Origin of the sequence: Jiangella rhizosphaerae (assembly GCF_003579925.1) — a bacterium.
In the GTDB taxonomy this organism is placed as follows: Bacteria; Actinomycetota; Actinomycetes; order Jiangellales; family Jiangellaceae; genus Jiangella; species Jiangella rhizosphaerae.
Map to the genome: position 1 here is coordinate 1 of NZ_QUAL01000441.1, position 56511 is coordinate 56511.

General features: G+C 71.1%; 53 protein-coding genes and 2 pseudogenes (1 of these 55 only partly in view). 34 read left to right on the top strand and 21 right to left on the bottom strand.

The window, feature by feature from the left end:
• A partial coding sequence (locus tag DY240_RS30935) for a Dyp-type peroxidase (RefSeq protein WP_119663490.1) occupies window positions 1–1088 on the top strand: 1088 nt, incomplete at its 5' end.
• A 10-nt stretch (window positions 1089–1098) separates the two neighbouring features.
• Here the strand turns inward: DY240_RS30935 and idi are convergent.
• On the bottom strand, window positions 1099–1701 hold the full coding sequence (gene idi, locus DY240_RS30940; RefSeq protein WP_119663491.1) for an isopentenyl-diphosphate Delta-isomerase: 603 nt from the start codon (window positions 1699–1701) through the stop codon (window positions 1099–1101).
• Between the two features lie 167 nt (window positions 1702–1868).
• Here idi and betC point away from each other — a divergent pair, with 167 nt between their 5' ends.
• From betC to DY240_RS30970, 6 genes are all read left to right on the top strand, one after another.
• Complete coding sequence (betC, locus tag DY240_RS30945; protein ID WP_119663492.1) at window positions 1869–3335, top strand: choline-sulfatase; 1467 nt, start codon at window positions 1869–1871, stop codon at window positions 3333–3335.
• A 222-nt stretch (window positions 3336–3557) separates the two neighbouring features.
• On the top strand, window positions 3558–5378 hold the full coding sequence (locus DY240_RS30950) for an AfsR/SARP family transcriptional regulator (protein ID WP_158603068.1): 1821 nt from the start codon (window positions 3558–3560) through the stop codon (window positions 5376–5378).
• Complete coding sequence (locus DY240_RS30955; protein ID WP_119663494.1) at window positions 5375–5980, top strand: carboxymuconolactone decarboxylase family protein; 606 nt, start codon at window positions 5375–5377, stop codon at window positions 5978–5980. Before DY240_RS30950 ends, DY240_RS30955 begins: the two co-directional genes overlap by 4 nt.
• A 452-nt stretch (window positions 5981–6432) precedes the next feature.
• Window positions 6433–6939, top strand: a complete 507-nt coding sequence (locus DY240_RS30960) for a GNAT family N-acetyltransferase (protein ID WP_199702804.1) — start codon at window positions 6433–6435, stop codon at window positions 6937–6939.
• Window positions 6940–6973: 34 nt separating this feature from the next.
• Window positions 6974–7621, top strand: a complete 648-nt coding sequence (locus DY240_RS30965; protein ID WP_199702806.1) for a pyridoxamine 5'-phosphate oxidase family protein — start codon at window positions 6974–6976, stop codon at window positions 7619–7621.
• Window positions 7622–7645: 24 nt separating this feature from the next.
• Window positions 7646–8437 (top strand): endonuclease/exonuclease/phosphatase family protein, encoded by a 792-nt coding sequence (locus DY240_RS30970; protein WP_119663495.1) that lies wholly within the window; start codon window positions 7646–7648, stop codon window positions 8435–8437.
• Window positions 8438–8496: 59 nt separating this feature from the next.
• On the opposite strand, the gene DY240_RS30975 is transcribed toward DY240_RS30970, so the two are convergent.
• Complete coding sequence (locus tag DY240_RS30975; RefSeq protein ID WP_119663496.1) at window positions 8497–9867, bottom strand: FAD-binding oxidoreductase; 1371 nt, start codon at window positions 9865–9867, stop codon at window positions 8497–8499.
• A gap of 117 nt (window positions 9868–9984) precedes the next feature.
• Here DY240_RS30975 and DY240_RS30980 point away from each other — a divergent pair, with 117 nt between their 5' ends.
• Genes DY240_RS30980 through DY240_RS30990 form a run of 3 tightly spaced genes read left to right on the top strand, consistent with a single transcriptional unit; the run spans window position 9985 to window position 12285 of the window.
• Window positions 9985–11088 carry a sulfite oxidase gene (locus DY240_RS30980; RefSeq protein WP_119663497.1) on the top strand — a complete coding sequence of 368 codons (1104 nt, stop codon included), beginning with the start codon at window positions 9985–9987 and terminating at the stop codon, window positions 11086–11088.
• 59 nt (window positions 11089–11147) lie between these two features.
• Complete coding sequence (locus tag DY240_RS30985; protein ID WP_119663498.1) at window positions 11148–11762, top strand: DJ-1/PfpI family protein; 615 nt, start codon at window positions 11148–11150, stop codon at window positions 11760–11762.
• Window positions 11763–11766: 4 nt separating this feature from the next.
• Complete coding sequence (locus DY240_RS30990) at window positions 11767–12285, top strand: MarR family winged helix-turn-helix transcriptional regulator (protein ID WP_119663499.1); 519 nt, start codon at window positions 11767–11769, stop codon at window positions 12283–12285.
• A 21-nt stretch (window positions 12286–12306) separates the two neighbouring features.
• Here DY240_RS30990 and DY240_RS31525 read toward each other — a convergent pair whose 3' ends face one another.
• A complete protein-coding gene (locus DY240_RS31525; protein WP_147375596.1) occupies window positions 12307–12486 on the bottom strand; it encodes a hypothetical protein in 180 nt (59 codons plus the stop codon).
• Between the two features lie 264 nt (window positions 12487–12750).
• Here DY240_RS31525 and DY240_RS30995 point away from each other — a divergent pair, with 264 nt between their 5' ends.
• Window positions 12751–13269: an RNA polymerase sigma factor gene (locus DY240_RS30995; RefSeq protein ID WP_158603069.1), complete on the top strand. Its 519-nt coding sequence runs from the start codon at window positions 12751–12753 to the stop codon at window positions 13267–13269.
• A 119-nt stretch (window positions 13270–13388) separates the two neighbouring features.
• A complete protein-coding gene (locus tag DY240_RS31000; RefSeq protein ID WP_119663501.1) occupies window positions 13389–13832 on the top strand; it encodes a hypothetical protein in 444 nt (147 codons plus the stop codon).
• A gap of 27 nt (window positions 13833–13859) precedes the next feature.
• Here DY240_RS31000 and DY240_RS31005 read toward each other — a convergent pair whose 3' ends face one another.
• The 4 genes from DY240_RS31005 to DY240_RS31020 form a co-directional block, all read right to left on the bottom strand.
• The gene (locus tag DY240_RS31005) at window positions 13860–14318 is read right to left on the bottom strand and encodes a GNAT family N-acetyltransferase (RefSeq protein WP_119663502.1); all 459 of its coding nucleotides are present in this window, start codon (window positions 14316–14318) and stop codon (window positions 13860–13862) included.
• A gap of 87 nt (window positions 14319–14405) precedes the next feature.
• Window positions 14406–14840: an SRPBCC family protein gene (locus DY240_RS31010; RefSeq protein WP_119663548.1), complete on the bottom strand. Its 435-nt coding sequence runs from the start codon at window positions 14838–14840 to the stop codon at window positions 14406–14408.
• Window positions 14837–15538, bottom strand: a complete 702-nt coding sequence (locus DY240_RS31015; RefSeq protein ID WP_119663503.1) for an SGNH/GDSL hydrolase family protein — start codon at window positions 15536–15538, stop codon at window positions 14837–14839. Before DY240_RS31015 ends, DY240_RS31010 begins: the two co-directional genes overlap by 4 nt.
• Window positions 15535–16083 (bottom strand): TetR/AcrR family transcriptional regulator, encoded by a 549-nt coding sequence (locus DY240_RS31020; protein ID WP_119663549.1) that lies wholly within the window; start codon window positions 16081–16083, stop codon window positions 15535–15537. Before DY240_RS31020 ends, DY240_RS31015 begins: the two co-directional genes overlap by 4 nt.
• An 86-nt stretch (window positions 16084–16169) precedes the next feature.
• On the opposite strand from DY240_RS31020, the gene DY240_RS31025 reads away from it, so the two are divergent.
• On the top strand, window positions 16170–16760 hold the full coding sequence (locus tag DY240_RS31025; RefSeq protein WP_199702808.1) for an MOSC domain-containing protein: 591 nt from the start codon (window positions 16170–16172) through the stop codon (window positions 16758–16760).
• 7 nt (window positions 16761–16767) lie between these two features.
• Here DY240_RS31025 and DY240_RS31030 read toward each other — a convergent pair whose 3' ends face one another.
• On the bottom strand, window positions 16768–17040 hold the full coding sequence (locus tag DY240_RS31030; RefSeq protein WP_119663504.1) for a peptidoglycan-binding protein: 273 nt from the start codon (window positions 17038–17040) through the stop codon (window positions 16768–16770).
• Between the two features lie 172 nt (window positions 17041–17212).
• Between DY240_RS31030 and DY240_RS31035 the strand changes: the two genes are divergently transcribed.
• The 5 genes from DY240_RS31035 (at window position 17213) to DY240_RS32665 (ending at window position 22951) form a co-directional block, all read left to right on the top strand.
• A complete protein-coding gene (locus DY240_RS31035; protein WP_119663505.1) occupies window positions 17213–19195 on the top strand; it encodes a sialidase family protein in 1983 nt (660 codons plus the stop codon).
• A gap of 393 nt (window positions 19196–19588) precedes the next feature.
• Complete coding sequence (locus DY240_RS31040; RefSeq protein WP_119663506.1) at window positions 19589–20797, top strand: quaternary amine ABC transporter ATP-binding protein; 1209 nt, start codon at window positions 19589–19591, stop codon at window positions 20795–20797.
• Window positions 20794–21669, top strand: a complete 876-nt coding sequence (locus tag DY240_RS31045; protein ID WP_119663507.1) for an ABC transporter permease — start codon at window positions 20794–20796, stop codon at window positions 21667–21669. The genes DY240_RS31040 and DY240_RS31045 overlap by 4 nt, the downstream gene beginning before the upstream one ends.
• A 63-nt stretch (window positions 21670–21732) precedes the next feature.
• Window positions 21733–22752 (top strand): glycine betaine ABC transporter substrate-binding protein, encoded by a 1020-nt coding sequence (locus DY240_RS31050; RefSeq protein ID WP_119663508.1) that lies wholly within the window; start codon window positions 21733–21735, stop codon window positions 22750–22752.
• Between the two features lie 22 nt (window positions 22753–22774).
• Window positions 22775–22951, top strand: a complete 177-nt coding sequence (locus DY240_RS32665; RefSeq protein ID WP_158603070.1) for a hypothetical protein — start codon at window positions 22775–22777, stop codon at window positions 22949–22951.
• 32 nt (window positions 22952–22983) lie between these two features.
• Here DY240_RS32665 and DY240_RS31055 read toward each other — a convergent pair whose 3' ends face one another.
• The 8 genes from DY240_RS31055 to DY240_RS31090 are packed head-to-tail and all read right to left on the bottom strand — an operon-like array spanning window position 22984 to window position 31531.
• The gene (locus DY240_RS31055; protein ID WP_119663509.1) at window positions 22984–23889 is read right to left on the bottom strand and encodes an SIS domain-containing protein; all 906 of its coding nucleotides are present in this window, start codon (window positions 23887–23889) and stop codon (window positions 22984–22986) included.
• Between the two features lie 28 nt (window positions 23890–23917).
• Window positions 23918–25813, bottom strand: a complete 1896-nt coding sequence (locus DY240_RS31060) for a DUF5107 domain-containing protein (RefSeq protein WP_158603071.1) — start codon at window positions 25811–25813, stop codon at window positions 23918–23920.
• Entirely contained in the window at window positions 25810–26820 is a 1011-nt protein-coding gene (locus DY240_RS31065) for a DUF4838 domain-containing protein (protein WP_119663510.1), read from the bottom strand. The genes DY240_RS31060 and DY240_RS31065 overlap by 4 nt, the downstream gene beginning before the upstream one ends.
• Window positions 26817–27728: an ROK family protein gene (locus DY240_RS31070; protein WP_119663511.1), complete on the bottom strand. Its 912-nt coding sequence runs from the start codon at window positions 27726–27728 to the stop codon at window positions 26817–26819. The genes DY240_RS31065 and DY240_RS31070 overlap by 4 nt, the downstream gene beginning before the upstream one ends.
• The gene (locus DY240_RS31075) at window positions 27725–28420 is read right to left on the bottom strand and encodes an N-acetylmannosamine-6-phosphate 2-epimerase (protein WP_119663512.1); all 696 of its coding nucleotides are present in this window, start codon (window positions 28418–28420) and stop codon (window positions 27725–27727) included. Before DY240_RS31075 ends, DY240_RS31070 begins: the two co-directional genes overlap by 4 nt.
• Window positions 28421–28428: 8 nt before the next feature.
• Entirely contained in the window at window positions 28429–29319 is an 891-nt protein-coding gene (locus tag DY240_RS31080; protein WP_119663513.1) for a carbohydrate ABC transporter permease, read from the bottom strand.
• A complete protein-coding gene (locus tag DY240_RS31085; protein ID WP_199702810.1) occupies window positions 29316–30206 on the bottom strand; it encodes a carbohydrate ABC transporter permease in 891 nt (296 codons plus the stop codon). Before DY240_RS31085 ends, DY240_RS31080 begins: the two co-directional genes overlap by 4 nt.
• Window positions 30203–31531: an ABC transporter substrate-binding protein gene (locus DY240_RS31090; protein ID WP_119663514.1), complete on the bottom strand. Its 1329-nt coding sequence runs from the start codon at window positions 31529–31531 to the stop codon at window positions 30203–30205. Before DY240_RS31090 ends, DY240_RS31085 begins: the two co-directional genes overlap by 4 nt.
• A 209-nt stretch (window positions 31532–31740) precedes the next feature.
• On the opposite strand from DY240_RS31090, the gene DY240_RS31095 reads away from it, so the two are divergent.
• The 3 genes and pseudogenes from DY240_RS31095 to DY240_RS34275 all read left to right on the top strand — a co-directional run.
• Window positions 31741–32457, top strand: coding sequence for a GntR family transcriptional regulator (locus DY240_RS31095; protein WP_119663515.1), 717 nt, complete (start codon window positions 31741–31743; stop codon window positions 32455–32457).
• Between the two features lie 54 nt (window positions 32458–32511).
• On the top strand, window positions 32512–34017 hold the full coding sequence (locus tag DY240_RS31100) for a glycosyl hydrolase family 28-related protein (RefSeq protein WP_119663516.1): 1506 nt from the start codon (window positions 32512–32514) through the stop codon (window positions 34015–34017).
• 53 nt (window positions 34018–34070) lie between these two features.
• Window positions 34071–34335 (top strand): annotated as a pseudogene (locus tag DY240_RS34275) (carbon-nitrogen hydrolase family protein); the annotation flags it as partial.
• Window positions 34336–34378: 43 nt separating this feature from the next.
• Here DY240_RS34275 and DY240_RS31110 read toward each other — a convergent pair.
• Together DY240_RS31110 and DY240_RS31115 are read right to left on the bottom strand one after the other, a co-directional pair.
• A complete protein-coding gene (locus DY240_RS31110) occupies window positions 34379–34909 on the bottom strand; it encodes an isochorismatase family protein (protein ID WP_119663518.1) in 531 nt (176 codons plus the stop codon).
• Window positions 34910–34938: 29 nt separating this feature from the next.
• Window positions 34939–35769 (bottom strand): MBL fold metallo-hydrolase, encoded by an 831-nt coding sequence (locus DY240_RS31115; protein WP_119663519.1) that lies wholly within the window; start codon window positions 35767–35769, stop codon window positions 34939–34941.
• A 75-nt stretch (window positions 35770–35844) separates the two neighbouring features.
• Between DY240_RS31115 and DY240_RS31120 the strand changes: the two genes are divergently transcribed.
• The 12 genes and pseudogenes from DY240_RS31120 (at window position 35845) to DY240_RS31180 (ending at window position 51243) form a co-directional block, all read left to right on the top strand.
• On the top strand, window positions 35845–36309 hold the full coding sequence (locus tag DY240_RS31120; RefSeq protein ID WP_119663520.1) for a winged helix-turn-helix transcriptional regulator: 465 nt from the start codon (window positions 35845–35847) through the stop codon (window positions 36307–36309).
• A gap of 269 nt (window positions 36310–36578) precedes the next feature.
• A complete protein-coding gene (locus DY240_RS31130) occupies window positions 36579–36860 on the top strand; it encodes a type II toxin-antitoxin system PemK/MazF family toxin (protein ID WP_119663521.1) in 282 nt (93 codons plus the stop codon).
• A gap of 67 nt (window positions 36861–36927) precedes the next feature.
• Window positions 36928–37581, top strand: coding sequence for a GntR family transcriptional regulator (locus tag DY240_RS31135; protein ID WP_119663522.1), 654 nt, complete (start codon window positions 36928–36930; stop codon window positions 37579–37581).
• Between the two features lie 159 nt (window positions 37582–37740).
• Entirely contained in the window at window positions 37741–38703 is a 963-nt protein-coding gene (locus tag DY240_RS31140) for an AraC family transcriptional regulator (RefSeq protein WP_233552943.1), read from the top strand.
• Window positions 38704–38874: 171 nt separating this feature from the next.
• Window positions 38875–39900, top strand: coding sequence for an alcohol dehydrogenase catalytic domain-containing protein (locus tag DY240_RS31145; RefSeq protein WP_199702812.1), 1026 nt, complete (start codon window positions 38875–38877; stop codon window positions 39898–39900).
• A gap of 140 nt (window positions 39901–40040) precedes the next feature.
• The gene (locus tag DY240_RS31150; protein ID WP_119663524.1) at window positions 40041–40760 is read left to right on the top strand and encodes a TetR/AcrR family transcriptional regulator; all 720 of its coding nucleotides are present in this window, start codon (window positions 40041–40043) and stop codon (window positions 40758–40760) included.
• A gap of 169 nt (window positions 40761–40929) precedes the next feature.
• Window positions 40930–41702, top strand: a pseudogene (locus DY240_RS33635) (helix-turn-helix transcriptional regulator).
• Between the two features lie 594 nt (window positions 41703–42296).
• Window positions 42297–43658 (top strand): hypothetical protein, encoded by a 1362-nt coding sequence (locus DY240_RS31160; protein ID WP_119663525.1) that lies wholly within the window; start codon window positions 42297–42299, stop codon window positions 43656–43658.
• A gap of 29 nt (window positions 43659–43687) precedes the next feature.
• On the top strand, window positions 43688–45523 hold the full coding sequence (locus tag DY240_RS31165; RefSeq protein WP_119663526.1) for an MGH1-like glycoside hydrolase domain-containing protein: 1836 nt from the start codon (window positions 43688–43690) through the stop codon (window positions 45521–45523).
• Window positions 45524–46263: 740 nt separating this feature from the next.
• Window positions 46264–46956 (top strand): hypothetical protein, encoded by a 693-nt coding sequence (locus DY240_RS31170; protein ID WP_119663527.1) that lies wholly within the window; start codon window positions 46264–46266, stop codon window positions 46954–46956.
• Window positions 46953–49070 (top strand): coiled-coil domain-containing protein, encoded by a 2118-nt coding sequence (locus DY240_RS31175; protein WP_119663528.1) that lies wholly within the window; start codon window positions 46953–46955, stop codon window positions 49068–49070. The genes DY240_RS31170 and DY240_RS31175 overlap by 4 nt, the downstream gene beginning before the upstream one ends.
• Window positions 49071–49284: 214 nt before the next feature.
• Window positions 49285–51243, top strand: a complete 1959-nt coding sequence (locus DY240_RS31180; RefSeq protein WP_119663529.1) for a hypothetical protein — start codon at window positions 49285–49287, stop codon at window positions 51241–51243.
• 94 nt (window positions 51244–51337) lie between these two features.
• Here DY240_RS31180 and DY240_RS31530 read toward each other — a convergent pair whose 3' ends face one another.
• The 3 genes from DY240_RS31530 to DY240_RS31195 form a co-directional block, all read right to left on the bottom strand.
• Window positions 51338–51850: a hypothetical protein gene (locus DY240_RS31530; RefSeq protein WP_147375599.1), complete on the bottom strand. Its 513-nt coding sequence runs from the start codon at window positions 51848–51850 to the stop codon at window positions 51338–51340.
• Window positions 51851–52060: 210 nt separating this feature from the next.
• Complete coding sequence (locus DY240_RS31190; protein ID WP_119663531.1) at window positions 52061–52282, bottom strand: hypothetical protein; 222 nt, start codon at window positions 52280–52282, stop codon at window positions 52061–52063.
• Window positions 52266–53240, bottom strand: coding sequence for a DUF2637 domain-containing protein (locus tag DY240_RS31195; RefSeq protein ID WP_158603072.1), 975 nt, complete (start codon window positions 53238–53240; stop codon window positions 52266–52268). Before DY240_RS31195 ends, DY240_RS31190 begins: the two co-directional genes overlap by 17 nt.
• Before the next feature lie 780 nt (window positions 53241–54020).
• On the opposite strand from DY240_RS31195, the gene mobF reads away from it, so the two are divergent.
• A protein-coding gene (gene mobF / locus DY240_RS31200) for a MobF family relaxase (RefSeq protein WP_119663533.1) crosses the window boundary here: on the top strand, window positions 54021–56511 show its 5' portion. The gene runs 1346 nt beyond the window's last position; the window shows 2491 of its 3837 coding nt (coding positions 1–2491); its start codon is at window positions 54021–54023; its stop codon lies off the right edge, out of view.

The window sequence follows — 56511 nt, forward strand, 5'->3', positions numbered from 1 at the left end:
GGGCGACCACCTCGCCCGGCGCGGACGCCGCCACCCCGGCGCCCGGCGGCCGCCCCGACTCCGTCGATCCCACCGGCACCCACCAGGCCGGCATCGCGCGGCCGGACACCCCGCAGCCGCACGGCCTGCTGCTCGTCCTCGACCTGGTCGCGACGCCGTCCCCCACGGCGCCGTTCCGCGACGCCGTCCGCGCCCTGTGCGCCCGGCTGGGCACCGCGATCCTCGACCTCACCGGCGAGCGGGCGGCCGAGGCGGGGCTGCTGGACGGGCCGGGCGACCTCACGGCGACGGTCGGGCTCGGCCCGCGCGTGGTCGCGGCGTTCGGGGCCGGGCTCCCCGGCGCAGAGCCGCTGCCGGCCTTCGCCAAGGACGCCGCTGTCCCGCCCGAGCGAACCGGCGGCGACCTGCTCATCGCCGTCTACGCGAGCGACCCGAACGACGTGCACCGCGCCGCGTCGTGGCTGGCCGAGCGGGCCGCGCCGGACGCCGTCGTGCGCTGGTCGCAGCGCGGCTTCCGGGCGCCCGGCACCGGCACCATCGCGCGTAACCCGCTCGGCTTCCACGACGGCGTCATCGTGCCGCGGACCGCCGCGGAGCAGGACGAGCACGTGTGGATCGCCGATGGCCCGTTCGCCGGCGGCAGCATCTGCGTCGTACGCCGCCTGCGCCTCGACGTCGCCCGGTTCAGCTCCGAGCCGGTCGAGCGTCAGGAGGCGGTCGTCGGCCGGCACCGCAATGACGGCTCACCGCTGTCCGGCGGCGGCCCCACCGGCGAGGTCGACCTGCTGGCCAAGACGCCGGACGGCCAGTACGTCACACCGGCGCGGTCGCACGTGCGGGCCGCGCACCCGTCCGTCACCGGCAGCGCCCTGATGCTGCGCCGCGGCTACGCCTTCGACGACGGCGAGTCCGACGCCGGCCTGCTGTTCGTCTGCTTCCAGCGCGACCTGCGCACGTTCGTGCAGACCCAATTCCGCCTCGACGAGGTCGACGACCTGGGCGAGTACGTCACACCGACCGGCAGCGCGACGTTCCTGATCCTGCCCGGCTTCGACGCCGGCCGCCCCCTGGGCGCCACCCTGCCGTGACCCCGTCGGCTCAGGCGGCCGAGCCGAGGGCGGCGGGCGGCAGCGCGCGCCAGTCGCCGGGCGGCCAGGCGAGCGGGTCGTCGGGCAGTGCCGCCAGTTCGGCGACCTGCCAGGCGCACCACGGCGACACCTCGCGCCGTCCGGCCAGGACGTCGTCGCGGAACGTCGGCCAGGCGACCCACTCGACGGCGTCCACCTCGGACGGGTGCGGCTCGGGCCGGTCGGCCGTCACGGCGGCGAACACCGGGCAGACCTCGTTCTCGACGACGCCGTTGGGCATCACCGCGCGGTAGCGGAACCGGGGCAGGACGGGACGCACCCCGCTCAGGCGGATGGTCAGCTCGTCGGCCGCCCGCCGCGCCAGCGCCGCGGCCATGTCCTCGTCCGGGCCGGGGTGGCCGCAGAAGGAGTTCGTCCACACGTCCGGCCAGGTCGCCTTGCCGGCGGCGCGCCTGGTGACCAGCAGCGAGCCGGCAGCGTCGAACACGTAGCACGAGAACGCCAGGTGCAGCGGCGTCGCCGCGTGGTGGACCTCGCTCTTCAGAGCGGTCCCCACGGCCTCGCCGGCGGGATCGAGCAGCACGACCCGTTCGCCGAGCAGCGTGTCTGCCATCGCGCGGTCCCCTTTCGCCGAGCGCCGTCGGAAGAACGCCGGCGGGCGTCCGTGAAGGATGCCCCAAGCGCACGGTACGCGGCAATCGCCGCGCATGACAGGATGCGGCTCTGGGATCGATCCCACGCACGCCAGCCGCCCAGCCGCACCCGGAGGTAGAGACGTCGATGGCCACGCCGGCGCAGCCGAACATCGTCCTGATCATGGCCGACCAGCTGGTGCCGTTCCTGATCGGCGCCTACGGCCATCCGGTCGTCCGCACACCGCACCTGGACCGGCTGGCCGCCCGCGGCGTCCGGTTCGACGCCGCCTACACGCCCAACCCGCTGTGCGCCCCGGCCCGTGCCGCGCTCATGACCGGGCGCTACGCCTCGTCCGTCGGCTGCTTCGACAACGCCGCGCCGTTCCCGTCGGACCAGCCGACCATTGCCCATCACCTGACCAACGCCGGCTACGAGACCGCGCTGACGGGGAAGATGCACTTCGTCGGCCCCGACCAGCTGCACGGCTTCCGGCACCGGCTCACCACGGACATCTTCCCGGCGAGCATGGACTGGGTGCCGACGGTCGACGCCCAGGGGCGGTTTCCACGGGGCGGCCACGCCCATGCGTACGTGCCGCCCGAGGTCGGCGTGCGCCCGTGGACCAAGTTCCTGACCTACGACGAGGAGACGGCGTTCCGCGCGTGCGAGTTCGTCCGCGAGCGGGCGCGCCGGCCCGACGCCGAGCCGTTCTTCCTGCTGGCCTCGTTCCACCACCCGCACGACCCGTTCCACGTCACCCAGGAGCTCTGGGACCTCTACGCGGACGAGCCGATCGACCTCCCGCAGCCGTGGGCCGGGGTTCCTCGCTCCGCGCTGGACCAGTGGCTGGCCGACGCCCACGACACCGCCGGCGTCGACCTCGCCGATCCCGCCGCCATGCGGGCGCTGCGCCGGGCCTACTACGGCCTGGTCACCTACGTCGACCGGAAGGTCGGTCAGCTCCTCGACGCGCTGGAGGAGACGGGCCGGCTCGACGACACCGTCGTCATCGTCACCAGCGACCACGGCGACATGCTGGGCGAGCGCGGCATGGTGCAGAAGCGCTGCTTCTACGAGTGGTCGGCGCGGGTGCCGCTGCTCGTGGCGTTCCCCGACGGCCGAGGCGCCGGCACGCGGGTCGCGACGCCGGTCTCCATGATGGACATCGCGCCCACCGTCTGCGAGCTCGCCGGCGTGCCCCGGGACGGCCTCGCCGGCATGGACGCGCGGAGCCTGCTGCCGCTCGTCGACGGCGACAGCGCCGGCCGGGTGGTCATGTCGGAGTACCACTCCGAGAAGGTGCACGCGCCGTCGTTCATGGTGCGGCGCGGTGACCACAAGTACGTCTACATCCACGGCCACGGAGCGCAGCTGTTCGACCTCGCGGCCGACCCCGCCGAGCGGCGCGACCTCGCCGGTGGGCCGGGCGCCGCCGGCCTCCTCTCCGACCTTCATGCGATCCTCACCCGCCGGTTCGACCCGGACGCGCTGGCGGCCCAGGCCGCCGACAGCATCCGCCGGCGCGAGCTGATCAAGAACGCCGTCCGGCGCAACGGCACGTCCTGGGACCATGTGCCGCGCTTCCCGCAGCGGGAACGATACGTACGCTGACCAGCGTCGTCGCGCGTCACACGCGCCTTCACACGGCGGTGCCGGATCGTCATGCGACGGAGCATCACCACCGGACCAGGGGGGAACGGGAGCGTGAGCACACAACAGCCCGTCCAGCGTCGCGCCGCCGGCCTGAGCGGAGCCCGGCCGCGACATGGCGGGCCGCCAACCATTCCGCGACCCGCCATTCGCGGTCACAATCGACCCAGCGGGGGGTATCGCATGGGGACGATCCGGCTGCTGGGGCCACCGGTCATCGAACGCGACGGCCGGCCGGTCCGTGCGCCCCGGGGCCGGAAGGCGTGGGTGCTTTTGGCGTACGTGCTGCTCGCCGACCGTCCGCCGAGCCGGCAGCGGCTGGCCGAGCTGTTCTTCGCCGACGCCGAGGATCCGCTCGGCGCGCTGCGCTGGACGCTGGCCGAACTGCGCCGCACGCTCGGCCGGTCCGACGTCCTGACCGGCGACCCGGTCTCGCGTGGCGGCCTGCCCGACGACGCCGTCGACGCGCGGGCGCTCATGGACGAGCTCGCCGATCCCGCCCCACTGTTGGAGGCCCGCGGCGAGCTGCTCGAGGGCGTCTACGTGGCGTCCTGCCCCGAGGTGGAGTCGTGGCTGGCGGTCGAGCGTCATCGCGTGTCGGCGCTGATCGAGACCCGGCTGCGGCAGGCCGCGGTGACGCTGCTGGCCGGCGGCCGCGCCGGCGACGCCGTCCCGTACGCGGCCCGGGTCGTCGAGTTGAACCCGCTCGAGGAGGGCAACCACGAGCTGCTGGTCCGCACGCTCGCGATGGCCGGGGACCGGACGGCGGCGCAGCGGCAGGTCGCGGCCGCCCGCGACGTACTGATGCGCGAGCTGGGCGTCGAGGCATCGGCGGCACTGAGGGAGGCCGCGTCGGCCGCGTCGGACTCGCCTCGGACATCGGCCATGAGCGGCCGGGCGGCGGCATTGAGCCAGCTCGACGCGGGCCGCGCGGCGATCGTCGCCGGGGCGATCGATCCCGGCATCCAGTGCCTGCGCCGGGCCGTCGCCGAGGCGGCCCGCTGCCGCGACCCGCAGCTGCAGGCGCGGACGCTGACGGCGCTCGGCGGGGCACTGGTGCACGCCGTCCGCGGCCGCGACGAGGAGGGCGCGCTGGTCCTCCACGAGGCGCTGCGGTTCGCGACCGCCGCCGGCGACCGCGCCACGGCCGTGACCGTGCACCGCGAGCTGGGCTACGTCGAGGTGCAGGCCGGCCGCCGGTCGGCCGCGCGGACCTGGCTGGCCCGTGCCCAGGAGCTGGCCGAGACCGACGCCGAGCTGGCCGCGATCCTCGGCGTGCGAGGGCAGAACGCCTCCGACGAGGGCGACTATCCGGCCGCGTTCATCCACCTCGGCGAGTCGATCGAGCGCGCCCGCGCCGCCGAGGACGACCGGCAGGAGGCGTGGTCGCTGTCCATCCTGGCCCGGGCGCACCTGCTGCGCGACGAGCGGCACCAGGCCGCGGCGGCCGCGGACCTGTCCCTGCGGATCGTCCACCAGCAGCGGTGGATGGCGTTCCTGCCGTGGCCCAAAGCGCTGCGCGCGGAGGTCGACCTGCGCAACGGCGATCTCGCCGCCGCCGCCGACGGGTTCGAGCAGTCCTGGGTGCTGGGCTGCCAGGTCGGCGACCCGTGCTGGGAGGCCATGGCCGCCCGCGGGCTCGGCCTGCTCAGCGCCGGACGCGGGGACCACCGTGCGGCCGCCGACTGGCTGGGCGAGGCGACCGTCCGCTGCAACCGGGTCACCGATCGCTACCACTGGATGCAGGGCCACATCCTCGACACCACCATCGGCACGGCCCTGGACCGGGGCGACGAGAACCGGGTCCGGCCGCTGGTCGCGACGCTCGGCGCACTGGCCGCCCGCGGCGACATGCGCGAACTGGTGGTGCGAGCGCAGGTGCACCGTCACCGGCTCGGCGACGGCGGCGCGCTGGCGACCGCGCGGGTGCTCGCCGCCGACGTCGACAACCCCGCCCTGCTCGCCCTGATCGACGCTCCCGACCGACCGAAGGTGGCACGATGACCAGTCCGCACTTTCTCAGCGACGCACCGGACTCGCCCGCGGCGCGACGCCTCTACGAGCAGGACCTCGCCGAGGACGGCTACGTCATGAACGTCTCGCGGCTGTGGGCGTACGACCCCGCGGCGCACGAGAAGCTGTTCGACCTGATCACCCACGTGTGGGAGAGCAACGGGATGACGTTCCGGCAACGCGGCATCCTGGTCGGCGCCGCCGCGTCGGCACTCGGCGACTCGGTCTGCTCGCTGGTGTGGGGGTCCCGGCTGGCCGGCGAGGCCGACCCGGAGACGGCGGCCGCGGTCCTCACCGGCCGCGACGACGGGCTGACCGCCGAGGAGCGGGCGATGGCGGCGTGGGCACGCAAGGTGGTCCGCGACCCGAACGGCACCGCCGGCAGCGACGTGCAGGACCTGCGCGACGCCGGCTGGTCCGACGGCGAGATCTTCGCGATCACGGTGTTCTGCGGTCTGCGGGTGGCGTTCTCGACGGTCAACGACGCACTCGGCGCCCGGCCGGACGCGCAGATCCTGGACCACGCGCCGCAGGCCGTCCTCGACGCCGTCGACTACGGCCGCCCGATCGAGGACGCCATCACCGCCGGCTGACGCATCGCGGCCGGTCGGCCGGTCAGGGTGTTCCAGGCCTCGCTCGCCGCGCGGCCGGACATCTCGGCCGGGCCCGCGGATCGTCCCGGATCGCTGCAGATCGGGCTGGTGTGCGGCGCGCTTTGCAATGAGCACCTGAGCCGCGCGCTCGGCACAGCCGCCGGCTCACCGATGCGCCGTCGTCACCCGTCGCGTGGACACTTCACTCGCTCGAGGACCGAATGCCGGGCGCTCCGGCTCCCGGAACGGCCTTCACGCGGGTGAGGTGCCAACGAGGCGAGCGGAGCGGCGGGGGCCCGGTCGTCGACCGGGGGGTCTACCGCCGCACCCGCCCGGACCGCTATGATGAGCGTGTACGGCACGCCTTCCGGCTCGGCTCCACCGACCCGGGAGGCTTTCGGCATTTCTGGGCCCTTTCGCCGTCCCCACCCCACCGTTTCCGAGGGAGAAGCATGTCCATGCCCGTCGTCCGTCCCGCAGGCGCCGCCGACCGCGCCGTCCTCGAGCGGCTCTGGCTGATGTTCCGGCACGACCTGTCCGAGTTCCAGGGCGGGCTGCCCAACCCCGACGGCACGTTCCGCAGCGATCGGCTGGCCGCCGCGTTCACCGATCCCGACCGGCTGGCCTACGTCGTCACCAGCGACGAGCACCCCGCCGGCTTCGCGATCGTCCGCGGTCTGGCCGCACCCACCCGCGTGCTGAGCAGCTTCTTCGTCGTCCGCGGGCTGCGCCGCCGCGGCGTCGGGCTGGCCGCCGTCCGGGACGTCGTCGAGCGGCACCCGGGCCCGTGGGAGGTCGCGTTCCAGGACGCCAACACCGGCGCCGTGCGGTTCTGGCGGCGGGTCGCGACGGCGCTGGCCGGGCAGCGGTGGACCGAGGAGCGGCGGGCCGTGCCCGGCCGGCCCGAGCTGCCGCCGGACGTCTGGATCTCCTTCGCCGTGGCCGCGGCGACGACCTGAGCCCGACCGGCCGCGGACAGGGCACAATGCGACGATGGTGACGAACGAGACGCCGGCGCCCACCCGCCTGACCCGCATGGCCGACAAGGCCGTCACCGACCTCCCGGCGCTGCACGCCCTGCTCGACGACGTCCTGCTGGGGCACGTCGCGGTGGTGGTCGACGGGCATCCGGTCGCGTTCCCGACCGCCGTGGCCCGCGACGGTGACCGGCTGCTGGTGCACGGGTCGACCGGCTCGTCCTGGCTGCGGACGCTGAGTGCCGGCGCGCCCGCGTCGGTCACCGTCACCGAGCTCGACGCGGTCGTGGTGGCGCGGGCGTCGTTCGAGTCGTCGTTCCACTACCGCAGCGCGGTGCTGTTCGGCCGGTTCACCGCCCTCGACGGCGAGGAGAAGGAGCGGGCCCTCGACGTCCTGGTCGACCGCATCCTGCCCGGCCGCTCCGCCGAGCTGCGCCGGCCGACGAAGCGCGAGCTGGCGGCGACGCTGATCCTCGCGCTGCCCATCGCCGAGTGGTCGCTCAAGGTGTCGCGGCGTCCGCCGGACGACCTCCCCGAGGACGTCGAGGGGCCCGCGTGGGCGGGCATCGTGCCGCTGCGCCGCGGCTACGGCGATCCGGTCCCCGCGCCGGACCTGCGCCCCGGCATCCCCGTCCCGCCGTCGGTGCGCGCGCTGACTGACTGAGCGGCGGCGGGGTACGAACCCGCCATGCGCGTCATGACGTGGAACGTGTGGTGGCGGTTCGGCGAGCAGTGGCGGGAACGGCAGATCGGCATCGCCGCGACCCTGGCCGCGCACCGGCCGGACATCGTCGGGCTGCAGGAGTCGTGGTCGGTCCGTGAGGCGTCCCAGGCCGCGGTGCTGGCGGCACCACTGGGCATGCATTCGGTGTTCGCGGGCCCGTCCCTGCCCCACCCGATCGAGGAACCCGGCCACGACGACGTCGACCTCGGTGTGGCGATCCTCAGCCGCTGGCCCATCCGGCACTCGTGGACGCACCGTCTGCCGTCCAGCCGGGTGCAGCCGCCGATCGCCCTGGTCGCCGTCGTCGAGCACCCCGACGGCCCGCTGCACGTCGTCTGCTCGTGTGCCGAGCACCACGCCCACCTCGCCGACGACCACCTCGCGCAGACGCGCGAGCTGGCCCGGCTGGTCACCGACCTGAGCAACCTCGGCGGCACGCTGCCCGTGCTGCTGGTCGGCGACCTCAACGCCGGCCCGGACACCCCGGAGATCGCGGCGCTCACCGACGGCGACGCGCTCACGGACGCCTGGACGGCCAGCGGAGCGGCCGGCGACGGCATCACGCTGAGCGCCGCGCTGCCGGACGCCCCGCTGGGCGCGGCGAAGCAGCTGAACCGCCGCATCGACTACATCATGTTCCGCGCGTCGACCGGCGGGCACGCGCCGGCGGTGAAGAGCGCCGCCGTGCTGGACGAGCCGGTCGAGGGCCTGTACCCGTCCGACCACTTCGCCGTCCTCGCCGACCTCGCGCTCTGACCGCCGGCGAGTCCGCCGCTGGCCCCGCCGGCGGTGGCACGCCGGGCCGCACCGCGTCCCTATGGCGCGATGTTCTGGTTCAGGTGGAACACGTTGTCCGGGTCGTAGGCGCGCTTCACCGCCCGCAGTCGCTCGTAGTTGACGCCGTAGTTGGCGGCCACCCGGTCCTGGTCGTCGGCGGCCATGAAGTTGACGTAGCCGCCCTCCTCCGAGTACGGCGCCGTCGCGGCGGAGTAGTCGCGCACCCACTGGATGTTGGCGTCGTTCTGCGCCGGGTCCGGCCACATCCCCGCGATCACCGTCGCGAACGTCGCGTCGCGGTGGCCGAACGCCGTCGCGTCCGGCGCGACCCGGTGGACCGCGCCGTTGATCGGGTAGATGTGCATGGTCGAGTTGACGACCGGCACCTTCGGCCCGTGCTCCAGGTGCGCCGCGACGGCGTCGTCGGTCAGCTCCCGCACGAAGTTCGCCTTCCAGTAGTGCTGCAGGCCCGGCGGCACGAGGCCGTCGAACGCGCTGTTGAGCGCGGGGTACGGCATCGGGCCGACGTGCTCGGCGACGATCGGCGCGACGTCGTGCAGCGGCTTGAGCACCCGCTCGCCCTCCGCCAGCGGCCCGGCCCAGCAGGCCACGAACGCCAGGAACGGCTCGCCGTGGCGGTCCTCGGGGATGAACGGCAGCGGCGGCGCGATCTGGTAGGCCGGGAAGCCGCCGAACTGCTCCGGCGCGCTCTGGATGAACTCGCGGTAGAAGCGCAGCACGTCGCCGGCGTCGTCGAGGGAGAAGAACATCGGCCCGCCGTAGATGTCCTTCACGGGATGTAGCCGGAACTCCAGCGACGTGACGACGCCGAAGTTGCCGCCGCCCCCGCGCAGCGCCCAGAACAGGTCCGCGTTCTCGTGCTCGCTGGCCACCAGGATGCGCCCGTCGGCGGTGACGACGTCGGCGGAGACCAGGTTGTCGCAGGACAGCCCGAGGCCGCGGGCCAGGTAGCCGATGCCGCCGCCCAGCGTCAGCCCGCCGACCCCCGTCGTCGAGATGATGCCGCCGGTCGTGGCCAGACCGTACGGGTAGGTGGCGGCGTTGAAGTCGCCCCAGGTCGCGCCGCCCTCCGCGCGCGCCGTCCGGGCTCCCGGATCGACCCGCACCCCGCGCATGGCACCGAGGTCGATGACGACGCCGTCGTCGACCGTGCCGAAGCCGGGCACGCTGTGCGAGCCGCCGCGGACGGCGACCTCCAGGTCGTTCGCCCGGGCGTACCGGACGGCGGTCGCGGCGTCGCCGGCGTTGGCGACCCGCACCACGACGCGCGGCCGCCGGTCGATCATCGCGTTGTACACGCGCCGGGCCTGGTCGTAGCCCTCGTCGCCGGCGGCGATCACCGGGCCGCGGACCTGCTCGCGTAACTGGTCGAGTGTGAACTCGGACATGCTTCTCCCCCCATGGGTGTCGACGAACACCACAGGTCTCCCACCCCGGCGTGTGACGCCACGTGTGACGTCGGCGGCCCATTGCCAGGCCCGCGCCGCAGGGGTAGGACTGAGCCCATGGACACGGTCGACGACTCGGTGAGCGCACCGGCGCGCGTCGCCGATCCGGGTGAGGCCATCTCGGTCGACGAGCTCCGGCTCGCCGCGCGCAACCACGGCCTGCCGCTCGAGGCGTTGCGCTACGACGTCACGCCGGCCGGCCTGCACTACCTGCTGACGCACTACGACATCCCGGCGCTGGACCCCGGCACCTGGCGGCTGTCGGTGTCCGGTGCGGTGGCGCGGCCGCTCTCGCTGAGCTTGGACGACCTGCGCGCCCGGCCGCGGGCCGCCCATCGCGTCACGTTGGAGTGCGCCGGCAACGGCCGGGCCCTGCTGAGTCCGCGGCCGGTCAGCCAGCCGTGGCTGGACGAGGCGGTCGGCACCGCGGAGTGGACCGGCACCCCGCTGGCCGGCCTGCTCGCCGAGGCGGGCGTGGCCGCCGGCGCCGTCGACGTCGCGTTCACCGGCGCCGACCACGGCTTCGAGCGCGGCGTCGAGCAGACCTACCGGCGCGGGCTGCCGCTCGTCGAGGCCCTGCGCGACGACGTCCTGCTGGCCTACGAGATGAACGGTGCGCCGCTGCCGCCGCAGCATGGGGCGCCGGTGCGGCTGATCGTCCCCGGCTGGTACGGCATGGCGCACGTGAAGTGGCTGGTCGACGTCGCCGTGCTCGAGTCGGAGTTCGACGGATTCCAGAACGTGACGGCGTACCGGCTCAAGCAGGCGGCCGACGAGCCCGGCGAGCCGGTCACCCGCATCCTGCCGAAGGCGCTCATCCAGCCGCCGGGCGTGCCCGACTTCCAGAGCCGCGTCCGCGTGGTGGACAGCGGAGTGGTCGAGCTGACCGGGCGGGCGTGGTCGGGCTGGGCGCCGGTGGAGTCCGTCGACGTCAGCACCGACGACGGCGCCAGCTGGCGGCCGGCCGAGCTCGGCCCGCAGCCGGGCCCGTACGCATGGCGGTCGTGGCGGTTCGCGTGGACGGCGACCCAGCCCGGACGGTACGAGCTGCGGGCCCGCGCCCGCGACGCCGCCGGCCACGAACAGCCCGTCGACCAGGCCTGGAATCGGCAGGGCATGGCCAACAACCACGCGCAGCGGGTCACGGTCGTCGTCCGCTGAGGAGAGCGTCTCGATGAGGCCTATTGACAACATGTTCCCAATATGACAACATGTTGTCCATGACCACTTCCACCGCACACATCGCTCTGTACGACACGCTCGCCGACTGGGAGATCGGGCACCTGCTCGTCGAGCTGCGCACCGGCCGGTTCACCGGCACGCCGTGGAACGTCGTGACCGTCGCCGAGTCGGCCGAGCCGATCACCACCATGGGCGGGCTGCGCGTCCTCCCGGACATGGTGCTCGCCGACCTCGAGCCGGGTGCGAGCGGCCTCCTGGTGCTGGCCGGCGCGGCCATGTGGGACGAGGGCGGCGGCCGGGCATGGGCGGACGCCGCGCGGCGCTTCCTCGACGCGGGGGTTCCGGTCGCGGCGATCTGCGGCGCGACGGCCGGCCTCGCGCGGGCCGGCCTGCTGGACGATCGCGACCACACCAGCGCGGCCGTCGAGTACCTGACGTCCTTCGACGGCTACCACGGGAAGGACCGCTACGTCGACGCGCGCGCCGTCGTCGGCGGCGACCTGATCACGGCCGGGCCGGACTCGCCGGTGCAGTTCGCCCGCGCCACGCTGAGCCGGCTCGGGCTGGCGCCGGAGCGGACGCTGCAGGCGTACGAGGACGTGTTCCACGGCGCCGACGCAAGTGCCTATCCGGCGCTGGTCGGGGCACACTGATCCGATGACCGCAGCGGAGCCCGCGCCCGACGTCCTCGTGCCGCCGCGTGAGGACTGGCCGGAGCCGCCGCCGGAGACTCCGGCCGGCCGGGCGCTCACCGAGGTCGCGCTGACGACGTTCCGGCTCAACGCCCGGCTCATGGAGGCCGCGCAGGACATGGCCGCGGCGGGCGGCATCACCGCCGCCTGGTGGCAGGTGCTGGGCGGCGTCCTCGACCAGCCACGCACCCATGCCGACATCGGCCGGCTCATGGGGATGTCCCGGCAGGGTGTGCGCCGGGTCGCCGACCTGCTGGTCGAGCAGGGGCTGGCGGAGTACCGCGACAACCCCGCCCACCGGCGGGCCAAGCTGCTGGCCTGCACCGAGGCCGGATACTGGGCGATCCGCCGCATCTCGTTGGTGCAGCATCCGTGGGCCGAGCACGTCGGGTCGCAGGTCAGCCTCGACGACCTCACGCACGCGCTGGCCACGATGCGCGCGCTCGTGGCCGTCCTCGAGGCGGACCGCCCGGCCGGCGACTGAGCACCCGCCGGGGCCCGGCCGTCAGGGGCCGGTCCGCAGCCCCGCCACGAGAACCGCGCCCACCAGCGCCAGCACGATCACGGCCGATGCCGTCCACTGGACCAGCAGCAGCGTCCCGCGCAGCTCGCGCGCGAACGTCGGAGTCACGACGTCGGCGAACCGCCGCCGGCGCAACCGGAACCTCCCCCGTCGAGGCGCCATGGCGCGACCTCCCCTTCTCCCCCCGAGGGCGTCTCCTCCGGGACCTTCGTCGATGTCCCACCACGTCGGCGGGCCCGGACGAGGCTGAACTCCCTCGACGGATACGAGTCCGCTGACCACGGGATCAGCACGCGACCGCCGGTGTGACCTGCGCCACATGCCGGGTTCGCCCGATTCCCGTACTCCCCGTACGCGTGGCGCTGTGGTTTACCCCGATGTGCCATGTCACCCCCTACCCCGAAGGTGTCGGTGGCAGGGGGTGACATGACCGGGTATTCCGACGACTTGACACTGGCCCTACAGGGGGACGACCGCGCCTTCGAGGCGCTGTACCGCGAGGTGGCGCCGCGTGCCAGGCGCATCGCCTACCGCATCGTCCGTGACGCCGACGCCGCCGACGATCTCGTGCAGGAGGCGTTCTACCTCGTGCTCCGGTCGATGAGATCAGGCGGCGGCCCGCGCGAGCAGTTCGCCGGCTACGTCTTCACGACGACGAAGCGGCTGGCCTTCCAGCACTGCCGCACCCGCACCGCACTGGCCGGACACGACGACCCGGCGGCGCTGCGCACCGGCGACGACCCTTACGACGCCGAGCCCAAGGGCGCCTCGGACGCGCTGGCGACACTGCCGCCGCGGTGGCGGACCATCCTGTGGCTGGTCGAGGTCGAGCGCTACTCGCCGGCCGAGCTGGCCGCGCCGATGTCGATGACGCCGAGCGCGGTGGCCAGCCTCGCCCACCGGGCCCGGCGCGCGCTGCGGACGGCGTACCTGGCGGCGGGCTGACGGCGCCGGCCGCTCGATCTCGCGCCGGCCGCGCGGCCCGCGCCGTCGCGCGATCTCACCGCGCGCGTCGAGAATGGCTCCTGCCGTCGAACGCCGGTGCCGAGGTCGAGGAGGAAGCGATGCGCAGCGTGGCCATGGAGCGGTTGGACGTCCTGGTCGGATCGTGGCGGACGACCATGCGGAACGCGTGGTTCCTGGAGCCGGCCGACCAGGAGGTGCCGGGGTCGGCAACGGTCGAGTGGCTCGACGACGCCTTCGTGGTCTTCCGCTGGACGATGTCGGGCGAGGTCGGCAAGGCCACGAGCGAGATGGTGCTGGTTCTCGGCCGCAGCGATGCCCACGACGCCTACACGGCGCTCTACCATGACGAACGCGGCGTCAGCCGGGTCTACGCCATGACGTTCGACGGCTCGCGGTGGACGCTGAGCCGCGAAGACACCGACATGTTCCAGCGCTTCGTCGCCGACGTCGGGCCGGACCGCATCGCCGGCCGATGGGAGGCGTCCGAGGATCGCGGATCGACCTGGCGCAAGGACTTCGACCTGGTCTTCGACCGGACCTAGCCGCCGCCGAGGAGGCGCGGCCGGGTACTACAGGGTGCGGGTCATGAAGACGCTGAGCGGGTCGGGCACGTAGTCGGCGAACGGCTCGCAGTACTCGAACCCGAACTTCTCGTAGAGCCGCCGGGCCGGCAGGAAGAACGCGTCCGAGCCGGTCTCGAGGCTCAGCCGCCGATAGCCCATGCGGCGCGCCTCGTCGACGATGTGGCCGAGCACCAGCGACGCGATCCCGCTGCGCTTGCGCGCGCTCGCCGTCCGCATCGACTTCACCTCGGCGTGCCGCTCGTCCAGCCGCTTGATCGCCCCGCACCCGACGATGCGGCCGTCGTCGTCGCGGACGGCCCAGAACGTCACCTCGGGCCGGCGCAACCCGTCGAGGTCGAGGGCGTGCTTGCTCTCCGGCGGCGTGATGGACCGCATCTCCTGGACGTGCTCGTCCAGGAACGCGGCGATCTCCGGCCCGGCCAGGTCGTCGACGGCGATCTTCATGGTGCCCCTCTCGTTCCGCCACGACCGTATGCCGATCGTGTGACCCGGATGTTTCGGCGCCGATCATCGGCCCCGTAGGCACGGTCGTCAGCGGGTGTCGGCGCGGCGGCGGACGTCGCGGAGCATGCGGCCGACGATGCGGCGGTGGGCGCCGGAGCCGATGACGAGCAGCCGGTATGCCCGTCCGTGCGGCCCGGGGAAGGCCGCCTCGGTGCGCGCGCTCAGCACCGTCCCGTCCGGCGCCGCGGCCAGCGTGAAGGTCAGCGCGTAGCGGGAGAACCGGTGCCGGCCGACGAGCCGCACGAGCCGCTCCGGCTCCACCGCCGCGACCGCGAATCCCGGGACCGTCGCACCCGGCTCGAGCGGCGCGCCGGAGGCGCGGCGCGGCCGCGTCCCGAGCACCCAGGCGAGAGGGACGGCGGCCGTCATCTTGCTCACGTGCCCCGCCAGCGCCCGCCAGACCTCCGCCGGCGGCGCCGGCACCAGCAGCCGGTGCTCGTCGATGAACGGAAGAGCGGTCATGCCGGCGGGATGGCCTCGGCGACGGCCGACGACCACAGCCGGTAGCCGGTCGCGGACGGGTGGAAGCGGTCCGCGGAGAAGAAGTCCAGCGACGGCGGCGCGTCGGTGCCGACAGTCGTCCACGTCACCCGCGACCGCGCCGCGCAGACCTCGCGGGCCACCGCGTCGAGGGCGGCTGCCCGCTCGCCGAGATAGCGCCGAAGCGTCCGGGGCAGGGCCGGGAACAGGCCGAACGGCGGGATCCCGGCGACGACGACCCGCTCCGCCCGCTCGCGCAGCCCGTCGACGATCACGGCGAGGTCGGCGGCCCAGTCGGCGGCCGGACGCCGGGTGAGCACGTCGTTCGCGCCGGCCAGCAGTACGGCGACGTCGTAGTCGCCGGTCAGCCGCGGCAGCAGGCGGTGCCGGATGCGGCGCGCTGTCGCACCGAACTGCGCGGCCACCTCCCAGTCGACCGGGCGGCCGGTCCGGACGGCGAGCGCGGCGGCCAGGCCGCCGGCGAACCCGTCGTCGTGCGAGTCGACGCCCGACCCGGCGGCCGTCGACTCGCCGAGGACGGCCACCCGCAGCGCCGGGCGGGCGCCGCCATGGTCGCCGACGGTGCCGGTGAGCGGCCCCTCGACCGGGCCTGCCAGCGTGAACGTCGAGCGCACCCACAGTCCCTGCAGCGCGACGACGGGGAACAGCAGCCGATTCATGGGGCCGTCCTTCCGGGGACGAGGGTGCCGACGGCGGCCCGGCTGCCGCCGCTCAGGTCGACGCCGATCGCCTGCAGCAGCACGACCAGCGCGCCGTCGGCCAGGAACCGGGCGAGGTCGTCGGCGTCGGCGCCGGTCAGCCGCTCCGTCTCGCCGAGCAGGACGGATATGACCCCGCGGCACCGCGCCGCCACGACGTCGTCGTGACGGGCGATCGCGGACGCCTGCAGCCACAGCCCGCCCGTGACGCCGCGGGACAGCAGCTCGCGGAAGGCCGCGCCCATGGCCGTCCGCGGATCGTCGGGCCGCTGCGCCGCGGCGGCGCGGAACGTCGTCCGCACGCGCTCCTCCACCTCGTCGAGGCAGGCCAGCAGCAGTCCCCGCTTGCTGCCGAAGAGCCGGAAGACGTATGGCTGCGACACCCCGGCCGCGTCGGCGACGCGCTGCATGGCGGCCGTCGTGAGGCCGTCGTCGGCGATCACCCGCATGGCGACGGCGACGGCGTCGGCCCGCCGCTGGGTCGCGGTACTGCGCACCGGTGCCATGGACCGCAGCATGACAGAAGTAAGTACTTACTTACAAGTCAGCGGCGTCGGTAGGCTGGGCAGCGACCACGCCGATCGGAGGGCGGATGACGGGCAGCATCGACCAGACCGCCGGCTACACCGGCGAGGACGGGCCGGTGGTCGTGCCGGTCGAGATCGTGGGCCTGCTCGTCTCGGCGGTGCACGCCTACGAGGGCCGGCCGCTCGACGGGCCACGGCCCGACCCGGAGCCCGCCGCGCGGACCGAGGTGACGGTGCGCGCCGGCCTCGGGCTCGTCGGCGACCGCTACTTCGGCCGGCCGGCGCATCGCAACGCCGCCGTGACGGTGATCGACGCGGGCGCGCTGGACGACCTCGCCGCGCGGCTCAGGCGGGACCACCCCTTCGACCCGCTACTGACCAGGCGCAACATCGTGCTCCGCGGCTTCCCGGTCGACGACCTCGCGGCGCGCCGCGGACACGCGGGCGCGGTGTTCGCGCTCGACTCCGGCGCGGGAGCGGTCCGGTTCCAGGCCAACCGCCCGGCGCATCCGTGCGCCTGGATGGACGTCGCGCTGGCGCCGGGCGCGTTCCGCGGCCTGCGTGGCCGCGGCGGCATCCGCTGCACACCGCTGGACGACGGCGTGCTGCGGCTCGGTCCGGCGACGCTCACCGTCGCGCCGCCGGCGCCCGAGTGAGCCCGGGTCAGCCCAGGCCGAGCCGCTGCCAGGTCTGCTTGCCGGGGATGCCGTCGGCGTCGGCACCCTTCCAGCCCTGGTCCTCCTGGAACGCCTTGACCGCGGCCTGGTCGACGCTCGACCACGTGCGGCTGGGCCCCTCCTTGTAGAGGTCGCGGTACTTCTTGCCGCGCAGTACCAGCGCGGCGCCGACCAGGAGCACGTAGTCGTTCTCCTTGCCCGCCCCGAACACGTCGGGTCCCGGATACGGCACGACTTCGACCACCACGGCTTCGGACATGGCCCCTCCAACGCGTCGGCGACGATCCTGCGCTCAGCGTAGGGAGCCGGAAGCTCGCGGCGCAGCGAATCGGGACGAAATCTCCCCGCGCACTCTTGCCGCCGCCGCACCGCGCCGCTATCGTGGCACGACGTTTCATGTCGATACGCCGGACTTGTACGGGAGTGGACGCATGCCACGCACCGCCGTCGTCGCCGCCATCGCCGCACTGGGACTCACCGCCGGGCTGGGGGTGAGCACGACGGCGTCCGCGCCGGTCGCCCGGGCCGCCGCCCCGGACGTCCGCACGTTCGACGCCGAGCCGCTCGGCGCGCCGCCGGCCGGCTACACCACACAGGGCGACATCACCGTCGCCGAGGCGCCGTTCGGCCCGCCCGGCAACCGCGCGGTGCACCTGGCCGACTACACGGCATCGCTCCAGTCCCGCCTGCAGATCCCCGCACCCGCGGCCGCCGCCAGGCGCTTCGAGTTCGACTTCGCCATGCACACGACCCGCCAGGCGGTGTTCGTCGCCGTCCACGGCGCCGGCGACAACCCCGCGCTCGGGACGTACCGGTTCATGATCAACCCGGTGTACCCGTACGGCGGCAGCACCACCGCCCAGGTCTCGGTGTACGACGGGCGCCAGTACCTGCGCCTGGCGACCGTCCCGATGCTCACCGCGCGCGACCACGCCAGCCGCGTCCGCATCGACGCGAGCACCGAGGCGGCCGTGCTCACGGTGAACGGAATGTCGTTCCGTACCACCACTCGGGCGTCCGGAGGCAGCGCGATCACCGGCCTCGAACTGGCCTCGAGCGGCGCGGCCGGGGTCGGCTCCGACGCCTACCTCGACGACGTCGCCGTCCGCGACCTCGACCCCGCGGGCCCGGCGCTGGCCGAAGGGCTGCCCGTCACCGGCGTGCTGCCGTCCTACGTGGCGCAGAAGCATCCCGCGTCCACCGTCGTCGCGACCATCGACGCGCCGGACGTGCGCGCGGCGCAGGTGCGCGCGGAGGTCGTCGTCGACGGCGTGGACGAGCCGTTCACCGGGCGCGTGCACGGTGAGGCGGGACACCTGCTGGTCAGCGCCCCGATCGACGGCGAGGACATCGGCCTGCATCCGGTGACCGTCACCGTCACCGACCTGCGCACCGGCGTCACCCGCTCGACCCAGATGCGCATCCAGGCGTACTCGCCGATCCCGGCGCAGGTCGTCGCTCAGGAGCCGGCGGGTGCGGCCGAGCCGCGCTTCCCCGACGCGGTCCGGCTCGCCGACGGCACGATCGTGCTGGCCTACCACTACGCCGACGGGCACACCAGCGCCAACGGCGTGGTCCGCATGGTCCGCTCGACCGACGGCGGCGCGACGTGGACGGACCCCGTCACCGTCGCGGCCACCCCGGGCGCCGACAACCGCGACCCCAAGCTCAGCGTGCTGAGCGACGGGACCGTGCTGCTGACGGTGTTCCGCACCGACTGGTCGACCCGCCCCGAGAGCAACCTCGGCACGTTCGTCTACCGGTCGGCCGACGGCGGGCTGACGTTCCCCGAGGTCACCCAGATCGAGAGCGCGCAGCCCGGCGCCTGGCAGCACGGCCCCGCCGTCGAGCTGCTGAACGGCGACATCCTGCAGCCGCTGTACGGCTACGGCGCGCGGGTCGCCCGCAGCACCGACGGCGGCCGCACCTTCCCCGCGGCGAACGAGCTCACCGTCGTCGAGGACGACGAGCGCTTCTCCAACGGCGAGCCGAACATCGTCCGGCTGCCCAGCGGTGAGCTGGTCATGCAGATCCGGCGGCACGACAACGTCCTGGGCATCGAGAGCGAGTCGGTCCTCGTCCGCTCCTACGACGACGGCCGCACCTGGACCGCGCCCGAGCCCACCGGCCTGCCGGCGTCGTCGGCGCACCTGCTGCTCACCGACGACGGCTCGGTGCTGATGACGTACGGCAACTACGCCCAGCCCGGCCGGCCGACGTACGGCGTGCTGATCGCCGACCCGTCGGGCTCGTGGACGCGGCACCGGCCGGTGCCGCTGTACAACTCCGGCTGGGAGGACCAGGCCAACCCCACGAGCGTGCAGCTCGACGACGGCTCGTTCCTCTCCTTCGGCTTCGACGTCGCCAACCGCACGGTCGTCTCCTTCCGCACCACGGCTGCCGACTACGACTGAGGCCGCGCGCCCTCCCTCCCGACGCGCGTGATGGGCGGATTACTGCTGCTGGAGCAGTGGTGATCCGCCCATGGCGCGCCCCCACCACGTCCACATGTTGGACGTCGCCCGTCTCAGCAGATAACCATTTGGCATTGCCCTCGTCACAATTCCGCCGTTCGGGACTGGTTCGGTTGGCTCCCACTCGCGACCGTGGGCTAACGTCACCGGCGACCGAACCAGACCCGGCGCGGTTGGGGTTGTCGGTCGATGGCGTGGGCTCATGCCCGCGGTGCCGCTTCGTCCCCGCTCGCGTCGCTCGTCGCGTGGCTCACCGGCCGCCTTGATCCATGGGCGCCGAAGCCCGCCCGGTGGACCCGGTGCGTCGCGTGGCAGACGAACGAAGGGGAGGGCGTGACCGCGGTACGCGCGGAAGGACTGTTCAAGGTCTTCGGCCGAGGGGCCGACGACGCCGTACAACGGCTCAGGGGCGGCGCGAGCCGTGCCGACGTCGTCGCTCAGGGAGCGACCCCGGCGGTGATCGACGCGAGCTTCGAGGTACAGCCGGGCGAGATCTTCGTCGTGATGGGGCTCTCCGGCTCGGGCAAGTCCACGCTGATCAGAATGCTCAACGGCCTGCTGGAACCGACGGCGGGCCACGTCTACGTCGACGGCGTCGACATCTCCGGTGTCGACGCCGCCGAGCTCCGCCGGGTGCGGCAGCAGAAGATCAGCATGGTCTTCCAGCACTTCGCGCTGCTGCCGCACCGCACCGTCGCCGAGAACGCGGCGTACGCGCTGGACGTCCAGGGCAAGTCCAAGGACGAGCAGCGCGCCCGCGCCGCCGAGGCGTTGGACCTGGTCGGGCTGCGCGGCTGGGAGGACCGCTATCCCGCGCAGCTGTCCGGCGGCATGCAGCAGCGGGTCGGGCTGGCCCGTGCGCTCGCGGCCGGCAGCGACATCATGCTGATGGACGAGGCGTTCTCCGCGCTGGATCCGCTGATCCGGCGCGAGATGCAGGACCAGCTGCTGGAGCTGCAGGCCGGCCTCGGCAAGACGGTCGTGTTCATCACCCACGACCTCAACGAGGCCATGCGGCTCGGCGATCGCATCGCCGTCATGCGCGACGGCCGCATCGTGCAGGTCGGGACGGCGGAGGAGGTGCTGCGCGACCCCGCGAACGACTACGTCGCCCAGTTCGTCGCCGACGTCGACCGCACCCGCGTGCTGACGGCGTCCAGCGTCATGGTTCCGGCCCAGCTGGAGGTCAACGCGTCGGCCGGGCCGCGCGTGGCGCTGCACGGCATGCGCGACAAGCAGCTCAGCGCCGCCTTCGTCGTCTCCCGCGACCGCAGGCTGCGCGGCGTCGTCCGCGACGACGACGTCGTCGCGGCCGTCAACCGCGGCGACAGCACGCTCGAGCCGATCGTCGACGCCGAGGTCGCCTCCGTCCATCCGGACACCGTGCTGGCCGAGCTGTTCGCGCCGTCGGCCGAGTCGGTGCTGCCGCTCGCGGTCGTGGACGATGACGACCGGCTGCTGGGCGTCATCCCGCGGGTGACGCTGCTCACCGCGATGGCCAGCGTGGCCGAGGCGCTGCCCGAGGTGGAGGTGACCCGATGAGCGACGGCTTCGACCCGCTGGAGCCGCGGCTGGAGGTCGGCACCTGGATCTCCGACGCGTTCGACTGGTTCACCGACACCTTCCAGCCCGTCCTCGACGTCGTCGACACCGTGCTCGAAGGCGCCTACGACGCGGTCTTCGACGTGCTGAGCGCGCCGCCGTTCCTGGTGATGATCGCGCTGTTCGCCGGGATCGGCTGGCTGGTGCGGTCGTGGCGGTTCGCCGTCGTCACCGTGCTGGGCTTCTACCTGATCGCGGCGATGGACCGCTGGGACGGCGCCATGCAGACGCTGTCGCTGGTGCTGGTGGCCGCCTTCATCGCGACGGCGATCGCCGTGCCGCTGGGCATCTGGTCGGCGCGGTCGCAGACGGTGAGCAACGTGCTGCGGCCGGTGCTCGACTTCATGCAGACGATGCCGGCGATGGTGTACCTGATCCCGACGCTGTTCGCGTTCGGCATCGGCGTCGTACCGGGGATGATCTCCACCGTCGTCTTCGCGATGCCGCCCGGCGTCCGGTTCACCGAGCTGGCCATCCGGCAGGTCGACACCGAGGTGGTGGAGGCCGGCCAGGCGTTCGGGTCGTCACCGGCGCGGATCCTGCGGCAGATCCAGCTGCCGCTCGCGCTGCCCACCATCATGGCCGGGATCAACCAGGTGATCATGCTGTCGTTGTCGATGGTGGTCCTCGCGGCCATGGTCGGCGCGGCGGGTCTGGGCCTGGACGTGGTGTCCGGCCTGCAGTCGCTCAGCGTGGCCCGCGGCGTGGAGGCCGGTCTGGCCGTCGTCGTGCTGGCCATCTATCTGGACCGCGTGGTCTCGGCCCTCGCCGACCGCGCCCCCGTCGTCAGGGCGTCGCGAGTGCGCGCCTGACGATCGCTTCACGCATAGGTCCTCGAACCCAGAGTGCCTGGTAGTCGAATCCAGAGGAGAATCATGCGCAAGTCCACGCTCACCCTCCTGGCCGGCCTGGCCGCGAGCGGTCTCGTCCTCGCCGGTTGCGGCGACGACGACAACGGCGGCGGGTCCGCCGACGGCGGGTCCGGCGGCTCCGGCGACGGCGCCGACGTGCGGACCATCGGCGACGTCGACAGCGCCGGCTGCGACCCGGCCGAGGGCGACGCCGAGGTCCCCGATCCCGCGGGGACCGGAGACGACGAGACGTCCATCACCATCGGCGTGTTCAGCGGCTGGGACGAGAACTACGTCGTCGCCGAGCTGGCCAAGGTCGCGCTCGAGGAGCAGGGCTACACCGTCGAGTTCGAGGAGCTGGAGGCCGGCCCCGCCTACACCGGCGCCGCCCAGGGCGACATCGACGTCCTCATGGACGCGTGGCTGCCCAACACCCACGCCTCCTACGTCGACCAGTTCGGCGACGACCTCGAGGACGTCGGCTGCTGGTTCGACGAGGGCTTCCTGACCATCGCCGTCAACGCCGACTCGCCGGCACAGTCGCTCGACGAGCTGGCCGACAACGCCGACGCGTACGGCAACCGGCTGGTCGGCATCGAGCCGGGCGCCGGGCTGACCACCACCACGCAGGACGAGGTCATCCCCACCTACGGCCTCGAGGACTGGGAGTTCCCGACGTCGTCGTCGCCGGCCATGCTCGCCGAGCTGGACAGCGCGATGGCCGCCGGCGAGAACATCGCCGTCACGCTGTGGCACCCGCACTGGGCCTACGCGGCCTACGACATCCGCGACCTCGAGGACCCGGAGGGGGCGCTCGGTGAGGCGGAGCGGCTCTACAGCCTCGGCCGGCCGGGCTTCCACGAGGAGTTCCCCAACGCCGCGCAGCTGATCCGCAACCTCTACCTCTCCAACGAGCAGCTGCTGGAGATCGAGGACCTCATGGTCGTGCAGAACAACCGCGAGGACAACGCGGGCGCCGTCGCCCAGTGGCTGGAGGCGAACCCGGACTTCGTCGAGAACTGGCGGGCCGGCACGCTGACCTGACCGGCGTGAGACGCTGGGCCGCATGCCGGACGACGAGGGCGGGATCCCGGCGGTGGCGCGGCGGCAGGTGGAGGGTGTGAAGACCTTCGGCGCGTGGCTCGGCTGGGACGACGCACACGCCGCGCTGGCCGGTCGGCTGTCCGCAGCGGACGTCGACCGGCTGGCCGCCGCCTACGCGTTCGCCGCCGACCCGTCCTGAGCCCGGGCCGCCCTCGCCCGGGCGCGCGCCGGTCAGTGCTCGTCGAGCACCACGGAGCGGGTGAGGTGCCGCGGCCGGTCCGGATCCAGACCGCGGGAGAGCCCGCGCGCGACGGCGACACGCTGGGCGACGACGAGCGACGCCATCGGGTCGAGGCCGGCGTGGTGGACGAAGCGGGCTCCGGTCGCCGTGACCTCGGCGGCCAGGCCGGGCGGCGGGTCGCCGAACATCCACACCGTGCGGCCCTGCTGCGCGATCGAGATCGGCCCGTGCCGGTACTCCATCGCGGGATACGACTCCGACCAGGTCAGGGCCGCCTCGCGCAGCTTGAGCGCGGCCTCGTCGGCCAGCCCGACGGTCCAGTCGTCGCCGAGGAAGGTGTACTGCTCGTCCCCCAGGAGGTCGTCGACGTCGAGGGCGAGGGCGCGTTCGGCGTCCCGGGCGGCCGTCGCCACCGACTCGCCGAGCGAGGCCCGCAGGGTGGCCAGCGCCGTGGTGGCGAACCGGGTCTGGACGACCGAGCGCTCGTCGGCGAATCCCAGGTCGACGACGGCGTCGGCGCGGCGCGCCGCCGGACTGCCGGCGACGGCGGTGACGAGCAACGTCGGCGCCCCGGCGGCGCTCAGCACGCGAAGCACCTCGGTGGTGGTCCCGGAGCGGCTGATCGCGACCACGAGGTCGTAGGACCGCGTCTCCGGGAGCTGCGACGCGGGGAACACGTCGGTCTCGCCGGCGCCGCGGCCCTCGCGCAGCCGCGCATACGCCGACGCCACGAACCACGAGGTACCACAGCCGACGACGGCGATCCGGCGGTCCGGCGGCACCAGGGCCGCCACCGAGGAGCCGAGGCCGGCTCCGGCGCGCCAGCACTCCGGCTGGGTGCCGATCTCACGCCGGGCGAGGGCTCCCGGCGCCGGGTCCAGGGACGGGATGGTCATCTGCGGCTCCTTCCACGGAGGACTGGGGTCACGCGATGCGGAAGTCGTAGGCCGGTGGCACGGGCCGGCCGGGGAACAGCTCCGACCACAGGTCCGACAGTGTCGTCTCACCCTCGTGGAGGTCGGGCAGCACGAGGCCGTCCTCGAGGACCCGTCGCGCCGCGGGCAGGTCGCCCGCGGCGGCCAGTGCTCGGCAGAGCAGCAGCCGCAACCGAGCAGTCCTCGGCCCCGGGATGTCCGGGCCGCACAGCCGGTCCAGCACGGCGGCGGGCTGTCCAGCCCGCAGGAGGTGGCGGCAGGCCTCCTCGACGAGCCGGCCGTCGTCGGTCAGGGCGAGCGCCTGACGGTAGAGCGCGGCCGCGTCGCCGCTGCGTCCGGCGTCGGCGGCGAGCCGGGCGAGGCCGCGCAGGGCCCATGGGGTGGCCGCATGCTCCAGCGAGCGTCGGTAGTGCCGATCGGCCTCGGCGTGCGCGCCGCGGGCGTGCGCCATGACGGCGAGGTGCAGCTCGCTCGGCCAGGTCGACGGCGTACCGGCCAGGCGCCGCTCCCAGTCCGCTCCCCGCACGTAGGAGAGCGGCGGTCCCGGCGCCCAGGCCGGCCGCCCGGCGAGCAGGTCGCACCATGAGCGCTGCTCGCCGGTCAGGGTGTCGTCATGGAACGGCGTCGGGGTCTCGTCGAGCCAGGGCTGCCCGTCGGCCAGCCGGCGCCGCCGCTCCAGTGCGCCCCAGCCGCTGCCCGTGACGACACGAGCGGACGGCGGCAGCAGCGCCCGGTGCCGCAGCCGCCGCAGGTGCTCCTCCCGGACCTCCGCCGGCCAGAGGGCGGCGACGCGCTCGTCCGCGTGCCGGACGGCGGCGTCCCACTCGGGGTCGTGCGCGATCGCCGGGTCGAGTGCGGCGTTGCCGTACGCCTCGACCCACGACCACTCCGAGCGCGCGGGCATCGGCACGTGCTCGTACTGCGTGGCCGCCAGCCCCGCCTGGATCTCGCCGTACCGGCCGCCGAACGGGCTCAGCCATTCCTGCCATCGCTCGCCGCCGGCCTCGGTGCCCCAGCAGAACAGCTTGCGCCCGCGCAGCGGGGCGGTCGACAGCAACGCCAGGCCGTTCCCGCGGGCGTCGGCGCTGACGATCCAGTACCGGTCCGCGTCCGGGTCGGTCTCGAAGAAGTAGTCGGCCGCTCGTGCCGCCGCGGCCGGCCAGGTCAGCCGCTCTTCCGGCCGGTCGACCGGCACCTGTCGCAACGCGCCGGTGTAGTCGCTGGTGAGCGCGGTCCTCGCCGGGCAGAGCACCCGGGTTTCCGGCGTCTGAGGCACCGCGGCGTTGGTCCACCAGTACATCGGCACGGTGTCGTCGCCGGGGTTGACGATGCGCACGTGTGCCAGGAGCACGGGCGAGTCGCTCGGCAGCCACAGGTCGATCTGGAACACGACCTCGCGCTGGCGCTCGTACTCCCACAGCCGGACCGAGGGCTCGCCACCGTCGTCGACGACCGTGGCGGCATGGAGCGGGCTGCAGGTCAGCGGCGAATGGCCACGGGTGCCGATGTTGTACTCGATGCCGCCGGCGAACCACGCGTTGCGCAGCGCGAGGTTCCCCAGCTGCACGGCGCCGTTCCGGTACACCAGGTCGACGTCTCGCGCGCGGTCGCGCAGGCTCCAGATGCGCCCGCCGAGTTCGGGGAGCACCACCGCGGTCAGGTGCCGGTTCTCGAGGACGACCGCCCGGAACGGCGTCGGGCGCAGCTCCCGCCCGTAGCCGTCCTGATGCAGGTAGGGGAACAGGTTCGGCACCCGCCCGTAGCCGAAGCGCTCGTCCGTGGCGTACGGCGCCGCGACTCCGTCACCGACGTCGGGCAGCACCGACGGCGCGCCGAGGGCCGCGGCGGGGATCTCCAGCGTCTCGACCCGCACCCGCGTCGTCACGGCCGCCAGTCCAGCAGCGCCGCGCCGTAGGCGCGGACCGGATCGGTGCTCGGGTACGCGGCGAAGTAGCCGCCGTTCATGTAGGCGGCGAACGTGGTGATCCGCCGGATGCCCCTGCTCCCGTACGTGCTCAGGTCGTCCTCGAGGACGCCGTCGGCCCACGGCAGCTCCACCGCCGGCAACGTCCAGTCGCTGAACAGCGACACGTCGAGCCAGTACTCGAGCACCTGCGCCGTCTCGGCGCCGAAGCAGGCGAGGTTGGCGTCGAGGTGGTCGAGGTAGTCGCCGTGCGCGACCCGCCGGTCGTCCCGCCTGGCGGCGCGGCGGGAACCGCGCTCCGGCACGTCGCGGGGCCAGTCGGGGCCTTGCGCGTCGCGCCGCGACAGGGGGACCTCCCAGGTGCGGAAGAACGGCGCGAACTCCAGGAACACGCCCGCCTCGGGGCGCACCTGGACCGGCGCCGGCATCGTCGACTGGTAGGCCAGATGCGATACCTGGGCGTCGGCCCGCACCTCGCGCAACGCGGTGACGATGCGGTTCTCGACCAGCAGCGCCTGGTCGGTGTGGCTCAGACCGGCGCAGCCGTCGCAGTGGCAGCGCTCTCCGCCGTCGTCGGGCCAAAAGTAGTAGCGGCCCGTGGTGGTGCCGGGGTCGTCGAGCTCCTTCACGGCGTTCGCGGCGATGACCTCCAGGGCGGCCTCTGAGCTGGCGCAACAGTTGCTGTCGGGAACGCGCCGGCCGTCCTCGGTCATCCGGAACATCGCGGGATCGGTCTCGAAGAGGTCGCGTGGGAGCAGCCGCGACAGTGCGTGCTGCTCGCGCTCGACCTCCAGGCCGGCCCGGCGGCACGCGTCGAGGAAGGCGTGGCCGCGCTCGGACGTCAGCGCGTCGGTGTGCACACTGATCGTCGTCAGGCCGGCCTCGGCGGCCAGCGCCACCCAGTCGTAGGTGGTGATGTCGTCCCAGGTCAGCACCACCCCTCGAGTGGTGAACCATGGCGTTGTCACAGGCGAGCCTCCATCCGGTCGTCGGCCAGTCCGGCGATGCCGATGAGCACGGTGTCGTCGCCCCTGGCGGCGCGCGTCATCGTGACCCGCTGTCCGCGGGCGGCGACCTCCGTGTCGAAGTGCCGGCGGGCGAGGCCGGCGAAGCCCGGGACGGCGTCCACGACGCCGCCGCCCAGCACGACCTCGTCGAGGTCGAGCGTGCCTGCCACGCCGGCGAGCACCGTGCCGAGCGCCCGCGCCCCGAGCTCGACGACGGCGACCGCCGCGGGGTCGCCGTCCGCCCGCCGCCGCACGATCGTGGGCAGCGACAGACGCTCGCCGCCCGTCGCCGCGGCATAGGACTGTTCGATCCCGTGCCCGGACGCCGTGGCCTCCAGGTGGTCCGGCCGCCCGCAGCCGCAGCGTGCCCCGTCCACCCCCGGCCACGGCAGATGGGCCAGCTCGCCGGCGCCGAAGCGCGGTCCTCGGTAGAGCATCGCGTCCAGGACGAGACCGGCACCGATGCCCGTGCCCACCATGACGGCGAGCAGGCCGGCCCCGGCGTGGCCGCCCCGGAGCAGACCGCCGGCGAAGGCGTTGCAGTCGTTGTCGACGACGACCGGGCAGCCGAACCGGGCCGACAACGCGTCACCGACCGCGGTGCCGGCCCAGTCGTGGATGGTGGCGCCGGACCGCAGGATCGCGCCGGACCGCACGTCGACGACTCCGGCGCACGCCACGCCGATGCCGGCGATCGCTGTCGCGTCGGCGGCCACCGCCGCGACCGCCTCGGCCACGGCATCCAGGACCGCGGCGCCGCCGGCGTGGCTCGGTGTGGCGCGGCGATACCGCCGGACGATCTCCCCGTCGCGCACGACCGCCGCCTGGATCTTCGTCGCTCCGAGGTCGACGGCCACGACGACGGTCATGCCATGCCCTCGACCGGCCGGCGGGCCGGGCAGGCACTGACGAACTGCTTGGTCAGTGCGACGGGGTTGGTGATCGCGGTGCCGACGACGACCGACCAGGCGCCGGCCTCGAAGGCCTCGCGCACCTGGCTGGGCCGGCTGATGTGACCCTCGACGATCACCGTCATCCCGGCGGCGCACAGCGTCGCCGCGAGGTCGATGCCGGGCCCGTCGTGCGCGGCGGTGTCGGGGGTGTGGCCCCACAGCGTCGTACCGACGACGTCGACGCCCGCGGCCCAGGCGCGCTCCGCCTCGGCGACGGTCGAGATGTCGGCCATGATGGTCGCCGCGCCGAGCGCCCGGATCTCCTGGACGAGGTCCGTGAGCCGGGCGGACTCGGGCTGGTACTGCACCGAGGCGTCGAACGCGACGATGGAGGCGCCGGCGCGCACGATCTCCGCCGAGTCCCCCGGCGACGGCGTGATCTTCGGCCGCCCCTCGGCCGTCACCTTCTTGATGCCGATGATCGGCAGCTCGGTCACGGCCCGCGCGGCGCGGATGTTGTCGCCCCCGTCGATGCGCAGCCCGACCGCGCCGCCGAGCTCCGCCGACCGGGCCAGGGCGGCGATGTGCACCGGATGATCCATCGGTTCACCGGGATTCGCCTGGCAGGAGACCACCAGGCCGCCGCGGATGGCGTCGAGCGCCCGCATGTCCGTCCTCACTTCAGCGACCCCGCGATGGCGCCGCTGATGAACAACCGCTGGGTGAACACGTAGAGCAGGATCAGCGGCGCCGCCACGATGAGCGTGGCCGCGGCGAGCAGCTCCCACTGGTTGTTGCCGTACTCGCCGTAGAACGTGAACAGGCCCAGGGAGATCGTCCGCAGCTCCGGCGAGGCGAGATAGATCGTGGCGCCGATGATGTCGTTCCAGACGCCGATCACCTGCAGGATGAACACGGCGCCGAGCACCGGCTTGCACAGCGGGAAGACGAACGTCCAGACGAAGCGGAAATACCCGCACCCGTCCATGGCCGCGGCCTCGTCCAGTTCCCTGGGCAGCGACCGCAGGTACCCCATGACGAGCAGCGGGCCGACACCGAGGCCGGCGGTCATGAGCAGCATGTAGCCCAGACGGGTGTCGTACAGGCCAAGCTGCAGCACGAGCTGGAACTGGGCCACGATCGCGTTGGGCAGGAACAGCGAGATCACGAACAGCACCCGCAGCGACCGCGACCAGCGCACGTAGTTGCGGGCCACCGGGAACGCGATGAGCACGGACAGCACCGTGCTCACGGCGGCGCACACCAGCGCGTAGAGGACGCTGTTGGCGACCAGCGCGCCGAAGTTTCCCTGGGTCCACGCGTCCACGAAGTTGCCGAGGGCCAGGCTCTCGGTCAGGCCGACGGGGTCGGCGCTGAACTCGCCGGGCCGCTTCAACGCCGTGTTCAGCAGGAACAGCAGGGGCAGGACGTACAGTGCGACGACCGCCAGCGCGATCAGGTAGTTGATCAGCCGCCACGGCGACCACTGGCGCGGCCGCCGCCGCTGCTCGTCCGCGGGCCACGGCTGGAGCCGGCCGGCGGACGGGGCGTCATGGAGCACGGTCATAGCTGGGTCTCCCGCCTCCGCAGGTAGGTGAGCAGGACCAGGGCGATCACCGCGACGAGCACGAACTGGATCATCGAGACCGCGGCGGCGTAGCCCTGCTCGGACGTGCCGAAGCCGATCGAGAAGACCTTCAGCGCCAGGACCGAGGTCGTGGGCCGGTCACCCGTGAGCACGTAGATGATCTGGTACGTCTGCAGTGAGCCGACGATCGAGATGACCATGTTCGCCGTGATGGCCGGAGCCACCATGGGGATCGTCACGTGCCGCAGCCGGTGCCACGCGTTCGCGCCGTCGACCCTGGCCGCCTCGTACAGGTCGGCGGGCACCGCCATCAGGCCGGCATGGTAGATCATCATCGTCGTGCCGATGGCGGCCCAGATCTGCACGAAGATGATCAGCGTGAAGGCCAGCTTCGGATCACCGAGGAATGACGAGCTGGACCCGAACGACGACCACAGGCTCGCGGCCGGGCCGCCCGTCGGGTTGAAGACCAGCGACCAGATGAGCCCGACGATCGTGACGCCGAGCACCACGGGCATGAACACGATCGACCGGTACAGCGCGGCGCCGCGCAGCCGCCCGCTGAGCAGAACGGCGAGCAGCAGCGCCAGCGCGTTCAGAATGACCGTGACGGACAGCGCGAACACCAGCGTGCGGTTGATGACGTCGAGGTTCGCAGCCACGGCGCCCGCGGAGAAGAACCGGCGATAGTTGTCCAGCCCCACCCAGTGCCACGGCACGTTGGGCATGCCGGAGATGTCGGTGAACGACATCCCGACCACCGCGATCGCCGGCACGAGGGCGAACGTCAGGAAGAGCGCCAGCCCGGGCGCGATGCCGAGCCACGGGCCGGCTCGTCCCGCTCTCGACGAGGCGAACGGGTTCACGGCAGCGAGTCCAGTCCCACCTGCCAGTCCGCCTGCATCTTCTCCGTCAGGGCGGCCATGTCGGTCTCGGTGCCGATCGGCGCGACGTTGTCGAACGCGAACGGGTGGACGGCCAGCGGTCCCGCGTACTGGTTGCCGTGGAAGACCTGGTCCCACGACGGCGTGAAGCCGCCGGCCGGCAGGTACTGCTGGACCTCCTGCAGGACCGGCCCCAGCTCGATGTCGGGCTGCGCCGGGCCGAAGCCGGCCTCGACGACGAAGTCCTCGTAGACCTCCGGGTCGGAGTACAGCGCCAGCCACTCCCGGGCGAGCTCCTGGTTGTCCGAACTGGTCGGGATGGACAGGCTGAACTCGAGCTTGCCGGCGATGTACTGGTTGTCGTCGGCGCTGTCGCCACCGGGCAGCGGGAAGTAGCCGAACTCCAGGTCGGGAGCTGCCTCCTGGATCGCGGGGATGCTCCACGAGCCGTCGGGCAGCATGGCCGCCTCGCCGGCGGCGAACCGGGCGGGGACCGTCGCGTAGTCGATGCCCTCCCAGTGGTCCAGCGTGTGGTCGAAGATGGTCTGCAGCCGTTCCATGACGGTGACCGCCTCGGGGTCGGTCAGCGCGGCGTCGCCCTCCCAGAGACCACGGTCCAGCTCCTCGGTGTCGGGGTACAGCGACTGCACCAGCCCGTACATCGGGATGCCGGCGGGCCAGGCGTCCTTGCCGCCCATGATGAGGGCGGGCACGCCGGCGCCTTCCAGCACCTCGATGACGTTCTGGAACTCGGCCCAGGTGCGCGGCACCTCGAGTCCGTGCTCGGCGAAGATCGCCTTGTTGTAGAACACGCCGGTGACCAGGCTGGTGCCGGTCGGCACGGCGTACGACCGGCCTTCGTACTCGTAGGCCTCCATGATCTCCGGCGAGAAGTTGCCGAGGAACTCCTCGTCGCTCAGGTCGACCCAGTTCCCCGCCTGCAGTCCTTTGACCCAGTCGCTCTCCTGCTGGCCCTCGACCCAGTCGGGTAGCAGCCGCGTCCCGCCGGAGGTGGAGCCCTCGGTGATGTCGACGTCCTCGGCCATCAGCCGCGTGTTGCGGACGGTGAAGAAGTCCACGCCGGCGGCGGTGGTCAGCTCGACCCGCACGCCCGGGTTCTGCTCCTCGAACAGCTGGTTGATCTTCTCGAAGGCGCTGTCGGTCGGCGGGTTCGCGTGCACGAAGATGCGCAGGACGGTCTCGTCGGCGTCGTCGCTGGACGACTCGTCCGACCCGCACGCGCCGGCCGTCAACGCCGTCGCGACCGCGATGGCGCTCCAGACGGCGACCACACGTGGACTTCTCATGGTGCCCCTCCGATGTCGGTGGATGGCTGGCGGCCACGGGTCGCCAGGAGGACGGAGATCTCGACGCGGCGCGGCATCGTCCGATTCGCCGGCTGCGTGAAAGAGGTATAGCCCAATTATTCTGGGACCGTCAATAGCCGAGGTCGAGCATTGACGGGTGCGACGAGCACGGCTAGCTTTGGGCTAAACCACTTCGCCGGGAGCCGACCATGACCGACGCGCGCAACGCCGACCACAAGTCGGGCCGGGTCCGCTCCCACCTCGAGCGACTGATCGACGACGGGCTACAGCCCCACGACAAGCTGCCCACCGAGCGGCAGCTCGCCGACGAGCTGGGGGTCAGCCGGATGACCGTCCGGCACGCCCTCAACGCGCTCGAGGCGGATCGGCGCGTCTATCGCGTGCACGGTTCGGGGACCTTCGTCGCCGAACCCACCATCGACAAGACGATCCGCCTCACCTCGTTCACCGAGGACATGATCGAGCGAGGCATGAAGCCCGGCACGCGGGTGATCGACGTCGGCACGGAGTACGCCGGTGCCACCGTCGGCAGCAAGCTCAACCTGAGCCCCGCGGCGACGGTCGTCCGCATCCGGCGCGTGCGGCTGGCCGACGGTGCGCCGGTGTGCCTCGAGACCGTCCACCTGGACGCCGCCCGGGTGGAGGGCCTGCTCGACCGGGAGCTCTCCGGGTCGCTGTACGAGCTCCTCGCCAGCCACTACGGCACGATCGTCAGCAAGGCCGAACAACGCATCGCCGCCACGGTCCTCGAGCCGGGCGACGCCGAACTGCTCGACGTGGCGCCGTTCTCAGCGGCACTCGTCGTCGAGCGACGCACGACGGACCAGCACCTGCGGCCGGTCGAGTTCACGCGCTCGCTGTATCGCGCCGACCGGTACTCCTTCCTGATCGACATCGAACGCTGACCCGCCGCGGTCCCCCGCCAGTCACCAGTCTGATCGTTTCGCAGGAGGACACCCATGCCCACGACCCCCGTCACCGACGGCTCCGCCTCGCCGGTCAGCCGCCGGAACCTGCTCCGCACCGCCACGGTCGGCACGGGCGCCATCGCCGCCGGCGCGGTGCTGGCGCAGCCCGCCGAGGCCGCCGCTCGCCGTCGCGTGTTCGCCGCCTCGTGGGAGGACGTCAAGTCCCACGGCGCCGCCGGCGACGGCGTCACCGACGATCTCGCGGCCATCATGGCCGCCATCACCAGCGTCGACGCCGGCGGCGGCGGTGTCGTGTTCTTCCCGCCGGGCGTCTACCGCATCACCGGCCCGCTCCAGCTGGGCGACGGCAGCGACTCCGCCGTGTCGACCAAGCACCACCGGATCACGCTGCAGGGCAGCGGCCGGGGCGGTTCGCCGTCGCTGAACTTCGTCCAGAACACCGGCGCCACCGAGATCGTCTACGACGGTCCGGCGAACGCGTCCGCCGCGGCGCTCAGCCTCGAGGGGCCGCTGCACAGCATCGCCGTCTCCGACCTCGTCGTGAACGCCAACGCGAAGGCCGGCTACGCCGTCCGCGTCAACCACGTCACCGACTCGCTGTTCACCAACGTCATGGCCCGTGCGGCCACCGTCGCCGGCTGGATCCTCACCTCGCGCAACGGGTTCCCGCCCGGCTGCGTCTACGGCTGCGGCAACAACACGCTGTTGCAGTGCTGGGCCTACGACCCCGAGCCGAACGCCCACGGCATGGTCATGACGTCCGGGGTGACGGAATCGATCACCCTCACCGGCAACCCCGACGCCGCCAACAACGACGTCATCGGCGGCGTGTACTTCTACGGCGGCGGCGCCGGCACGGCCGGCTTCTACGTCCACGGCGCGGACAACAACACCGTCTACGGCGCCCAGGCCATTCCCAGCGGCGGCCGCACCGGCGGCAACTCGGTCTACTTCCAGCCGTGGTCGGGAGATCCGCGCTTCCCCCTCGAGAACGTGTTCCAGAACATCGGCATGAGCCAGCCCGTCGGGGGCACGTCCGGCACGTTCGGGAACATCTTCGTCACCTTCCAGGAGGGCGACGGCGCACCCGTCCCGATCATGCCGAGCATCACGGCGCTCTCACACCGCGGCGTCCAGGCGGCCTACGGCAAGCGCGTCTACCGCAGCCGAGACATCCAGACGGCGGCGCTGTCCGCCGCCGCGTCAGTCACCACCACGTCCTTCAGCGACGTCGCCGGCTTGGTCGTCGCACTGGCGGGTGCGATCTCCGGCTCGTCGAAGCTGCGGGTCACCTTCAGCGGCGTCGTCGAGAAGACGGGGTCCGGCACCGGTGAGCTCGCGCTGGCCCTCGACGGCACCGTCGCCGGGCACACCCTCCAGCAGGCGGCCGGCGGGAGCGGCCGGCAGAACGCCAGCGTCACGGCGGTCTTCGACGCGGCGAGCGCGAGCCCGACCCTCGCGGTCCGCGCCCGATCGAGCGACGGCACGGCGGTGACCGTCCACTCCGGGTCGATCCTGGTGGAGGAGCTCTACTAGCCGCACGGTCCGCGGCAGGCCGGTCCGCCGGTTGATGACAGAGGCGGCCGGGGCCGGCGCGTCCGTACAACAGCCTCTACGTCCTCCGACCAGGGAACCGTGGCGGCGCGCTACGACGAGCGCACGCTGTCGAACACGAAGCTCACCTATCTGTACGATCCCGGCTCGCGGCCGGTGACGTTCGAGGTCGACGGCTACCGCTTCGGCCTCGCGCTGGGCATGGACGCGCACTTCCCCGAGCTGTTCGCGTCGTACATGCGGCTCGTCGTCAACGGCGTGCTGGTGTCGTACGAGACGGGTGGTGTCCCCGGCCGCGAGACGGTGGCGACCGAGGTCCGCGAGGACGCCATCGGCCCGGTCGTCACGGTGCCGCGGTCAGCCGGACGGCGCCCGCCGGGACGACCGGCCCGAAGCGCGGCAGGTTCAGCCCGACGGCGGCGTCGTGCTCGGGTGCGGTGAGCGCCGTCATGGCGTCGGACACGAAGACGACGTCATAGCCGAGGTCGGACGCGGCGCGGGCGGTGGACTCGACGCCCAGGTTCGTCGCGATGCCGCCGAAGACGAGCGTGCTCACGCCCAGCTCGCGCAGCCGCTCGTGCAGCCCGGTGCCGTAGAAGCCGCCGATGGACCGCTTCACCACGACGACGTCGCCATCGGACACCAGCCCGGCGACCAGGTCGCTGCCGGGCGGCTGCTCGTCGACGTTCGGCCGCTCGACCCGGATGAGGACGACGGCCGCGCCGGCCGCACGGAACTCGCCGGCCAGCCGGTGCGCCGTCGCGACGACGTCCGCGCCGCTGCGGGGTGCGAGCGGCAGCCCCACGATGCGGTCCATGAGGTCGACGAGGACGAGGGCGGTGGTCGACGGGTCCAGCTCCAGCGCATCCGGCACACGGCCAACCTACCGGGGCGGCTCGATCGCTAGCCGGACGTCTCGTCGCGCTCGCTCCTTCCGGCGAGCTGCTGTCGTTGCCATTCGTACACGGCGGGCAGCCAGTCCTTGCCGAAGGTGGCCGACGGGCCGATGCGCGGGTCGTCGGGAGCACGGCCATCACGCAAGGCATGCACGTACGCCCGATCCTGGTCGATCCTCGCGCGTACCTGATCAGCTCCGCCGACGGACCCGTGACCGGGGATGAGCACGTCGACGTCGTCCGCCACGGACTCGAGCATCCGCAGTCCGACGAGGTAGTCCTCGATCGGGTGCGCGGCGCCCAGGTCCGGGAACGGCATCAGGATGTCAGACAGCATGTCCCCGGCGACGAGGACGCCGCGGTCCTCGATCAACAGCGCCGCGTGGCCCTGGGCATGCGCCGGATGCTCGATGATCCGGACTCGCGGGCCGTCCCACGGAAGCTCTGTCGTGTCGGCATGCAGCCCGGTGATGAGGCCGAACAACTCCAGCGGTATCTCCTCGGCGATCTCCGGCGGCAACTCCTCGGCGACGCGGGCCTTCCACTCCGCGTCCGCGAGCAGATCGCGCATGACGGCCGCGCAGCGCGCCGTACCGTAGCGGGGCGCCTCACCGAAGTCGGCGTGCCAGAGCACGTGATCCCAATCGGGATGGGTCGCGAACCCTGCCACGACGGGCTGTCCTGCCTTGGACACGTCGTGGGCGAGGCACGCCATCTCGTCGCCCGTGATTCCGGGGTCGATGAGCAACACGCCGTCCCGGCCGCGCACGACGACGGCGTTGTTCTGGAGTAGCTCGCTCTGGTGGACCAGCACACCCTCTGCGATCTGCCTCAGCACGGTGCCCCCTTCCGCTTGTGAGTTGCAATCGCTTGGCGAGACCGTAGTACCGAGTGGTAGTAGATTGCAAGCACTATGGGTGACGCTTCTGAGCCTCGGTCGGGGTGCCCGATCAACGCCGCCGTCGAGGTGTTCGGCGACCGCTGGAGCCTGCTCATCCTCCGCGACATCATCTTCGGAGGCCGCCGCTACTTCCGGGAGCTGCAGGCCAACTCCATGGAGGGGATCGCCTCGAACATCCTCGCCGACCGGCTCAAGCGACTCGTCGATGCGGGGCTGCTCACCCGCGAGGACGCGCGACCCGGCCAGCGGGCGCGCTACAGCCTGACCGAACCCGCGATTCAGCTCGTGCCCGTGTTCGCTCAGCTCGGCAGCTGGGGCATACGCCATCGGCCCGCGGACGCCGAGCTGCGCGCCGGCGCCGAGCTGCTCGAACAGGGCGGCCCCACACTCTGGCAGGAGATGATGGACGAGCTGCGCCGCGCGCACCTCGGCTCAGACATCTCACCTCGGTCACCGGAACGCGCGCGAGACGCCTGACCCGCGGCTCCCCTGCCGGCCGCCTTGGCATGCCTCACCGTCGCGCCGTATCGGACATATCGGACGCGGTGACGACGGCCAGCCTTGCCAAGGCGCGAACTGCACCCGCGCTCTGACGCGAAGGCGTCGGGCCTGAACCGGTCGGAGTTCGTCGAGCGGGCCGTGAGGAACGAGCACTATCGCCGACTGCTCGATCAGGTCGAGGGCCCGTCGTGGACGCCGGAGGACGACGCGCTGGCGCGCAACGTGCTCCGCATGCAGGCTGAGGCGTGAACCCCGGCGAGCTGTGGAGCCTGGAAGACGGCAACACCCGCTTGGTCCTGTCGCATCCGACCTACAACGCCTCCAAGGCGAACCTGGTCGTCACGTGTCCGGTCGTCCGCGAGCCCCGGTCGTTCCAGCCGTTCGCCGTCCCGATCAGCAACGGCCATGTGCTCGCCGACCGGCTCATGACCCACCCCCGGCACTGGCTGATCGAACAGCGCGGCGAGCTGACCGATGCCGAGCTCGCGGCAGTGCACGAGCACCTGTCGTTCCTGCTCGACCTCTGACGATGCCACCGTCCCAGGCACGGGTCGTGGAGTTGCACCCGCCACTGGGGCGTGCGCAATATATTGCATGCCCGTCCCCCAGGATGCTCAGTCGATCGGCCGGCGTCTCCTTCGCGATGACGTCTACCACCGGCTCCGCGATGCCATCGTCGACGGCACCCTGGTTCCCGGCGAGCAGCTGCGCGACGCCGAGCTGGCGGCCTGGCTCGGGGTCAGCCGGACGCCGATCCGTGAAGCACTGTTGCGCCTCGGGGAGGCGGGCCTGGTCTCGGCGCTGCCGGGGCGCTCCACCACAGTGAGCTCCCTGGACGCGCGCGATATCCGGGATGCACGAGACGTCGTCGCGGCCATGCACCAACTGGCCGTCCGCGAAGCCGTCGGCCACCTCACCGATGCCGACATCGAGGCGATGCGCGAGGCCAACGCCCGATTCCGCGCCGCGATCGAGGACGGCGACATCGAAGCGGCGCTGCGCGCGGACGACGACCTGCACAACGTCCCCGTGGCGGTGGCGTCGAACCGGGCGCTGACGACTGTTCTCGACCAGTTCACCCCCGTACTCCGGCGGGCCGAGCGCCTTCGGTTCTCGTCGCTGGACGGACAGGCTTCGGTGGCGCGGCACGACGAACTCATCCGGCTGTGCGAGCTCGGCGACGCAGAGCGCGCCGCCGAGCTCGCCTTCGGCACCTGGAACACCTTGTCGGCCGTCAGCGAGGAGTGACCGCGAGGCTCGTCCCGCACGGTCTCTATCATCGATATACTGAGGTCTATCAGAGCGATACAGTGCGCGGGCTCGGCATCACACCGCGGTGACCCGCGTGCGCTCACGCGATCGCCCCGCACTCCTGACGAACGACCCCAGGGGTGACCCGTGACGTCTATGGACCTCTCCGGCGAGACGAGGCCCGCTTCCCGTGGCATCGCCGGCGCGCTGATGGCGCTGACACCCGACATCGGCCCCAACAAGTCCGACTGGCCGGGTCTGACGACCTACCGATTCGAACGCCCGCAGCCGGCTCAACGGGGTGAGGTGCATTCGTTGTCGCTGTGCTACGTCGTCCAGGGGCGAAAGCGATGGATCATCGACGGTTCCGAGTACATCTGCGAGCCCTCCGACTATCTGCTGTTCGCGCGCGGGATGAGGTTCGAGTCCGAGATCCTCGAGGCGACCGCCGACCGGCCGTACCTGTCGTTGGTGCTCCAGGTCGACCCCGCCGTCGTGGGTTCCGTGTCGGTCGACCTGGCCGATCGGCGGGCGATGCCCCCGCGACCCACGCGGGGACGAGCCGCAGCGGCGGCCGCTCGTGTCTCGCCTGCGGATCAGGAACTCGAGGGCGCGATCCTCCGCTTCCTGCGGGCACTGGCCACCGCCTCCGACCGTAAGGTGCTCGCTCCCTTGTATCTCCGCGAGGCCGTGTACCGGTTGATGCGAGCCGAGCAGGTGTCCCGGCTGCTGCACGCGGCCGTCGTCGAGCAGGAGAGCACGCCGGTGTCCGAAGTCATCCGGTATGTGCGCGAGCACTTGTCCGAACCGCTCACGGTGGCCGCCCTGGCGCGGCACGCGAGGATGAGTTCGTCGACTCTGACGGCAAAGTTCACCGAAGCCACCGGCATGGGACCGTATCAATTCGTGAAGCGAATGCGACTGGACCGCGCCGGCGCATTGCTGATGCAGGGCAACCTGAATGTGAGCGAGGTGGCACGCCGCGTCGGTTACGTCAGCCTGTCGCATTTCATCAACGAGTTCAAGCGTCATTTCGGTACCACACCACGCCACTATGCGGCGGCGCAGCGCGACACCGTGGCCATGCGGGTGGACCAGGCCACCGCACAGCCGTCATGACCGTCGCCCGATCGAAATCGGCAACTTTCTCGGTCGAATATGGCTAGGCACGGTTCCGCTCCAGTTCTTACCGTGGGCGTTGATCCGGTGTCGCCTGGGGCCCTACTCGGGCAGCGAAAGTCGTGTGCATTCAGGCTTGCGGCCTGATTGCCAGAATGGAGTCGCGAAAAGATGACGATGAAAGCTGTGATCGTCCCTGAGGTGAAGGCCGCGTGGGAATTGCACGAGCGTCCCGTCCCCGAGCCCGGTCCGAAGGAGGTCCTGGTGCGCATCCACGCGTGCGCGATCTGCGGGACGGACCTCTGGCTGGCGCACGGAGTCCTGTCCTTTCGAGAGTTTCCTCTGCTCATGGGCCATGAGGGCGTCGGCGAGGTCGTGGCCGTCGGCGCGGGTGTCACCGAGCGCAAGGTCGGCGACCGTGTCGGGATGCCGATGATGCAGAAGCGGTGCGGGGCGTGCGCCTTCTGCCGCGAGGAGCACCCGAACAGCTTCGTCACCGCCGGCAATTGCGCCAACCCGACGTTGACCGGCGTGAACGTCGATGGCGCGTTCGCCGAGTACCTGGCCACCGACGTCGGCGGGACGGTGCTCCTGCCGGACGGCCTCTCGTACGAGGACGCCGCGCCGACGCTCTGCGCCGGCTACACCGTGTGGGCGGGTATCCGGCGGGCCGACGCCCGGCCGGGCGCGCGGGTGGCGGTGGTGGGCCTCGGTGGCATCGGCCACTTCGCCGTGCAGTTCGCGAAGGCCGTCGGCTACCACGTCATCGTCGTGACCAGGACGCCCGACAAGCACGAACTCGCTCGCGAGCTCGGCGCCGACGACGTCGTCGCCGACGGCGCGGCGCTCGAGGAGATCGGTGGCGCCGACGTGATCCTGCACACCAGCAGCTCCCACGCGGCCGTCATCGACGCCATGACGGGCCTGCGTCCGTGGGGCAAGGTCGTGCTCATGGGCATCGGGCTCGACGACCTCGCGATCCCGGCGCTCTCACTCACCACGCACAGCCACCAGATCATCGGATCGGCACACAACGGCCTCGAGTACCTGTCCGAAGCCCTGGACATCGTCGCAAGCGGCCGGGTCAAGCCGATGACCGAGCTCTTCGCCGTCGAGCAAGCCAACGACGCCTACGAGAAGGCCGCGGCCGGAGAGGTCCGGTTCAAGGCCGTCGTCACGTTCGGTCTCGATTCCTGACGCATCGGGCGCAGCGCTCGCGTCGCCTCGAACGGCACCGATCGGAGGCCAACCGGCCCGGCTGGCCTCCGATCGTTCGAGCACCGTCACCGGCAACGCGCTGCTATAACGGAGCTATAGCCGCGGGTAGATTGCGGGTCATGGACACGCGTCAGCGCATCATCGAGGCGACCGCCGAGCTTCTTCGGTCCGCCCAGCCAGGCGGAGTGTCCACCCGCGACATCTGCCGAGCCGCGGGCATCACACCACCGACGCTGTATCACCACTTCGGCGACAAGGAAGGGCTCTACGACGCCGTCGCCGCCTACGGGTTCGACACCTACCTGAACGGCCGGCGGTCGCTCTCGCACTCCGCCGATCCCGTCGAGATCCTGATCTTCGCCTGGGACGCGCACATCGAGTTCGGCCTGACACACCCGTCTCTCTACACGCTCATGTTCGGCAGTGGCCGCACCGACGCCGACACCCCCGCGGCGCTGAGGTCACGGTCGATCTTCACCGACATCCTGGCCCGAGTGGCCCGAGCCGGCCGTCTGCGCATCGACATCGACCAGGCGACACTGGTCCTGGAGGCCGCCGTGGTCGGAACCACGCTGCAGGCGATCCGCAGCGGACACGACCCAGCGGTCGCCGCCCACCTCCGTACGACCGTGCTCGCCTCCCTCGTCACGGGCATCGCCGGCGACAACGTCGACGCCACGCTGACCAGCGCGGCCAGTCAGCTTGCCGCCAGCTTGGACGAGGCCGACGGGTCCGTCCTCAAGCCTGTCGAGATGGCGCTGCTGAAGGAGTGGCTGCGCCTTCTCGCCACCGCGACCGTCGACCCGCGCGTCAGATCCGTTGCGCGGGAATCCACCTGAAGCATGGCGCCGACGACGCTCACGACCGGCGCGCGAAGCGACCTTCGCGGGCCCCGCGTGGAGCGAAGGAGCGACTGAAGGACTGCCCGGAGCGGACGAGTTGCCGAGCCGGCTGTAGCCGCGTCGACTCATATCCGCGAAGTGCCGCAGGAACGCCGATCGCCGCCGGGTGCCCGGGTTGCGCCGTGAAGAGGTCGCCACCCTCGTCGGTGTCTCCACCGACTACTACGTGCGCCTCGAGCAGGGGCGAGGGGGCCGCCCCAGCGAACAGCTCCTCGATGCCATCGCACGGGCGCTCCTCCTCGATCGCACCCAACGAGTCCACCTGTACGACCTCGCACGGCATCGTCCACGGCGCGGCCGTCGCCTACCGCCGGAGCGCATGCCGGAACCGACACGCGACTTCCTCGGCACCCTCGTCGTTCCGGCGCTGGTGATGACCCGGACGATGCAGGTCATCGGCTGGAACCCACTGGCGGCCGCCGTGTTCGCCGACTACGGCGCGCTACCCGAGCAGGAGCGCACTCCGCTCGTCTGCTGTTCCTCGATGAGGACGTCGCCGCCCGCCACCGCGACTGGGAGGCCTCGGCCCGTGGCACGGTCGGCATCCTGAGAATGACCGCCGGCGAAGAGCCGGACAATCCCCAGCTGGCCGCCTTGGTCGGCGAGCTTGCCGTTCGGAGCGAGAAGTTCAGGCACCTGTGGGCAGAGCACCACGTCTTCGAGAAGTCGACCGGTACCAATCTCATGAGACATCCCGAGGTGGGCGACATCGACCTCACCTACGTCGCCTGGACAACCCCCGCCGCCGCGCGGCAAATGCTGGTCACCTACATGCCGCAGGATTCGGCCTCGGCTGAGGCGCTGCAGATCCTGGGATCGATGACGGCTTCGTACCCGTCGGGAGAAGTCGATCACCGCAACGCCAGAAGGCGGCCATGACCGCAGGGGTGTTGACGCTGACGCCAACTGTTGGCGCTGGTGTCAACACACCCGGACCGTACTCGCCCACCCTCGGCCCACGTGCCGGCGGTCAGCCCGCTCCGGCCCGGGACCACGGCGACGGCGCCGCGGTCGACCAAGTCAGCTGAGTGGGCCCCGGAACGAGGTGCGATCGGGCTGATGTCCGACAAGCGGCTGCAGCTCATGCCAATGAGATCAAGGCTCCATTCAGTTCACGTCGAGATTCATCCCATGCTTCCCTATTGACACCCGCAGCCAGGGATCGGTAACGTAAATGCAACGGAGTTAATACGTATTAGATGCGTTGGCTTGTCGCTCGGACAAGCCGGCTGAACCCGCGGCGCAGCTCGCGCCGCGATTGGATTTCGATAGACCTTTCTCGTATCGCGCTTTGTCATCGGGACGCATCCTGGAGGTAGCGCCATGCATCGAAGCTCGAGTTCCCGTAGTGCGATTTCGCGGCGCCGGTTCGTGCAAGCGGGCGGAGCCCTGGCCGCTACCCCACTTCTGGGTGGAGCCGTGACTCGAACGGCCGCGGCGACGCGGGTGACTCGGCCATCGGATGCGCCTGTCGTGGTTCATGAGCTGTTCGCTGACGACCTGCGTTTGGCGACCAGCTCCGGTTTCGAGCGGGTCGTCATCCCAGCGACCAGGCTGGACCATCCGGTCGTCGAACCCGAGAACGGCCGACCCTGGGAGGCGAACGGCACATACCTCTACGGCACGGTCCTCCCGGACGAGGACGGCGGCGGTTACCGCATGTGGTACAACCAGAATGGCATGCTTTATGCGACGTCCGAGGACGGCATCCACTGGCACAAGCCGGCGCTCGGGCGGTATGTCATTGACGGGCAGGACACCAACTACGTCTTTCGACGTTCGCCGTTCACGCTCAATTCCGTGCTTTACGAGCCGGACGATCCCGATCCGAGTCGGGCCTATAAGTGCTTGTTCTCCACTGGTCAGCGCAACTTCGGCGTCGCGTTCTCCCCTGACGGGTTCTCCTGGTCGGAGCCCGATGGCAATCCGCGGCTTGCTTTCGGCTCCGAGGTCGGAAATGTGGTGCGAGATCCGCTGACCGGCGAGTACCTCGGTTACCTGCGGAGGCAACTGCCGAGGCTCGAGGTGGACGGGTTGGAGGGACGACGCCGTGTCGGCCTGTCGACCAGCACCGACTTCCTGGCCTGGTCCCCACTCCAGGCCATGATCAACCCGGACCAGATCGACGACGCGTGGGCCACCGAGGACTGGCACCGCGGTGAGTTCTACGGCATGGCTGGAGCGCCGTACGGTTCGCAGTACATCGGCCTGTTGCCCGTCTTCCGGGTGACCGACATCTACCGGCCTCCCGCACCCGGCCAGTCACCTTACGAGGGCCCCATCCACTGCGAGTTCATCAGCAGCCGCGACGGGCGCACCTGGCAACGCTGCTCCGACCGGTCACCGGTCATCCCCAACGGGCCAGCCGGCAGCTACGACGCCGGCGCCATCATGAACGTGGCCAACACTCCGGTTCTCGTCGGCGACGAGATCTGGTGGTACTACACCGCCATCAACACCACTCACGGCGGCACCCGGCCACCGAAGAACATCACCATCGGGCGTGCTGCTTGGCGACGCGATCGCATGGTCGGACTGCGATGCGGTGCCGGAAACGCGACCCTGGAGACAACCGACATCGTGCTCGGCGAGAACAGCGGACCCGCTCGGCTCTTCGTCAACGCCGACGTGACCGGCGGCGCCCTGAGGGTCGAGCTGTGCCAGCCGAACGGTCGGCCGCTGCCCGGCTACGTCGGCGCCCGTCTACGCGGAGACAGCCTGCGCCACGAGGTCGTCTGGCCCAACGGGGAAAGGCGTCTTCCAGACGATGTCCCCTTCCGAATCCGATTCCGCGGCGCCAGGGCGACCCTGTTCAGCTACGTGGTCGAGGCCTGAATTCCTGAGGGCGCGGCGGAGGAAGCACCGTGATCGAAGAGGTCGCACCGGAGTACCGCGCGGTGCAGCGACGGCTGGCGCGAGGCTGGAACACGTGGGACACCCGCAGTCTGCTGAGCCAGGTACGGTTGCCCGACGCGGTGTTGGTCAGCCTCGGCCTGAAGGAGTACTACCGCGGTACCACGTTGCGGCACGTGCAGCTGGGCCGTCGCGAGGAGGACGCGGAGACCGTCACCCTGGGACCGCATGCGGTCGACGGCAGTTACACCGAACTGACCGTCGAATGGCGCGGCGTCACCCTGCGGGTCCGCTCCGCGCACGCGGGCGATGATCTGGTGCTGCTGGTCGAGCCACTGACGAATCAGCCGAAGAGCGCCTGCCTCACCGTGGCGGTGGCGTACGCATGGAACGCGCCCGGGGCCGTCCGCCGCGAGGGAGACTCCGTCGTAGCCGAGTCCGCGGCCGGCGCGACGCCGGTGTTCGCCACCGCACCCTCGGTCACCGATCCGTACACCGACGTGGACACTCCACACCTGGTGCTGGAGTTGACCGGACCGGTCGGAATCAGCACCGGCCGGCGCCGGCCGATGGCCGAGATCGAGTCGATCATCGTCGGGCAGCTGACCCGGCTGGAGCGCGCGACCTCCGCCGACGTGCACCGCGCGATCATCCGCGACGCGATCGCGTGGAACACGATCTACGAACCGGCGGGCGCGCGGGTGGTCACCACGGTGAGCCGGCTGTGGAATGTCGGCAAGCGCGGTGGATTCGCGTTGTTCTGCTGGGACGCCTTCTTCGGGGCGCTCCTGGCGGGCACGGTATCGGCGGACCTGGCGTACGCGAACGCCATGGAGATGCTCGCCGAAGCCACGCCAGAGGGCTTCGTCCCGAACGTCGCGCAGGGCACGGGCCGCAAGACCTTCGACGGGTCACAGCCACCGGTGGGCGCGCTGGCGTGCTGGGAGCTCTACCGTGCGCACGGCGACGCGTGGTTCCTGCGGGCGGCGTTCCCACGGCTGCTGGCCTGGAACCGGTGGTGGTGGCGCGTACGGCGTAGCGGTGAGCTGCTCGCGCTCGGGTCGACCAGCTTCGTCCCCGACGTACCGTCGCCGCAGGACGTCCCGCGTATCCACCAGCACTTCGGCGCCACCTGCGAGAGCGGCTGCGATGACCACCCGGTCTTCGCCGACGTGCCCTTCGACGCGGCGAGCAGCCTGCTCCGTGCTCACGACATCGGCCTGAACAGCGAATACATCCTGGACTGTGAGCTACTGGCCAAAATGGCCGCCGAGTTGGGCGCCGAACCGGAGCGTCGAGAGCTGGAGGACCGGCGTGCGGCTGTGACGACGGCTGTCCGTGACCGGCTCTGGGATGACGGCGACCGGATCTTCCGCAGCCATTTCAGCGACACCGGACGACCGACGGCGTACTTGTCGCCGATGAGCTTCTATCCGATGCTGGCCGGGATCGCCGGTCCGGATCAGATACGCGCGTTGATGGCGCACCTGCGCGATCCGGAGGAGTTCGGCGGGCAGTGGGCGGTGCCCGTCACCCCGCGCAATGACGGCCGGGACGTGCAGGGCTACTGGGCGGGCCGAGTGTGGCCGCCGGTGAACCTGCTGGTCTATCTGGGCCTGTTGCGATCGGGCCGGACCGAGGACCGGCAGTGGCTGGCTGAGCGCAGCGCGGCGCTCGTGGTCCGTGAGTGGGAGCTGCACAGGCATGTGCACGAGAACTACTCCGCCGTCACCGGCAACGGGTGCGACTTCCCTGACAGCGAGCCCTTCTACTCCTGGGGAGCGCTGCTGAGCCTCATACCGCTGATCGAGGACGGACGGGTCCCGTACTTCGCCGACTGGCGGTGACGCCGCGGCGTCGAGCATGATCGCGCGTGGTGTTCGACCAGGTCAGCGGAGTGGGCCCCCAGGGGATCGAACCCTGAACCCGCGGATTAAAAGGCCACATGACGTCGCCGTCTCCAGCTCTGACCAGCAACAATGGTTTCACAGACGCCTCCCGAAACGGCCTCCAGCAACACTAGCCACCAGGAGTTCGTGCCACGAACCATGCCACGCTCGGGTGCCTAGACACCGCCACGGCCCTGCTCACCAAGAAGGAGAAGCACCACCTGCACGCGCTGTGCGCGTCGACGAGCAGATCGAGGTCAAGGCTACCTGGTGGATCTAACGGCGCGTACTCACCGCCTACCGCGAAAATGACCGGAAGAACGGCCACGTACTGATGGTCAAGCTGATCGACACCGTTGCCATGCCATCCGCAGCGACCATCCACGGGGAAGTGCCTGTTGAGCAGGCTAGCGCCCATGGTGGCGGCGGCTTCGTGCCGACGAAGCCGCGTGGCCCACGTTTTTCCTGGTGGTTCGTGGACGGATGCGCATCACACACGGCGCGCATCGGCTACAACCGCACGGCGATACGTCGGCCCGCCTCCGGGCGGATCACACCGAATCGCGCCCTTGGCCGTAGTCTGTTGCGATTCGATCTCCTGTAAGAGATGGTTCTTGGGGCTCCAAGCGAAGACGTATCGGGAACCAGCCGACGGCCCAGCTCGCAGGGCTGGGCTTGTCGCACTAAAGGGGGACGTGGTGACGCTCGGTGACGCCGTGGCCAACACCGCGACGCGTACGCAGCACGCCATCCGGTTGCTTGTCCTTCTGCGCGTGTGCGGCGATCCCACTGGTGGGAGCGACCCGGTCGGGATGGTTCAGGTAATCCGGAGCGAACGACGCCTACAGGCGCTCGACTTCTGGTTGCGGAACCCCGACTACCTCGCTGACGAGCTCGTCACTGCGGTCGAAGACGGACATCTTGGGGATGACTACCTGAGGGTCGCCGAGAGGCTACTAACCGACCCGGAGCCGGCCTGGCATCACTATCCGATGCCGAAGTGGTTCTACGGCGCCTACGAGGAAGTCGACGACGCGTTCGCAATCCTGCAGGCGTACGGGCTGGGTCTCGTGCGTCGCCGCGGCGTGCCGCCGAAGCCGTTGCGCAACCAGTTCTTTCTCACCGGTCTAGGGGCCGAGAAAGCCGACGAGTTGGTCGAGGAAGATGTGCTGAGCTGGTATCCGAGGCAGGCGCAGCTGGTCCATCTGGTTGCCCGCGGCGACAGCGGCACCAGGCTCAAGGACAGGCAGTACGCGCAGGAACAGTACGCGACCGCCGTGTGGGGTACGACGATCGGATCGATCCGCGAGCAGGTCCTTCAGCGCCTCGTGCGACCGGACAGTCGCAACACGAGCTCTCGCAGCACCGATGTCACCGTGGAGCAGCAGTGAGCAGACTCGGAGCGGCAGTTGCCGCGGACTTGAAGATCGACTTGAGCCGGCTGGACGAGGTCGAGGCCGTCCTGGCCAAGCACCAGGTTTCAACCTCTGCGGCCCAGCCGACGCCGGCGCACTTGAGGTTCACGTCCTTGGCGTTCCACGGCACGAAGCTGCTGACCGGCGTGACCCGCGACGGAGTCAAGGTCGACCCTGAGCATCGAGAGGAGGTCCCGTTCACCTTCAGCTGGAATCTGACAACCGGCCTCCATGGCGTAGGCAGTGACGAGAACCTCCGCGGCAAGTCGAGCACGCTGCGGATCCTGATGTGGGCCCTGCGTGGGCGGTGCGACCTGAAGAACGAAGTCCGGTCGTGGATCGACCACGTCGAGGTCGGGCTGTCGATCGATGGGGTCGAGCATCGGGTTTCTTTCGACGTCGACCACGAGGACAACCATCGGCCAGTCGGCAACCTAATTCGGACAGGGCCCGCGGGTACGACGGTCATCGGCGCGTTCGACTCCGACGACGCCTTCGAGGACGTGATGGGCGCCGCGATGATGTCGGCGCTCCGGCTGCCAGCGATCGCGGCCACCCAAGAGGGCCGCCGCACCCAGCACGTATGGCCGACCTATGCGGGTGCGCTCCTCATCCGGGGGGACAACCTCGACCTCCTGCTCGGCGACCACCGGTTCGCCGGACTGCCGTCGCGGCTGTTGTCGATGTTCGTGGGCGCAGAGTGGGCTGCCCCGCGCGCGGAGGCGACGACGGCCGCCACAATCGCGAAGACTGAACTCGACGAGCTCCAGGAGACCGCGAAGCAGAACGTCTCGGCGCTTCAGGACGCGTACCAGCGGGCGCGGGATGCAGTCGCCACCGCGAAGGAGAAGCTGGAGCAAGCAGGCAAAAGCCGTTACGACCTGAATGCGATCAATCGCGCGGTCACCGAGCTAGCCGAGCTGGACAGCCAGACCGGCATCCTGAACCGGCGGTTGCTCGCAGCACGAGAGCGTTTCGCAGTTGCCAGTAGCCAGCTGGCCGCGGAAGAGGCACGGCGGGTGCAGCAAGTCGAGGACGCACACGCAGCGTTCTTCTTCCAGCAGTTGGCCCCGCACGTGTGTCCGCGCTGTTCCGCGCCGGTCACGGCCGAACGGAAGGCGGCCGAGGTCACACAGCATGAGTGCTCCGTCTGCACGTCCACGTTGGACCTCGCTGCGCAGACAGACCACGTCGTGGTTGCGACAACCGTCCCCGCTGCCGACCGTGCCGAGCTCATGCAAGAGATCCGCGGCGCGAACCTGACCGCGGACGAGCCGCCGGCCGTCCGGGAGTTCGGTGACGCGGCCGACGGAGACGACGAGTCGGTCGGTGACGTCGTGGACGTTGTGGAGGCGCTGAATCAAGCGCGGAACGAGGCCGAGCGCCGCGTCGGCGAACTCGAGAGGGAGTTAAGCGCACTCGATCAGCGCCGGGTGGAGGCGCGGCTTGTGCTCGAGCGCAACCGGGAGGCTATCGATGCGGCCGCGGCGCATCAGCAGGCCGAGTTGGAACTTGCCCGGGCCGAGGGCGCCGCGACCGCACTCGCACCGGACACATCGAGGGTCGGCCCAGATCAGGGGCGCATCGATGAGCTCAGCAATGACCTGATCGTCTTGAAGTCTGCCCAGAAGGTCACGACCCAGTGGGTCCGAGACGGCCAAAAGCAGTGGCTGGCCGACCTCGGCAAAGACATCACGACACTCGCCCGTGAGTTCGGGATCCCGAACCTCACGAGGGTGGAGCTGGGGGGCGGTGCGACGATGACGGTGCATCAGGGCGGGCAGACCAACCCGTACTCGGCATGCGAGCGAGGCGAGAAGCTGCGGCTGAAGCTTGCAACGGCCATCGCGCTAATCAAGCAGGGCCGTACCAGCGGCGTCGGCCGGCATCCCGGTCTGCTATTCGTGGACTCGCCCGGCGCTGAGGAGGTCCCGATCGAGGATCTGGACACGATGTTGGAAGCGTTGCAGCGCGAGGCTACCGCCGCGGACATCCAGGTGTTCATCGGGACCAGGCACACTGAGGAGCTCGTCTCCCTACTCGGTGAGGATCGGTGCCGGCTTGGCCGGGGCAGCCACTATGTCTGGTAGCCGGGCAGCCAGAGAGTGGCGGCGCGCCAATCAGTAAAGACAGCCGACGTCGGCCATGTATCCGGCAGCAACGCGAGAGCGGCACAGCCGGTGTCGCAATGCGGTGTGGTGTCCGCATACATCCACCGCTGGAGTGATTCACTGGCAACTCCGATCGGCGTGCGCACGATCGGTGGCGGGCGAGCATCGTCGGACTGGAAGGTAGGAGCGCGCGATGATCACGCCAGACGGGCCGGTCAACGTCGATGCCTTGGCCGCCGCGCTTCCGGGTCTGGCCGGCGATCCCGCTCTCATCGAGGCGGCCGCTCAGCTCGCACATCTTCACGCTGACCATGACCGCCAGGACGACTCGTACAGCGTTGCGGCTACCGCGCTCACGGACGCGCTCGTGGCTACGCCTAGTCCGGCCGTATTCGCGGACGCGGTCCGGGTCTTCCTGTCGTCGCCGGCGCTTCTTGAGGCCGCCGCCGCGCAGTTAGGCCTGAAGGTGCTCGAGCAGGCGACACCCCCGGCCGCAGATGCCAGCGGTCCTGAGATCCTCCGAGCCGCCGATGCCCTAGAAGTGGCAACACAACTACGTCTCGGCGGATGGGTGCTCCGATGGGACCTGTTCACGCTCCTGAGTTCGTACGACGGCGCAGGACCGGAGCCGTACGCGCGAGCAGCACTACGCGTCGTGCAGGCGTGCTTCGAGCAGTGGCCGGAGGCCGTTGACCTGATCCCGGTCGCCCGACGCATAACCGGCCTCGACCCAGCCGAGACCTCAGCTGGCCGTGATGAGGGTGCCGTGGCACCATCGGATGCAGGCGTCGCGCTGGCGCGGATCTCGATCCTGCAGTCTTTGCGGGCACGGGATCCGGCGAGCGCCGTCGGTCATCTGGACGACGCCACGACGTACCTCGGTGCGGTCCTCGAGCATGACGACCGGCCGGATGCGCGTGTGACCGCTGCGGTTAGCCAGCTTCTTCGTGGATTGATCGAGAACCAGAGCGTGGACTCGGCGGTGGTCGGCTCTCTGACCGAGAACGTCAGGGAGCTGCGGCACTTTCGCTTCGAACGCGGACACTGGGCAGCCGATGTCGCCGCGACCACATGGGCGAGCTGGGCGCGGTTGTCAAACCAACTAGCCCACGCCCAGGAGCTGTTCGCGGAACCATCGTGGCTGCATGCCGTGGACGTCATCCACGACCTAGTGTGCCTGTACCAAGCGAGCTCGGCGTCCGCCGGATTCCGACGAGATGAGGACGGCCGCGCGGTGGAGGTGTTGGTCGGGCCAGTCATCGAGGACGGGTTCGCCGCTGAAGTGGCGCTCATGCATCAGCTCAAGCAGCGCGTCGCCGAGATGGAGGCTGCTCGGGATGACGGCACCGCGACTGAGGCAGAGCTGTCTGACCTTCCGGTCGCGATTCGCATCCGTGACGCGGCGCAGCGTCAGCTTAACGCGGGCGCACCCCTTTGCAGCCCAAAAGGATCGGCCGGTACCGAGGTACCGGCGGAGGAAACTGGCGGAGGCGGCCTGGGTCGGGTAGCGACAGCTGAGGAGCGGGTGTGGGCGGTCGCCACCCAGCGTCGAAGGCGTGAGGGCTTGGCGAGTGCTTCGAATGTCGTCAACACAACCCTGCAGCGCGTTTGGAGTGACCTCAGAGCCTCCGGCGACTACACCGGCTCTGACGACGTTGCCGAGGCTGTCGAGCTGGTGACCTCGGTGCTCATGTCCTTCTTGTGGGATCGCAACGCGGTCGGCCCGAGCGAGGCGCCGTACCTGTTCGCCGACGATGCGTCCGAGGAAGATCTCGCTCGCGACCTGCGGCAGTTCGTCCGGGCTCGCGGTTACCTGCACGGGGTGGATACTGAGATTCGGCACGTCGGCGGTGGGCGGGTCGATATCCGATTCGCGTTCCCGGGCTTCAACCTCTACGTCGAACTGAAGCAAGACGCCTCGTACATTCCAGTGCCCAACAAAGCCTCCTACCTGAACCAGGCCGCGACGTACCAGGTCGGTGAACCGCGGGTCGGGTTCTTGCTTGTCCTCAAGCACACGCCCAAGAAGTCGCCACCGGCGTTCATTGGCGACTCGGTCGAGGTGGTGGAGGTGACGGACGCGGCCGGGAAGCCACGGCACGTGGTGGCGTTTACGCTGTCGGGTTCGCGGACCGTGCCGTCCGACATGTGATGCAGCCGGTTGCGAGAGCATTGTTCGGGCACGATGGCGAGGCATGTTTCGCCCGGTCGGATACAGACCTGCATGCGGCTACGTCCCCACGATGTCAGAACAGCGGATCCTCGCTCTGTGCCGCACGAATCTTGTTGCACGCCAGGCGCACTGACTCCGGGACCTCGGATCGGAGCATTAGATATGCGTCACCGCTGGCTCCCAGCGTGCCCGAACCCTTCACCCGATAGTGGTCGCCGCACAGGTTGGCGCCGACGCGTCGCTCGCCAATCGTGATCCTTGCGTCGTAGCGGGCGGGAAGGTAGCAGAAGTCGCACTCGGGCAGGTCCGGCACGACAGCGACTGTGCCGAGGCGCGGATTGACCATGAGGTCTTCTTCACCAGCAAGGTCGTGGACGTGCGCGAGGTCGTGCAGCACATGCGCGCCCGGCGGTGGCACGAGGTTGCCGTCCCTGTCGGCCGCCGGCCAGGCCATGGCATGCAGATTCACATGGTCGTAGACCTGCGTGAATACATCCTCGAGGAGGTCATCGCCGCTGAGACCGGGCGCGGCCGCGATCTGTTCGTCGGGCAGCCGGAGTAATGGGTCGGGTACGTCCGCGTCCACCTAGCTAGTAAGCCAGCCATGAGGACCAGTGTCTACGGTTGGCCGGTACACATCAGCCCTCCCCGGTGATGGTCGACGGCAGTCCATATTCGTCGACATCGGCGACAACCGCCCGCTGACGCTGCTCGACGCCACAGCAGCCGGTCGTGCACCATCGCCGCCGGAGATGCCTGCTGTCCTTATGCCCGGTGGATTCGAGATGTGGCTTAGTCAGTCCGTCAAGGCGATACCCAAGACGATTGCCAGCGCCAGCACGGAGAGGATTCCTGTTGCGCGCAGCCACCTCGCGCCGAGGTGGCCCAGACCGAGGCCGCGTGATCGGCCGGACGTGAGGGCGACGAAGAAGAAGGCCAGGACGCCGGCGCAGCCAAATGCGACGATACCCAGGCCGAGGGCACCGCCAACCGCTTCAGGATCACTGAGCGCATACAACTTCGTCTGTCCTCACGTGGTCAGGTCGTTGCTCCTGCGCATCCTCGCCCACCTGCGTGGCGCGGAGGGCGGCGAGTCGCCGCCGCCCCGTGGCTGGCGAGACGCTCAGGAATCGAGCGACATCGTTGCCGGTCACATTACGGCCAGCGGCCCGCTCGGCGGCGACCCACGCGCCGAGTTCGGGTTCAACGGCGGTCGGTCTCGGCGCCCTCATGCGCACCCGTTCGTTCACATCCGAATCCACCTGGGCCGACGCGCTTGCCCCTCCGCGATCGGCCGCGGCCACTTCGCGATTCACGCTCGCCCGCGCACGGTGGTTGACAGCCGGTGCTGGTCTACCTGCTGAGTCCGCGCCAGCCGACCAGCTTGCTGGCGTCGGCGGCGGCGACAGCAGAACCACGAGAAGGTGGCTGGCGAGTAGCAAGGCTACGGCCGGCACCGCACTCACGATGCTGGCCACCGTGACGCTGACCGCTTCTCGATTGGCATGGCTGCTGGCGTGCAGTGCGTTGCCCGCCACGCTGATTGCGGCGAAGACGATCAGGGTGGCCCATGGGTACCAGGTGACGCGCGGTCCGCGATCACGCAGCGCCACCGCCGCCGCGGTCGCCAGGAGGATGAACCCGTCGACGATGAGCGGCCAGAGCCAGGCGATCGAGCGGTTGAGGCCAGCGACCGTGGCGAGCTCGCGCAGGGCGTCGAAGCTGAGCGTGAATGCACCGATGGCGAGCGCCACCACCGTTGCGGCGATCATCGCGATCAGCCTTCTCGATGGCGGGGTTGCTCCGCGTCGGTGCATGCGTGCGCGCTGTGCTCGCTCACGCTTCTCGTGCTCCCCCGTGGTGGGTTGGGAACCACTGCCCGTGGCGCGCTCGCTTGGTTGAGCGCTCGGCCGGTCGCTGGTCGCATCGTCTGCGTGCACGGGGACCGTGCCTGCGCTCAGCGTTTCGATGCTCATTCGCCGCTCCACTCCGGATTCATGCCAGCGCTCAGTTGAGCGCCGCTCATCTCTTGGGTGGCCGGTGCCGCGCACATTCTGGGAGTGAGTCTCGGTCTTGACCGTGCGTGCGCACATGACGAAGGTCCGGAGGCCGCCGACGACCAGCCGGACGGCTCGGCGAGCCCGCAACGGCCGCTCCGCCCCTGCTGACGGCTCCGCGAGCCCGCAACGGCCGCTCCGCCCCTGCTGACGGCTCCGCGGGCCCGCAACGGCCGCTCCAAACACGAAGGTGCCTTACACCTCTGGCATCCAGTCGCCGCAGCCGTTCGCAAGAAGCGTGACAGTGCGCGGCCGCGGCCACCCCATGGGCATGAGGGAGATCCGACGAGGCCAGAAACGGTGCTGGAACTGTGGCGAGGGATACGAGCCGGAGTTCATTACGCAGCGTTGGTGCAGCGATGCCTGTCGCTATGCAGCAGCTCGTAGGCGTAACGGGAAGCGCCGGGAGGATCAGCGCGACGCCACGCTGCCGGCCGACCGATGGTGCGCGAGCTGCCTGACTTCATCGCTGGACGGGAAGCGCGCCGATGCGCGCTACTGCTCGGATCGGTGTCGAGCGCGGGCGTTCAGAGCCGCGCGGGCGGAGCGCGCGGGTGAGCGTGAGGCCGCTGGTGTTGAGCGGCTGGTGGTCTGCGCGATGTGCCCGACTCAGTTCCCTGCGCGGCGCTCGGATGCGCGGCACTGCTCTGATCGTTGCCGCAAGCGCGCGCAGCGTGCCCGCGCTGTTGGTGATCGCGCGTGATCTCGATCAAGGAGTTGCACGCCGGCGACGGCTACCGCTATCTGCTCAGAGGAATCGTGGCCGACAGCGATCAGGTGCCGGGCGTGTCGGCGGTGACGGCGTACTACACCGAGGCCGGTAACCCACCCGGCCGATGGCTGGGTTCGGGGTTGGCGGGCCTCGACCGTGGTCGTGGCCTGGCGGCGGGGGCGCGGGTGGCTGAGGAGCAGATGGAACGGCTGTACCGTTCGGGCGCGGACCCGGTCACCGGCGATCAGCTCGGTCAGGCGTATCGGGTGCCGAAGTCGTCCGAGGAACGTGTCGCTGTCCGCGTGGGTGCGTTGCCGGCGGCGATGCCGGTGTCTGAGAGGGCCCGGATGGTGGAGCGGATCGAGGCGGAGGAGCGGTCACGGCGGGTTGGCCGCCCGGTGTCGGGTTTTGATGTGACGTTCTCGCCGCCGAAGTCGGTCAGTGTCATGTGGGCGCTGGCCGATCATGGTGTGCGGGAGCAGATCTACGAGGCTCACCGGGCAGCTGTATCCGACGTGATCGCCACGATCGAGCGGGAGGTCGCCCGGACCCGGATCGGGACCAACGGTGTGGCGCAGGTGGAAACCGCCGGGGTGATCGCCGCCGCGTTCGATCACTGGGACTCCCGCGCCGGTGATCCGCAGCTGCACACCCATGTGGTGATCGCGAATCGGGTTCAGGGCCCGGACGGGAAGTGGCGGACGCTGGACTCGCGCGGGTCGCTGTTCCCCGCCACGGTTGCGATGTCCGAGCTGTACGACAACCTGCTCGCCGACCACGTCACGGCCCGGCTCGGGGTCGGCTGGCGGGTGCGGGGGCAGGCTGTGAAGTCGAAGAACACCGCTTGGGAACTCGAGGCGGTCTCGGATGATCTGGTCGCAGCCTTCTCCACCCGTTCGTCGCAGATCGAACGCGAGGCCGACCGGCTTATCGCCGACTACCGCAAGCGGCACGGACGGTCGCCCACTGACAAGGTCAAGCTGCGCCTGCGGCAGGTCGCGACCCTGGCCACGCGGCCAGTGAAGGAGATCCGCACGCTGAGCGAGATGGCCCAGGACTGGCAGGAACGAGCTGCTGCGGTCGTGGGGCAGGACGCGCGCACCTGGATGCGGTCGGCGATCGGGAGGGCGACCACTCCCTCGCGGCGGCCACCGCTGTTGCGGGTCGACGATTTGGCCGTGTCGCCGCCGCACGCTTTGCCTGACAGCGGTCGGCGGGGTGAGCCGCCGGAGTTGGAGAAGCTGGCTCGCGCTGCGTACATCGAGTTGGCGACCGAACGGACGACCTGGAAGACGTGGAATATCCGTGCGGCCGCGGCACGGGCAGCGATGCCACACCGGATGGTGACCGCGGACGAGCGGGAGAAGCTGATCGCCGCAGTGAGCGCGCGGGTCGCGGAAATGTCGGTTGAGCTGACCCCGTCGGTGACGGCGTTCACCCCGGCGGCGTTCACCCGCTCTGATGGGACGTCGATGTTCGTCCGCACGCACGCCGGACTGTTCACCTCAGCGGAGGTCCTCGCTGCCGAAGAGCGCCTGCTGAGCGCCGGCCGGTCTACGGACGCCGCAACGGTCAGCAGCGCGACAGCGGAGCGGATCTTGGCGGCGCCCACGGCGGACGGGTACTTCCTAGCCGACGACCAGGCCGACGCCGTGCGCGACATCACGGCCAGCGGCCGCCGGGTCGACGTCCTGGTGGGTCCTGCAGGCGCCGGGAAGACCACCACCCTGACCGCGCTGCGTGCGGTGTGGGAGCTCGAGCATGGCGAGGGGTCGCTGGTCGGGTTGGCGCCGTCGGCGGCCGCAGCGGAGGTCCTTGCCGAATCGCTGGGCATCGCGACGGACAACACCGCGAAGTGGCTGCACGAGGCGGCCCGGATACCCGAGTCACGACGAGAGATCGCCCACCTGACCGAGGTGCTGCGGCTGCTCGACGCCGACGACCCGGCCTGGCGTGAGCAGCTGGCACGCGCCGCCGACGTGACCGACCGGGCCGCCGAGTGGCCGGCGTTCGCCGCCGTCGACCAGGCCGCGACGTGGTCCGCCGACCGTGGCCGCGCCGTCGTCATCAGGAGGCTGGAGAAGCTCCGCGCTGAGGAAGAGCGGTGGACCTTCCGGCCGGGACAGTTGGTGGTGGTCGACGAGGCGTCCCTGGCCGGAACCCTCGCCGTCGACGACCTCGTGACCCGTGCCGGCGCCGCGGGAGCCAAGGTCCTCCTGGTCGGCGACTGGGCACAGTTGGCGTCGGTGGACGCCGGAGGCGCGTTCGGCATGCTGGTCCGCGATCGCGGTGCGGGGCTCGCCCCGGAACTGACTGGGGTGCGCCGGTTCACGCACCGGTGGGAACGAGCCGCCAGCGTGCGGCTCCGCCTGGGTGACACGGCGGCGCTGGACGCCTATGACACCCACGGTCGCCTGGTCGGCGGCGCCGGCGAGAACATGCTCGACGCCGCCTACCGCGCGTGGCGAAGAGACGAGC

Excerpts from the sequence above, each read along its gene's own strand:
- DY240_RS31080 (WP_119663513.1), bottom strand. The coding sequence starts at position 29,319 with ATGACCGTGCTCCATGACGCCCCGTCCGCCGGCCGGCTCCAGCCGTGG.
- DY240_RS31055 (WP_119663509.1), bottom strand. The coding sequence starts at position 23,889 with ATGACCATCCCGTCCCTGGACCCGGCGCCGGGAGCCCTCGCCCGGCGT.
- DY240_RS31195 (WP_158603072.1), bottom strand. The coding sequence starts at position 53,240 with ATGAGCATCGAAACGCTGAGCGCAGGCACGGTCCCCGTGCACGCAGAC.
- DY240_RS31140 (WP_233552943.1), top strand. The coding sequence starts at position 37,741 with ATGGACCTCTCCGGCGAGACGAGGCCCGCTTCCCGTGGCATCGCCGGC.
- DY240_RS31525 (WP_147375596.1), bottom strand. The coding sequence starts at position 12,486 with ATGGCGCCTCGACGGGGGAGGTTCCGGTTGCGCCGGCGGCGGTTCGCC.
- DY240_RS30980 (WP_119663497.1), top strand. The coding sequence starts at position 9,985 with ATGGACACGGTCGACGACTCGGTGAGCGCACCGGCGCGCGTCGCCGAT.
- DY240_RS30975 (WP_119663496.1), bottom strand. The coding sequence starts at position 9,867 with ATGTCCGAGTTCACACTCGACCAGTTACGCGAGCAGGTCCGCGGCCCG.
- idi (WP_119663491.1), bottom strand. The coding sequence starts at position 1,701 with ATGGCAGACACGCTGCTCGGCGAACGGGTCGTGCTGCTCGATCCCGCC.
- DY240_RS31100 (WP_119663516.1), top strand. The coding sequence starts at position 32,512 with ATGCCCACGACCCCCGTCACCGACGGCTCCGCCTCGCCGGTCAGCCGC.
- DY240_RS31050 (WP_119663508.1), top strand. The coding sequence starts at position 21,733 with ATGCGCAAGTCCACGCTCACCCTCCTGGCCGGCCTGGCCGCGAGCGGT.
- DY240_RS31015 (WP_119663503.1), bottom strand. The coding sequence starts at position 15,538 with ATGAATCGGCTGCTGTTCCCCGTCGTCGCGCTGCAGGGACTGTGGGTG.
- DY240_RS31120 (WP_119663520.1), top strand. The coding sequence starts at position 35,845 with ATGGGTGACGCTTCTGAGCCTCGGTCGGGGTGCCCGATCAACGCCGCC.
- DY240_RS31135 (WP_119663522.1), top strand. The coding sequence starts at position 36,928 with ATGCCCGTCCCCCAGGATGCTCAGTCGATCGGCCGGCGTCTCCTTCGC.
- DY240_RS32665 (WP_158603070.1), top strand. The coding sequence starts at position 22,775 with ATGCCGGACGACGAGGGCGGGATCCCGGCGGTGGCGCGGCGGCAGGTG.
- DY240_RS30950 (WP_158603068.1), top strand. The coding sequence starts at position 3,558 with ATGGGGACGATCCGGCTGCTGGGGCCACCGGTCATCGAACGCGACGGC.
- DY240_RS31000 (WP_119663501.1), top strand. The coding sequence starts at position 13,389 with ATGCGCAGCGTGGCCATGGAGCGGTTGGACGTCCTGGTCGGATCGTGG.
- DY240_RS31070 (WP_119663511.1), bottom strand. The coding sequence starts at position 27,728 with ATGACCGTCGTCGTGGCCGTCGACCTCGGAGCGACGAAGATCCAGGCG.
- DY240_RS30965 (WP_199702806.1), top strand. The coding sequence starts at position 6,974 with ATGGTGACGAACGAGACGCCGGCGCCCACCCGCCTGACCCGCATGGCC.
- DY240_RS31030 (WP_119663504.1), bottom strand. The coding sequence starts at position 17,040 with ATGTCCGAAGCCGTGGTGGTCGAAGTCGTGCCGTATCCGGGACCCGAC.
- DY240_RS30990 (WP_119663499.1), top strand. The coding sequence starts at position 11,767 with ATGACCGCAGCGGAGCCCGCGCCCGACGTCCTCGTGCCGCCGCGTGAG.
- DY240_RS31035 (WP_119663505.1), top strand. The coding sequence starts at position 17,213 with ATGCCACGCACCGCCGTCGTCGCCGCCATCGCCGCACTGGGACTCACC.
- DY240_RS31145 (WP_199702812.1), top strand. The coding sequence starts at position 38,875 with ATGACGATGAAAGCTGTGATCGTCCCTGAGGTGAAGGCCGCGTGGGAA.
- betC (WP_119663492.1), top strand. The coding sequence starts at position 1,869 with ATGGCCACGCCGGCGCAGCCGAACATCGTCCTGATCATGGCCGACCAG.
- DY240_RS30970 (WP_119663495.1), top strand. The coding sequence starts at position 7,646 with ATGCGCGTCATGACGTGGAACGTGTGGTGGCGGTTCGGCGAGCAGTGG.
- DY240_RS31020 (WP_119663549.1), bottom strand. The coding sequence starts at position 16,083 with ATGGCACCGGTGCGCAGTACCGCGACCCAGCGGCGGGCCGACGCCGTC.
- DY240_RS31075 (WP_119663512.1), bottom strand. The coding sequence starts at position 28,420 with ATGCGGGCGCTCGACGCCATCCGCGGCGGCCTGGTGGTCTCCTGCCAG.
- DY240_RS31180 (WP_119663529.1), top strand. The coding sequence starts at position 49,285 with ATGATCACGCCAGACGGGCCGGTCAACGTCGATGCCTTGGCCGCCGCG.
- DY240_RS31090 (WP_119663514.1), bottom strand. The coding sequence starts at position 31,531 with ATGAGAAGTCCACGTGTGGTCGCCGTCTGGAGCGCCATCGCGGTCGCG.
- DY240_RS31010 (WP_119663548.1), bottom strand. The coding sequence starts at position 14,840 with ATGACCGCTCTTCCGTTCATCGACGAGCACCGGCTGCTGGTGCCGGCG.
- DY240_RS30995 (WP_158603069.1), top strand. The coding sequence starts at position 12,751 with ATGACCGGGTATTCCGACGACTTGACACTGGCCCTACAGGGGGACGAC.
- DY240_RS30985 (WP_119663498.1), top strand. The coding sequence starts at position 11,148 with ATGACCACTTCCACCGCACACATCGCTCTGTACGACACGCTCGCCGAC.
- DY240_RS31005 (WP_119663502.1), bottom strand. The coding sequence starts at position 14,318 with ATGAAGATCGCCGTCGACGACCTGGCCGGGCCGGAGATCGCCGCGTTC.
- DY240_RS30960 (WP_199702804.1), top strand. The coding sequence starts at position 6,433 with ATGTCCATGCCCGTCGTCCGTCCCGCAGGCGCCGCCGACCGCGCCGTC.
- DY240_RS30955 (WP_119663494.1), top strand. The coding sequence starts at position 5,375 with ATGACCAGTCCGCACTTTCTCAGCGACGCACCGGACTCGCCCGCGGCG.
- DY240_RS31150 (WP_119663524.1), top strand. The coding sequence starts at position 40,041 with ATGGACACGCGTCAGCGCATCATCGAGGCGACCGCCGAGCTTCTTCGG.
- DY240_RS31025 (WP_199702808.1), top strand. The coding sequence starts at position 16,170 with ATGACGGGCAGCATCGACCAGACCGCCGGCTACACCGGCGAGGACGGG.
- DY240_RS31045 (WP_119663507.1), top strand. The coding sequence starts at position 20,794 with ATGAGCGACGGCTTCGACCCGCTGGAGCCGCGGCTGGAGGTCGGCACC.
- DY240_RS31095 (WP_119663515.1), top strand. The coding sequence starts at position 31,741 with ATGACCGACGCGCGCAACGCCGACCACAAGTCGGGCCGGGTCCGCTCC.